At 66.8% G+C, this 56,699-nt stretch carries 49 protein-coding genes and 1 tRNA gene (2 of these 50 running past the window's edge); 22 read left to right on the top strand and 28 right to left on the bottom strand.

The genetic code is table 11. The features are described from left to right. Nucleotides 1-713, top strand: partial view of an IclR family transcriptional regulator domain-containing protein gene (locus ATF69_RS17020; protein WP_146871707.1) — the 3' portion only. It extends 88 nt beyond the left edge of the window; the window shows 713 of its 801 coding nt (coding positions 89-801); its start codon lies off the left edge, out of view; the stop codon is at nt 711-713. A 139-nt stretch (nt 714-852) separates the two neighbouring features. Here ATF69_RS17020 and ATF69_RS17015 read toward each other — a convergent pair whose 3' ends face one another. Continuing rightward, on the bottom strand, nt 853-1,074 hold the full coding sequence (locus tag ATF69_RS17015) for a hypothetical protein (protein ID WP_199170782.1): 222 nt from the start codon (nt 1,072-1,074) through the stop codon (nt 853-855). A gap of 208 nt (nt 1,075-1,282) precedes the next feature. Here ATF69_RS17015 and ATF69_RS17010 point away from each other — a divergent pair, with 208 nt between their 5' ends. Further along, complete coding sequence (locus ATF69_RS17010; protein ID WP_010459392.1) at nt 1,283-1,717, top strand: DUF1841 family protein; 435 nt, start codon at nt 1,283-1,285, stop codon at nt 1,715-1,717. Nucleotides 1,718-1,928: 211 nt separating this feature from the next. Continuing rightward, nucleotides 1,929-2,240, top strand: a complete 312-nt coding sequence (locus ATF69_RS17005) for a hypothetical protein (RefSeq protein ID WP_158641492.1) — start codon at nt 1,929-1,931, stop codon at nt 2,238-2,240. A gap of 151 nt (nt 2,241-2,391) precedes the next feature. On the opposite strand, the gene ATF69_RS17000 is transcribed toward ATF69_RS17005, so the two are convergent. Continuing rightward, nucleotides 2,392-3,654 (bottom strand): putative Na+/H+ antiporter, encoded by a 1,263-nt coding sequence (locus ATF69_RS17000; protein ID WP_167514366.1) that lies wholly within the window; start codon nt 3,652-3,654, stop codon nt 2,392-2,394. Between the two features lie 221 nt (nt 3,655-3,875). Here ATF69_RS17000 and ATF69_RS16995 point away from each other — a divergent pair, with 221 nt between their 5' ends. Then, nucleotides 3,876-4,364 carry a DUF3429 domain-containing protein gene (locus ATF69_RS16995; RefSeq protein ID WP_208758742.1) on the top strand — a complete coding sequence of 163 codons (489 nt, stop codon included), beginning with the start codon at nt 3,876-3,878 and terminating at the stop codon, nt 4,362-4,364. A gap of 65 nt (nt 4,365-4,429) precedes the next feature. On the opposite strand, the gene ATF69_RS16990 is transcribed toward ATF69_RS16995, so the two are convergent. Continuing rightward, entirely contained in the window at nt 4,430-5,092 is a 663-nt protein-coding gene (locus ATF69_RS16990) for a c-type cytochrome (RefSeq protein WP_056746840.1), read from the bottom strand. A 106-nt stretch (nt 5,093-5,198) separates the two neighbouring features. On the opposite strand from ATF69_RS16990, the gene ATF69_RS16985 reads away from it, so the two are divergent. The 7 genes from ATF69_RS16985 to ATF69_RS16955 all read left to right on the top strand — a co-directional run bounded on the left by ATF69_RS16985 (nt 5,199) and on the right by ATF69_RS16955 (nt 14,740). After that, nucleotides 5,199-6,053: an AAA family ATPase gene (locus tag ATF69_RS16985; RefSeq protein WP_055401588.1), complete on the top strand. Its 855-nt coding sequence runs from the start codon at nt 5,199-5,201 to the stop codon at nt 6,051-6,053. Then, nucleotides 6,054-6,305 carry a hypothetical protein gene (locus tag ATF69_RS16980; protein WP_060985012.1) on the top strand — a complete coding sequence of 84 codons (252 nt, stop codon included), beginning with the start codon at nt 6,054-6,056 and terminating at the stop codon, nt 6,303-6,305. A 20-nt stretch (nt 6,306-6,325) separates the two neighbouring features. Then, complete coding sequence (locus ATF69_RS16975) at nt 6,326-6,922, top strand: GNAT family N-acetyltransferase (protein ID WP_056066118.1); 597 nt, start codon at nt 6,326-6,328, stop codon at nt 6,920-6,922. A gap of 24 nt (nt 6,923-6,946) precedes the next feature. Then, nucleotides 6,947-8,134 carry a vWA domain-containing protein gene (locus ATF69_RS16970; protein WP_146871704.1) on the top strand — a complete coding sequence of 396 codons (1,188 nt, stop codon included), beginning with the start codon at nt 6,947-6,949 and terminating at the stop codon, nt 8,132-8,134. A gap of 144 nt (nt 8,135-8,278) precedes the next feature. After that, on the top strand, nt 8,279-10,216 hold the full coding sequence (locus tag ATF69_RS16965) for an autotransporter assembly complex protein TamA (protein WP_244303755.1): 1,938 nt from the start codon (nt 8,279-8,281) through the stop codon (nt 10,214-10,216). Next, entirely contained in the window at nt 10,216-14,610 is a 4,395-nt protein-coding gene (locus tag ATF69_RS16960) for a translocation/assembly module TamB domain-containing protein (protein WP_425291788.1), read from the top strand. The genes ATF69_RS16965 and ATF69_RS16960 overlap by 1 nt, the downstream gene beginning before the upstream one ends. A 55-nt stretch (nt 14,611-14,665) precedes the next feature. After that, nucleotides 14,666-14,740 (top strand) — tRNA-Arg (locus ATF69_RS16955). A 120-nt stretch (nt 14,741-14,860) separates the two neighbouring features. Here ATF69_RS16955 and ATF69_RS16950 read toward each other — a convergent pair. Continuing rightward, entirely contained in the window at nt 14,861-15,256 is a 396-nt protein-coding gene (locus tag ATF69_RS16950) for a hypothetical protein (protein WP_146871703.1), read from the bottom strand. Nucleotides 15,257-15,707: 451 nt separating this feature from the next. Between ATF69_RS16950 and ATF69_RS16945 the strand changes: the two genes are divergently transcribed. Next, entirely contained in the window at nt 15,708-16,262 is a 555-nt protein-coding gene (locus ATF69_RS16945; RefSeq protein WP_244303754.1) for a hypothetical protein, read from the top strand. A 24-nt stretch (nt 16,263-16,286) separates the two neighbouring features. On the opposite strand, the gene ATF69_RS16940 is transcribed toward ATF69_RS16945, so the two are convergent. Beyond that, nucleotides 16,287-17,189 carry an EamA family transporter gene (locus ATF69_RS16940; RefSeq protein WP_146871701.1) on the bottom strand — a complete coding sequence of 301 codons (903 nt, stop codon included), beginning with the start codon at nt 17,187-17,189 and terminating at the stop codon, nt 16,287-16,289. Nucleotides 17,190-17,289: 100 nt separating this feature from the next. On the opposite strand from ATF69_RS16940, the gene ATF69_RS16935 reads away from it, so the two are divergent. Then, a complete protein-coding gene (locus tag ATF69_RS16935; RefSeq protein ID WP_056066136.1) occupies nt 17,290-17,781 on the top strand; it encodes an Lrp/AsnC family transcriptional regulator in 492 nt (163 codons plus the stop codon). Between the two features lie 40 nt (nt 17,782-17,821). Here the strand turns inward: ATF69_RS16935 and ATF69_RS16930 are convergent, their stop codons facing one another. The 3 genes from ATF69_RS16930 to ATF69_RS16920 form a co-directional block, all read right to left on the bottom strand. Next, nucleotides 17,822-18,814 (bottom strand): 2-dehydropantoate 2-reductase, encoded by a 993-nt coding sequence (locus ATF69_RS16930; protein ID WP_146871700.1) that lies wholly within the window; start codon nt 18,812-18,814, stop codon nt 17,822-17,824. 228 nt (nt 18,815-19,042) lie between these two features. After that, complete coding sequence (locus ATF69_RS16925) at nt 19,043-20,407, bottom strand: ATP-binding protein (RefSeq protein ID WP_146871699.1); 1,365 nt, start codon at nt 20,405-20,407, stop codon at nt 19,043-19,045. A gap of 124 nt (nt 20,408-20,531) precedes the next feature. Beyond that, the gene (locus ATF69_RS16920) at nt 20,532-21,191 is read right to left on the bottom strand and encodes a response regulator (RefSeq protein ID WP_056066148.1); all 660 of its coding nucleotides are present in this window, start codon (nt 21,189-21,191) and stop codon (nt 20,532-20,534) included. 215 nt (nt 21,192-21,406) lie between these two features. Between ATF69_RS16920 and ATF69_RS16915 the strand changes: the two genes are divergently transcribed. After that, a complete protein-coding gene (locus ATF69_RS16915) occupies nt 21,407-22,438 on the top strand; it encodes an ABC transporter substrate-binding protein (protein WP_167514365.1) in 1,032 nt (343 codons plus the stop codon). Between the two features lie 50 nt (nt 22,439-22,488). On the opposite strand, the gene ATF69_RS16910 is transcribed toward ATF69_RS16915, so the two are convergent. From ATF69_RS16910 to ATF69_RS16865, 10 genes are all read right to left on the bottom strand, one after another. Continuing rightward, the gene (locus ATF69_RS16910) at nt 22,489-24,012 is read right to left on the bottom strand and encodes a DegQ family serine endoprotease (protein ID WP_146871698.1); all 1,524 of its coding nucleotides are present in this window, start codon (nt 24,010-24,012) and stop codon (nt 22,489-22,491) included. A gap of 265 nt (nt 24,013-24,277) precedes the next feature. Beyond that, nucleotides 24,278-25,267 (bottom strand): catalase family protein, encoded by a 990-nt coding sequence (locus tag ATF69_RS16905; protein ID WP_146871697.1) that lies wholly within the window; start codon nt 25,265-25,267, stop codon nt 24,278-24,280. Nucleotides 25,268-25,337: 70 nt separating this feature from the next. Next, nucleotides 25,338-26,450, bottom strand: coding sequence for an aldose epimerase family protein (locus ATF69_RS16900; protein ID WP_146871696.1), 1,113 nt, complete (start codon nt 26,448-26,450; stop codon nt 25,338-25,340). Nucleotides 26,451-26,459: 9 nt separating this feature from the next. Beyond that, nucleotides 26,460-27,389, bottom strand: coding sequence for a DMT family transporter (locus ATF69_RS16895; protein ID WP_146871695.1), 930 nt, complete (start codon nt 27,387-27,389; stop codon nt 26,460-26,462). An 83-nt stretch (nt 27,390-27,472) separates the two neighbouring features. Next, nucleotides 27,473-29,047 carry a galactarate dehydratase gene (gene garD, locus ATF69_RS16890; RefSeq protein WP_244303753.1) on the bottom strand — a complete coding sequence of 525 codons (1,575 nt, stop codon included), beginning with the start codon at nt 29,045-29,047 and terminating at the stop codon, nt 27,473-27,475. Between the two features lie 69 nt (nt 29,048-29,116). Continuing rightward, entirely contained in the window at nt 29,117-30,409 is a 1,293-nt protein-coding gene (locus ATF69_RS16885) for a TRAP transporter large permease (protein ID WP_056066169.1), read from the bottom strand. A 52-nt stretch (nt 30,410-30,461) separates the two neighbouring features. Continuing rightward, nucleotides 30,462-30,950 carry a TRAP transporter small permease gene (locus ATF69_RS16880; protein ID WP_099729349.1) on the bottom strand — a complete coding sequence of 163 codons (489 nt, stop codon included), beginning with the start codon at nt 30,948-30,950 and terminating at the stop codon, nt 30,462-30,464. A gap of 89 nt (nt 30,951-31,039) precedes the next feature. Further along, nucleotides 31,040-32,017 (bottom strand): TRAP transporter substrate-binding protein, encoded by a 978-nt coding sequence (locus ATF69_RS16875; protein WP_056066174.1) that lies wholly within the window; start codon nt 32,015-32,017, stop codon nt 31,040-31,042. 41 nt (nt 32,018-32,058) lie between these two features. Beyond that, the gene (locus tag ATF69_RS16870; RefSeq protein ID WP_146871693.1) at nt 32,059-32,940 is read right to left on the bottom strand and encodes an SMP-30/gluconolactonase/LRE family protein; all 882 of its coding nucleotides are present in this window, start codon (nt 32,938-32,940) and stop codon (nt 32,059-32,061) included. An 8-nt stretch (nt 32,941-32,948) separates the two neighbouring features. Next, nucleotides 32,949-33,767, bottom strand: a complete 819-nt coding sequence (locus ATF69_RS16865) for an NAD-dependent epimerase/dehydratase family protein (RefSeq protein ID WP_146871692.1) — start codon at nt 33,765-33,767, stop codon at nt 32,949-32,951. 122 nt (nt 33,768-33,889) lie between these two features. Between ATF69_RS16865 and ATF69_RS16860 the strand changes: the two genes are divergently transcribed. The 6 genes from ATF69_RS16860 (at nt 33,890) to ATF69_RS16835 (ending at nt 42,736) form a co-directional block, all read left to right on the top strand. After that, nucleotides 33,890-34,618 (top strand): FadR/GntR family transcriptional regulator, encoded by a 729-nt coding sequence (locus tag ATF69_RS16860; RefSeq protein WP_056746871.1) that lies wholly within the window; start codon nt 33,890-33,892, stop codon nt 34,616-34,618. Between the two features lie 303 nt (nt 34,619-34,921). Continuing rightward, nucleotides 34,922-36,361: an aldehyde dehydrogenase family protein gene (locus tag ATF69_RS16855; RefSeq protein WP_146871691.1), complete on the top strand. Its 1,440-nt coding sequence runs from the start codon at nt 34,922-34,924 to the stop codon at nt 36,359-36,361. A 243-nt stretch (nt 36,362-36,604) separates the two neighbouring features. Continuing rightward, nucleotides 36,605-36,961 carry a DUF2946 family protein gene (locus tag ATF69_RS16850; protein WP_146871690.1) on the top strand — a complete coding sequence of 119 codons (357 nt, stop codon included), beginning with the start codon at nt 36,605-36,607 and terminating at the stop codon, nt 36,959-36,961. A gap of 135 nt (nt 36,962-37,096) precedes the next feature. Next, nucleotides 37,097-39,310, top strand: coding sequence for a TonB-dependent receptor (locus tag ATF69_RS16845; protein WP_167514364.1), 2,214 nt, complete (start codon nt 37,097-37,099; stop codon nt 39,308-39,310). 19 nt (nt 39,311-39,329) lie between these two features. Further along, complete coding sequence (locus ATF69_RS16840; RefSeq protein WP_146871689.1) at nt 39,330-40,886, top strand: PepSY-associated TM helix domain-containing protein; 1,557 nt, start codon at nt 39,330-39,332, stop codon at nt 40,884-40,886. Between the two features lie 59 nt (nt 40,887-40,945). Then, nucleotides 40,946-42,736: a sensor histidine kinase gene (locus ATF69_RS16835; RefSeq protein ID WP_244303752.1), complete on the top strand. Its 1,791-nt coding sequence runs from the start codon at nt 40,946-40,948 to the stop codon at nt 42,734-42,736. A gap of 37 nt (nt 42,737-42,773) precedes the next feature. Here the strand turns inward: ATF69_RS16835 and ATF69_RS16830 are convergent, their stop codons facing one another. Further along, entirely contained in the window at nt 42,774-44,411 is a 1,638-nt protein-coding gene (locus ATF69_RS16830; RefSeq protein ID WP_146871796.1) for an ABC transporter permease, read from the bottom strand. Nucleotides 44,412-44,532: 121 nt separating this feature from the next. Between ATF69_RS16830 and ATF69_RS16825 the strand changes: the two genes are divergently transcribed. Beyond that, nucleotides 44,533-45,597 (top strand): ABC transporter ATP-binding protein, encoded by a 1,065-nt coding sequence (locus ATF69_RS16825; protein WP_108497565.1) that lies wholly within the window; start codon nt 44,533-44,535, stop codon nt 45,595-45,597. An 84-nt stretch (nt 45,598-45,681) separates the two neighbouring features. On the opposite strand, the gene ATF69_RS16820 is transcribed toward ATF69_RS16825, so the two are convergent. From ATF69_RS16820 to ATF69_RS16790, 7 genes are all read right to left on the bottom strand, one after another. Continuing rightward, the gene (locus tag ATF69_RS16820) at nt 45,682-46,914 is read right to left on the bottom strand and encodes a Yip1 family protein (protein WP_146871688.1); all 1,233 of its coding nucleotides are present in this window, start codon (nt 46,912-46,914) and stop codon (nt 45,682-45,684) included. Between the two features lie 191 nt (nt 46,915-47,105). Then, nucleotides 47,106-47,843, bottom strand: a complete 738-nt coding sequence (locus ATF69_RS16815; protein WP_146871687.1) for a lysophospholipid acyltransferase family protein — start codon at nt 47,841-47,843, stop codon at nt 47,106-47,108. A gap of 33 nt (nt 47,844-47,876) precedes the next feature. Then, the gene (locus tag ATF69_RS16810; RefSeq protein ID WP_146871686.1) at nt 47,877-49,172 is read right to left on the bottom strand and encodes a dihydroorotase; all 1,296 of its coding nucleotides are present in this window, start codon (nt 49,170-49,172) and stop codon (nt 47,877-47,879) included. 79 nt (nt 49,173-49,251) lie between these two features. Further along, the gene (locus tag ATF69_RS16805) at nt 49,252-50,214 is read right to left on the bottom strand and encodes an aspartate carbamoyltransferase catalytic subunit (RefSeq protein WP_056066217.1); all 963 of its coding nucleotides are present in this window, start codon (nt 50,212-50,214) and stop codon (nt 49,252-49,254) included. Nucleotides 50,215-50,226: 12 nt separating this feature from the next. Then, nucleotides 50,227-50,751 (bottom strand): bifunctional pyr operon transcriptional regulator/uracil phosphoribosyltransferase PyrR, encoded by a 525-nt coding sequence (gene pyrR / locus ATF69_RS16800; protein WP_060987636.1) that lies wholly within the window; start codon nt 50,749-50,751, stop codon nt 50,227-50,229. Next, nucleotides 50,748-51,179, bottom strand: coding sequence for a Holliday junction resolvase RuvX (gene ruvX, locus ATF69_RS16795; RefSeq protein ID WP_015015582.1), 432 nt, complete (start codon nt 51,177-51,179; stop codon nt 50,748-50,750). The genes pyrR and ruvX overlap by 4 nt, the downstream gene beginning before the upstream one ends. Beyond that, nucleotides 51,176-51,775: a YqgE/AlgH family protein gene (locus tag ATF69_RS16790; protein ID WP_015015583.1), complete on the bottom strand. Its 600-nt coding sequence runs from the start codon at nt 51,773-51,775 to the stop codon at nt 51,176-51,178. Before ATF69_RS16790 ends, ruvX begins: the two co-directional genes overlap by 4 nt. Nucleotides 51,776-51,796: 21 nt before the next feature. On the opposite strand from ATF69_RS16790, the gene ATF69_RS16785 reads away from it, so the two are divergent. After that, a complete protein-coding gene (locus ATF69_RS16785) occupies nt 51,797-53,281 on the top strand; it encodes a cryptochrome/photolyase family protein (RefSeq protein WP_167514370.1) in 1,485 nt (494 codons plus the stop codon). 39 nt (nt 53,282-53,320) lie between these two features. Here the strand turns inward: ATF69_RS16785 and ATF69_RS16780 are convergent, their stop codons facing one another. Then, complete coding sequence (locus ATF69_RS16780; protein ID WP_146871684.1) at nt 53,321-54,493, bottom strand: PilT/PilU family type 4a pilus ATPase; 1,173 nt, start codon at nt 54,491-54,493, stop codon at nt 53,321-53,323. Between the two features lie 111 nt (nt 54,494-54,604). Then, on the bottom strand, nt 54,605-56,699 hold the final stretch of the coding sequence (locus ATF69_RS16775) for an Hpt domain-containing protein (RefSeq protein ID WP_146871683.1). The gene runs 4,142 nt beyond the window's last position; only the last 2,095 of its 6,237 coding nucleotides appear in the window; its start codon lies off the right edge, out of view; it ends in the stop codon at nt 54,605-54,607.

Raw genomic sequence — 56,699 nt, 5'->3', positions numbered from 1 at the left:
CGTTCAGCGCGGCCACGCCGCAGCAAACCCTGAGTGAAGTCGCCGCGCAGACAGGTCTCACGCGCGCCGGTGCGCGCCGCATCCTGCTCACGCTGCAGACGCTGGGTTATGTGGAGACGGACGGCAAGCTGTTTCGCCTGAGCCCGCGCATCCTGGATTTGGGGTTTGCGTACCTGTCCTCGCTGCCCATCTGGAACCTGGCCGAGCCGGTGATGGAGGACCTGGTGGAAGAGGTGCGCGAGTCGTCATCGGCCGCCGTGCTCGACGGCCTGGACATCGTCTATGTGCTGCGCGTGCCCACCCACAAGATCATGCGCACCACGCTGGGCGTGGGCTCGCGCCTGCCCGCGTGCTGGACGTCCATGGGCCGCATGCTGCTGGCCGGGTTGCCGGACGATGAACTGCAGGCCCGGCTGCAAGGCCACCCCATGCAGCGTTTTACCGAACACACCACCACCGATGTGGATGCACTGCTGGCCCACATCCGCCAAGCGCGGCAGCAGGGCTGGTGCCTGGTGAACCAGGAACTGGAAGAGGGATTGATATCGATTGCTGCGCCGCTGACCAACCGCACGGGGCAGACGGTGGCGGCGCTCAACATCAGCGGTCAGGCCAATCGCACGAGTGCGGCGGTGATGCAGGAGAGCCTGCTGCCCGCACTGCTGAGCGCGGCCCGGACCATCTCGCGCATGATGGGGGCGCCGAGGGGGTGATAGATAACGGCTGTCGGCAACCGGCACCAGAGATCACCCACCGCAACGAGCGGCCGGTGCTAAAGCTCCGATTACCGTCTTACGTGGATAGGGCGAGAACCGGAGCCGCAACACCCGTCACTCGCCACGGTGGATGAAATCAGTTCTTGCGAAAGCCGAGCACCAGCACCACGCCGCCGAGAACCATCGCGCCCAGGCTCAGCCATTGGGGGATATTCACGGATTCCTTTTCTTTCACGGTCAACTCCAGCGGACCGATCTTCGCCTGGGTGGTGTCCTTGGTAAAGCTGAACCCTCCGGTCAGAAACCCGGCAAGGCCCACCACCAACAACAGCACACCAACGATTCGCATTGCATTCATGACACTTCTCCCGATGCCGGGTTTGGAGGACTGCAGCAAAGTGGACCCGGCTCCCGACCCTTGCGCCAGCCCAATGTAGGTGCGCCGGCGCACAGCCCGCGTAGGACGCCGCCCCGGCGCAATGTAGCGGCCGGGCGCAATCCGCGTCACCCTCCCCCGCCTCCCCTCTGACGCCAGGCCCTTGCCCTGCGTGCTACCCTCACGCCCCATGTTCAGCCCCTCCCAAGCCGATGTGCGCCGCTTTCTGTGTGGTGTGCACGCCAAGACCCAGAGCGGCGCCCCCATGGAAGCCATCGAGACGCTGGCCAGCCTGTGGATCGCCGAGCACCCCGAGTACCACGCCGACCTGTCCGACGCCGATGCTGCCGTGGCACGCAACTACGACGAAACACCGGGCCAGACCAATCCGTTTCTGCACCTGTCGATGCACCTGTCGATCAGCGAGCAATGCAGCATCGACCAGCCCCGTGGCATCCGCCAGGCGGTAGAGCTGCTGACGGCGCGGCTCGACTCGCTGCACGACGCCCACCACGCCGCCATGGACTGCCTGGGCGAGATGCTGTGGGAAAGCCAGCGCGCAGGCCGCCCGCCCGATGGCGATGCCTACATCGCCTGCGTGCAGCGGCGCGCGACGCGGGACTGAACTGCCGCAGTCCAAGCGCTAGAGGCAACCGACGCTCACGGGTCGCACCGACCGACTGTCCATGCTCCACTACCTGCTCCATGCATCCGCGGTCCCATGGCAAGACCAATTGCTGTACGCAGGCCTCATCCTTCTGGCCATCGCCTTGGTTTTTGCGGGCTTTTGGTGGCGCAGACGCGCGGCACGGCCCCGGCAAGGCGACTTTGCTGCCTTGGTGGCACAGCACAACATCGCGCAAGCGCTGGCCGCTCAGGCCGAGAGCCCACTCAAAGATGCCGCAGACGCCTGGCAGCACACCCAACACACCATGGAGCAGGTAACGTCTGGCGTGGAACGCGCCCTTGCTTTGATCTTGGCGCTGCTTTCCGGACTTATGTGCGCGATCAGCGTGTCTGCGGTGATCAGCGATGTCTGGAACTTCCCAGCGGTGGATTGGAGCCTGTTTGCCTTCTACGCTGGGCTCGGTGGGTTGTGCGCGTGGTTCACCCGCGTGCAATGGCGGATTTTTCGCGGGCGGAGATAGATAGAAACACACCTGGGGCATCTGGCCATGCATTCCCGCCAGGAAGCGATGAACCCTGGAAACCCTGGCGCTGTCGGCAGCACGGCTGGATTCATTGCTCCACGCACTCCCTGCAGCACTGAGCCGCCCCGCACGGCGTTGTTCCTGCCGCCTACAGCACCTGGAATGCGATCACCGCCACCAGCGTGGGCGGCAAGGCCCCCAGCAGCAGGCCCAGTGGGTTGATGACACCGTCCGAGAACTTCTCCTTCAGGATGGACGCCCCGGCCGGGTTGGGCGCATTGGCAATCACCGTCAGGCCGCCCCCCGTGACGGCGCCCGCCACCAGGGCCACCTTGAACTCGTCACTCAGGCCTTCGACCAGCGATCCCAGGTAGGTCAGCGCAGCGTTGTCGGTGAACGCGGTGAGCGCAGCGGCGCCAAAAAACACAGCGTTGGCATCCATCTTCATGAGCACGGGCTGCAGCCACCATTGCTGCAAGCCGCCCAGCACCACCAGCCCAGCCAGGAAGAACGCCACCAGCAGCGCCTCGCGCAGGATCAGCGGACTTTGGTAGCGCTGGTACGCCGTGGTGAACCCCATGAAGAACAGGAACAGGCCCATGAACACAGCGGGATGGTGGGCAAACACTACCACCAGCACCAGGAAGGCAAGGTGCATGCCCGTCACGGTCCACGGCATGGGGGACTCGGAGGCGGGCATCTTACGGCCCATGTGGCCCAACTGGTTGCGGAAGATCAGCATCGCGATGGCCGCATTGACGAGCACGGCCACCGCCGCCTTCCAGCCGAAGTTGGATAGCATGAACCAGATGTCCCAGTTCCACTTGGCAGCCACCATCAGCACGGGCGGCGCCGCAAAGGAAGTGAGCGTTCCACCAATCGAGATGTTCACGAACAGCACACCGATGGTCGAATACTTGAGTCGGCTGGAGATGGGGTGGGAGAACAGCGTGTCCCGCAGCATCAACGCGGCCAGCGTCATCGCCGCAGGTTCGGTGATGAACGACCCGAGCAGCGGCACGAACGCCAGCACCACAAAATACATGGCCATGCCGCGCTGTACCGGCAACAAAGCGGCAAGCGCCCGGACAAGAGCCCCAGACAGCTCCAGGATAGGCCGCGTGGCGGCGATCACCATGATCGCGAACACGAACAGTGGCTCGGTGAAATTGCGCGAATCCAAGTAGGCGGTGGCCTCCTGCTTGCCGCTGATGGAGAACATGAACAGCATGAGCACCATCGCCCAGAAGCCGAACACGACCTCTACCTCGCCCAGCAGATGCCAGATGCCCGCGTGCCGTGGCTGCGTGTGCGCAAGGTGCTCGAAATACTTGGTGGAGAAGGTGTGAAGAATGGCCAGGCCGAACAGGACGGCACCAACCACCTGGATCAGGGTGGGGGAGGAGTTCATGGGTCGCAGAAAAGCCGCGCGGCGGCCCGACCAGCGCATGAACCTGCCGAGCCACCATGGCGCCGACACCCAAACAACATTTTAACTGGCGATACCGGAGAGCTCTGTAGGCGCAGGGCTTGAGGCACTCGCGAAAGGACGGTTGGCTGGCACACACAACCATGCATGGCACTCGGGAGTCTCACTTTCCAGACAATGCGGACACCGATCTGGAGGCTTTCATGTCGATGCACATCCATACGCCCACACAACCTTTGCCTCCGCCCTCCTCTGCCCCCATCCCGCCGGCAGTGGCCTGGCTGGGATACGGCGGCCTGCTGCCGTTCCTGGCGCTGGCAGCCGTGGGCCTGTGGGCGCCCAGTACACCGTGGTGGAGCGAGGCGCTGCTGGCCTACGGCGCAGTGATTCTGAGTTTTGTGGGTGCGCTGCACTGGGGCTTTGCCATGGCACAAAGCGGGCTGAGCGCCCCAGAGCGCACGCGCTGCTTTGTATGGAGCGTGGTGCCATCGTTGATGGCCTGGCCTGCCACGCTATTGCCTGCCGCCGCGGGGGCCGTGCTGCTGGTCGCGGGCTTTGCAGCCCACCTGGTGCAAGACCACCGGCTGGCTGCGCGCACCTTGCTTCCCACGTGGTACTTGCCGCTGCGATGGCGCCTGACGGTCACGGCTTGTACATGTCTGGCGTTGGGGGCATGGGCCGCCAGCCGTTGACGATTCAACCAGCCAACAAAAAGCCCGCCGAAGCGGGCTTTTTTTGTAGTCAGCCAGACTGCTGATCAACGGAAGCGCGACTGGGGCACCGTGTGCAGGTCGCCGTCCAGGCCGCTCACGTAATTGGCCAAGGCCTTCAGTTCAGCGTTGGTGAACTGCTTGGCCACACCGCCCATGATGGCGTTGCCACGACCCACGTTGGCGTTCTTCTCAACCTTGTAGGCCTTGAGCGCCACAAACAGGTAGTCGGCATGCTGGCCGGCGATCTTGGGGTAAGAGGGGTCGATGGGCTTGGCGAAGTTGTCGCCGTGGCAGGAAACGCAAGCGCCCTTCTTCAGCAGCTCGGCCACTTGCACGCTGGGTTCACGCGAGGGCTTGGCGGGCAGTTCGGCACCGGTCTTGCCGTGTTGTTCGTAGTAGGCCGACACGTCAGCGATGTCCTTCTCGGACAACGACTCGGCGATGCCGCGCATGGTGGGGTGCTTGCGCTCGCCCTTTTGGTAGGCGACCAGCGCTGCCGCAATGTACTTGGCACTCTGGCCCGAGATCATGGGCACCTTGTGGATCTCAGGAAAGCTGGCCTGGTAGCCAACGATGCCGTGGCAACCAATGCACATGGCGATCTTTTGCTTGCCGGCTTCCACGTCGCCCTTGGCTTCCTGGGCGTGGGACAAGGCGGTCACGGAAGCGACAGCCAGGGCAAATAGCGTGGTCAACGTTTTGTTCATTTTGCGCGCACAATCTCGTGGAAGTTCAGCTCTGGGCTCTGATCAGCCGTCGATTATAGCCAGCGCCCTGTCAAGCCCATTCATCAACGATCCGGTGTTTTCCCCCATGAAATTCCAAGGCTCCCAGAACTACGTCGCCACCCAAGACCTGATGCTCGCCGTCAATGCCGCCATCACGCTGCAACGGCCGCTGCTGATCAAGGGCGAGCCCGGCACGGGCAAGACGATGCTGGCCGAGGAAGTGGCGCAGGCGCTGGACATGCCCCTGCTGCAATGGCACATCAAGTCCACCACCAAGGCCCAGCAGGGCCTGTATGAATATGACGCGGTGAGTCGCTTGCGCGACAGCCAGCTCAACGACGGCGACAGCGCCGAGCGCGTGAAGAACATCCGCAACTACATCATCCAGGGCGTGCTGTGGCAGGCCTTCACGGCCGACCGCCCCGTGGCGCTGCTGATCGACGAGATCGACAAGGCCGACATCGAATTCCCGAACGACCTGCTGCGCGAAATCGACCGCATGGAGTTCTACTGCTACGAAACGCGCGAACTCATCAAGGCCAAGCACCGCCCGCTGGTGTTCATCACGTCGAACAACGAAAAGGAGCTGCCCGATGCGTTCCTGCGCCGCTGCTTCTTCCACTTCATCAAGTTCCCCGAGGCCGACACGATGCGGCAGATCATCAACGTGCACTTCCCCACGCTCAAGAGCGAACTGCTCAGCGTGGCGATGAAGACGTTTTATGACGTGCGCAACCTGCCGGGCCTGAAAAAGAAGCCCTCGACCAGCGAACTGATCGACTGGCTCAAGCTGCTGGTGGCCGAAGACATTCCACTCACCGCCCTGCAAAGCGCCGACAACAAGGTGGCCGTGCCCCCGCTGGTGGGGGCGCTGCTCAAGAACGAACAGGACGTGAGCCTGTTTGAAAAGCTGGTGTTCATGAACCAGAGGAACCGCTGAGTGAGCAACGGCAACAGCAACGACGACACCCGCCAGCTGCTGGCACACGGCGTCGCCGATGCCGTGGGCTTTGTGGGGGGCGCCCTGCTGGGCTTCTGGCTGGGCCAGCTGTTGGGGCTCGATATCTTCGCGCCCGGCTACGGCACCGGCAGCCTGGTGGGCATCGCCCTGGTGGGCATCGGTGGCGGCCTGGGCCTGCATGCGGCGCGGCGCTGGCAGAACAGCCGCCGCAGCCAACCGTCCAAGGATTGATGATTAGGGGATAGAGACCCATGGCTTTTGTAGAACCTGTCACGCTGCGCGATCGCGGAGTCCGCCTGGAGCCGCTGGCGCTGGCCCATGAAGAAGGCCTGCGGGCCGCAGCCGCCGATGGCGAGCTGTGGAAGCTGCGCATCACCTCGGTACCCGAGCCGCAGGACACCCGCGCGTACATCGAAGCCGCGCTCAAGATGCGCGAGGACGGCAACCGCTTTGCCTTTGCCGTGGTGGAAGACGCCACCGGCAAAGTGCTGGGCTCCACCAGCTACCACGACATCGTGCCGGCTGTGAAACGCGTGGAAATTGGCTACACCTGGTACTGCCAAAGCGTGCAGCGCACCCACGTCAACACCACCGCCAAGCTGCTGATGATGGGCCACGCCTTCGACACGCTGGGCTGCCATGTGGTGGGCTGGCGCACCGACAACTACAACTTTGCGTCACAACGCGCCATCGAGCGCCTGGGCGCCAAGAAAGACGGCGTGCTGCGCGGCCACGCGCTGCGCCGCGACGGCACCATCCGCGACACGGTGATGTACAGCATGCGTGCCGGCGAATGGCCTGAGGCCAAGGCACAGCTGCTATATCTTTTAGAGCGCCATGCGCAATAAACACTAGCGCTAGAGGCCCAAATCATGCTCATCGACTTCTTCTACACCCTGCGCTCGGCCAAGTTGCCCGTGTCGGTCAAGGAATACCTCACCCTGCTCGAAGCGCTGCAGGCCGGTGTGGTGGGCCCCAAGTCGGATGACGCGTGGAGCCTGGACGATTTCTACAACCTCTCGCGCCTCACGCTGGTCAAGGACGAGAAGCACTACGACAAGTTCGACCGGGCCTTCGGCGCCTACTTCAAGGGCGTGGAGATGGTGGCCGACTTCACCAAGCAGATCCCGGCCGACTGGCTGCGCAAGATCCTGGAGAACGAACTCACGCCCGAGCAGAAGGCCGCCATCGAGAAGATGGGCTGGGACGAGCTGATGGAGACGCTGAAGAAGCGCCTCGAAGAGCAGAAGGAACGCCACGAAGGCGGCAGCAAGTGGATCGGCACCGGCGGCACCAGCCCGTTTGGCCACGGCGGCTACAACCCCCAGGGCGTGCGCATTGGCGGCGCGGGCAAGAACAAGAGCGCGGTGAAGGTGTGGGAGCAGCGCGCCTACAAGGACTACGACGACCAGCAGGAGCTGGGCACACGCAACATCAAGGTGGCATTGCGCCGCCTGCGCAAGTTTGCGCGCGAAGGGCATGAGCTGGAGCTGGACCTGCCCGACACCATCCGCAGCACGGCGGCCAACGCGGGCTACCTGGACATCAAGATGGTGCCCGAGCGGCACAACAACGTGAAGGTGCTGCTGCTGATGGACGTGGGTGGCACGATGGACGAGCACATCCAGCGTGTGGAAGAGCTGTTCAGTGCGGTCAAGAGCGAGTTCAAGCACCTGGAGTTCTACTACTTCCACAACTGCGTGTACGACTTCATGTGGAAGAACAACCGCCGCCGCTTTGCCGAGAAGTTCCCCACCTGGGACATCATCCGCAAGTACAACAAGGACTACAAGCTGATCTTTGTGGGCGACGCGACGATGAGCCCGTACGAGATCCTGCAGCCCGGCGGCAGTGTGGAATACAACAACGAGGAGCCGGGTGCCGAGTGGATCCAGCGCCTCACCCACGCCTTCCCCAAGTTTGCGTGGATCAACCCCGAGCCCCAGGGCGTGTGGCAGTACCGCCAGAGCATCAGCATCATCCAGCAGCTGGTGAGCAACCGCATGTACCCGCTGTCGCTCAAGGGGCTGGAAGAAACCATGCGGCTGCTGTCCAAATAGGCGCGGTACCGGAGTCAGATGCCTTGTGAGCATCTGTCCGACAGGGAGCGCTTCCGTTTCAGGGCATAGTCGGGGATGAATGGGACAGGCTGGCAGGCTTGTCCGCCCCCCCCATACGACCTCCCTGACATATCCTTCCGCGCCGTGCCTCTCCGCGTTTTGCGCTCCGCCACCGCTACCACCCCAACGCCGGCCCTGTGGTCGGCGTTGCTGCTTTCCGGCGCACTGTGCCTGAGCGGCTGCAGCCTGCTGCCACGGGCCGACGAGCCCACGACCGGTGACTCGCGCAGCGACATGGCCAGCACCGCCGCCAGCGATGGCACGGCGTCGTTTGACGTGGTGGTGCGCGCCCCCGACACGGTGCGCGAGACGCTGGAGCGCCACCTGGAGCTGCAGCGCTTTCGCCAGCTGCCCGACCTGCAGGCCAACGAGCTGCAGCGCCTGCTGGGCGCCACTGATGCCAATGCGCGGGAACTGCTGGGCACCCTGGGCTACTTCGCGCCCACCATCACCGTGGAGCTGACGGAGGCGCAGGAAACCGCCGGTACCCGCAAGGGCGCGCCCCGCACCGTCACCATCACCGTGGAGCCCGGCCCCCAAACCCGCATTGCCCGCGCCGACATCACCGTGGCGGGCACCGACGATGCCGACAAAGACAACCTGGCGCGGCGGCAGCAGCGCCTGCAGCGCAACTGGTCCCTCGCCCCCGGGCAGCCCTTCACCCAATCGGCCTGGGACAACGCCAAGGCCGACGGGCTGCGCCAGCTGCAGGCCCGGCGCTACCCCACGGCCCACATCGCCAACAGCCGGGCAGAGATCGATGCCGACCGGCACGAAGCCCAGCTGGGAGTGAGCTACGACCCCGGCCCCGCCTACCGCTTCGGCCCCTTGCGCGTGCAGGGCAGCCAGCGCTACGACAGCGACGGTGCGCGGCGCCTGGCGCGCCTGCCCACCGGTGCGGTGTATGACGAAGCCGACATGCTGGACGCCCAGCTGCGCCTGGCCAGCAGCGGCTACTACGATACCGTGTTCCTCACGCTCGATACCGAAGGCACCGACCCGCAGGCCGCCCCCGTGGTGGCCCAGGTGCGCGAGGCCCCGATGCAAAAGCTGGTGTTCGGCCCCGGCTTCTCGACCGACAGCGGCGCACGCCTGTCACTGGAGCACATCCACAACCAGATGCCTGTGCTGGGCTGGCGCGCGGTGACCAAACTCGCACTCGACCGCGAAACCAAGCTCGCCAACACCGAATGGACGGACCTGCCCAACGACAACGGCTGGCGCTGGTTTGCAGGCGGCCAGGTGCTGCGCGAGGCCACGGGCGACTACGACGTCAACAGCGGCCGTCTGCGCGCAGGCCGCAGCAAAAGCACCAAATCCATCGACCGCAATTATTTTTTGCAGTACGACTACGCCAACAGCCAGGGCCTGACCGACAACACGCGGTCGCCCTCCGACACCAGCACCGCCCTGAGCATCAACTACGGGTGGACGGGCCGCTACTTCAACAGCCTCACCGCCCCCACCCGGGGCCATGGCCTGGCGGTGGAGCTGGGCCTGGGCACCACCCTGCGGCCAGAGCGCGACCCGTTTGTGCGCACCCTGGTGCGGTGGCAGTCCTTCCTCCCCGCAGGCCGCGTGCAGGACGATGCAGGCATCGGCCGCAATGCCCGCGTAGCACTGCGGGCCGAGGCAGGCGCCGTGTTGGCGCGCGAGGGGGCGCAGATCCCCGTCACGCAGCTGTTTGTGACGGGCGGCGACACCACCGTGCGCGGCTATGGCTACCGCAGCATCGGCGCGCGCACCGACAACGGGCAACTCTATGGGGGCCGCTACCTGGCCGTGGGCAGCGTGGAGTGGCAGCGCCCCATCGTCTACCAGGGTGCCATGACCGACTGGGAAAGCACGCTGTTTGTGGATGCAGGCGCCGTGGCCGACAAGGTGGGTGACCTGAGCCCGCGAGTAGGCGTAGGTGCCGGTGTGCGCTGGCGCAGCCCCGTGGGCCCGCTGCAGGCCGACCTGGCCTACGGCGTCAAGACCAAGGAAGTGCGGCTGCACTTGCGCCTGGGGTTCAGCTTCTGATGGCGATGAACGCCCCGCACCTTCCCACACCCCGCGCCCGCGCGTCGGACTTCAGCGCCGGGTCCTCGTCGGCCCCACGCCCTCCCCGGCCCCGCGCGCCGCGCGTGCTGCGGGCTCTGGGCTGGCTGCTGGTCGCCCTGGTGGCCCTGCTGCTGGCGGCCAGCGCGCTGCTGTGGTGGTGGGCGGGCAGCGGTACGTCGCTGGCCACCACGCTGGCCCGCGCAGCGCAATACCTGCCCGCCAACCAACAACTGGAAAGCCGCGAAGTCAGTGGCTCGCTGCGCAGCGGCGGGCGCATTGGCTGGCTGCGCTGGAGCAGCCCCACCCTGGTGGTGGAAGTGACTGACATCCGCCTGGGCTGGCAGCTGGCCCCCTTGCTGCAGCGCCGCCTGGAGCTGGGCGAGGTGCATGCCACCCGCGTGTTGATCACGCCCCAGCCCCGCCCCGCCGACACGCCCGAGCCACCGCCCACGCCCCTCACCGACCTGGTGCTGCCACTGCAGCTGGGCGCGCCGTTCCGGGTAGACCAGCTGCTGTGGGCCGGCCCCCCCGCCGTGGAGGCCCAGGGCCTGGTGGGGGACTACCGGTTTGACGGCCACCAGCACCGCCTGAACATCGGCGCGGTAGAACTGGCCCAGGGCCTGTACAGCGCACGCGCCACGCTGGACGCACAAGCCCCCATGGCGCTGGATGCCACGGTGGACGGCACCGTGCAAACCGCCGTGCCCGGGGGCGGTGCCGCGCTGCAGGTGGGCGCCCACGCCACGCTACAGGGCACGCTGGCCACCGCCGCCGCCCAGTTGCAACTGCAGGCACGCCTGAAGCCCGCACCGACCAGCGAAGCCTCCACCCCGCCCATGGCCGCGCCTGCCAGCAAACCGGGCGCATCGAAATCCCTGCCCCCACGCGCGCCCCCTGCGCTTGCGGCCGACCCCATGCAGGCCGACCTGACCGCCACACTGGCACCGTGGGCACAGCAGCCCCTGCAGTCTGCCAACGCCACGCTGCGTGCCGTCAATTTGGCAGCCCTGTGGCCGCAGGCACCGCTCACGCAACTGCACGGCACGCTGCAAGCCGGGCCGACATCCGGTGGCACAGGCACGGCAGGCTGGAGTCTGCAAGCCGCGCTGCGCAACGACCTGCCGGGCCCCTGGGACACCACCCGCCTGCCACTGACCGCGCTGGACGCCAGCGCAAGTTACGACGGCACCCGCTGGACCGTGCCCAGTGCCACCCTGCAGGCGGGTGCAGGCAGCATCACCGCACAGGGCCACTACACCCCCGCCACCCATGCCCTGGAGGGCCAGGCCACCCTGCGCGCGCTGCGCCCCGACGCCCTGCACACGCTGCTGGCCGCCGCCCCGCTCTCCGGCCGCGTCACCGCACAAACCCAGGGCGACGCCGTGCGCTTCAGTGCCGACGTGCGGGCAGACACCGGCACGGCGGCGCGCGCAGCAACCGTAAAGACGCCGGGTGCAGCGGGCGCACCGCTGCGCATCAACACCTTCAGCACACAAGGCACCTGGCAGGCCGCCGACGGCGGCACGGTGCGGCTGGACCGCTTGTTGCTGGACGCATTGCAGGCCCGCGTGGATGCCACCGGGCTGCAGGTCGCACTGGGCACCCAATCTGCGCAAGGCAAGGTCACCCTGGCAGTGCCCGGCGCCACCGCACAGGCACAAGGCACACTGGCCCCGCGCAGCGGCGCTGGCGACCTGCAGCTGCAGTGGTCCGATGCAGCACTCACGCAGCGTTGGCTGGCTGGCCTGCCCGTGGTGGGCACCTCCGTACAGCGCACTCTGCAAGGGGCCAGCGCCCAGGGCGCCGCACAGATCACCGCGCGCTGGAAGGGTGGATGGCAGACGTTGACTGAGCAACTTCAGACTGCCACTGCCAACAGCGCACCCGCCCGCAACCCCGACCGCTTTGATCTGCAGGCCACGCTGAACACCCCCCAGCTGGACCTGACGCTCCCGGCCACCACCAACGCCAGCGGCGGCACATCCGCCGGGCAAGCCCTGCAACTGCGCGCCTTCAAAGCCGAACTGGGGGGCAACCTGGCGCAGGCCTCCCTGGCGTTAGCCGGCGAGGTCCGCACGCCAGCGCCCCAGGCCCTGCAGACCACGGTGCAGACACGCCTTGCCAGCACCCTGGTGGGTGCCGGGCAATGGCAGTTGCAGGTGAGCGAGCTGCGCCTGCAGGCCCAGGTCGCCCAGCGCTCCGGGCCATGGACGCTGCAACTGGCTGAGCCCCTGGGCGTGACCTTGCGCACCGGCGCTCCCACCCCTGGAGCCCCCAGGTCACCGGCCAGCGGGCGTGCGGCATCATCTCCCACCACCAACGCCCTCAGCCTGCAGGCATCGGCCGGTCAGGCCCGGGTCACAGGCCCCTTGCCGGGCACCGTGGCGCTGCGCTGGTCGCCGGTGCAATGGTCTGCCGCCACGGCATCCAACACCCCCCTGCGGTTGCAAACGCAGGGCACGCTGCAGGGCCTGCCCATGGCCTGGGTGGATGCGCTGGGCCTGGGCGAGACGCCCGCCGCCGCAGGCCGGACCGCGCAGCCGCTGCTTGCGCGCATGGGCCTGGCCAGCAGCATCGTGCTCGACGGGCAATGGAACGTGGACACCACGGGCGACGCCCTGCGCGCCAGCGTCAGCCTGCGCCGCGCCAGTGGCGACCTGCGCATCCTCGCGGGCGATGCCACGGCCGTCACAGCGGTGCAAAGCAGCGGCCAGGGCACCGGCGCCGGAGCCACCACCGTGCTGGCGACTGCGGCCACGCCGCCTGCAAGTGCATCCAGCGCATCGAGCGCCCCAGGCACTCCCGCGGGTGTGCGCCAGGCAGAAATCACGGTCACCGCCGAAGGCGACACGCTGCGCGCGCGCCTGCTCTGGGCCAGCGACCGCGCGGGCGAGATCGACGCCACCGCCAGCACGCGCCTCGCCGCCGCCAACGCCGATGTCCCCTTCACCTGGCCTGCCGACGCGCCACTGGCCGGCACCTTGCGCGCCCGCCTGCCCGACGTGGGCGTGTGGTCTGCGCTGGCGCCACCCGGCTGGCGTGTGCGCGGCACGCTGGACGCCAGTGCGACCTTGTCGGGCACGCGCGATGCGCCGCGCTGGGCGGGCACCCTGGGCGCCGATGACATGGCAGTGAGATCGGTAGTGGACGGCGTGGACCTGCAAGGCGGCCGACTTCGCGCCACGCTGCAGGGAAACCAGCTCCACATCACCGAGTTCCGCCTGCAAGGCGGGCGGGGCAGCAGCGCGCGCATCGCAGGCTTCAGCGGCAACCGCACAGCCGCCGCGCAAGACGGCGGCACGCTGACCGCCACCGGCCGCGTGGCCTGGGGCGACAGCGCCACTGCAGGCACGGGCATGTCAGGCATCACCATGTCTCTGCAGGCCGAGGCCAAGGCCCTGCAGGTGCTGGTGCGTGCCGACCGGCAGGTCAGCGTTTCGGGCCAGTTGCAGGCCCAGTTGCAGCAGGGCCAGATCAGCCTGCGCGGCAAGCTCACCACCGACCGCGCCACCATCATCCTGCCGGACGAATCCGCACCGCGCCTGGGCTCGGACGTGGTCGTGCGCTCCGCCGCCAAGGACCGCGAAGACCAGGCCAAGGCCCAGGCCGCCGCCAAGGCCAACCAGGTGGCCGCGCAGGCAGAAACCGCCAAGCCGCCCGACATCGCCATCACCCTCAACCTGGGGCGCGACTTTGCGCTGCAAGGCCAGGGCATCACTACCCGGCTGACCGGCGAGGTGGACATCCGCAGCAGCGCCGTACCCGGCGCCCCGCCGCGTGTGACCGGCGAGGTGCGCACCGACCAGGGCCGCTACCGCGCCTGGGGCCAGATGCTGGACGTGGAGACGGGCCTCATCCGCTTCAACGGCCCGTACAACAACCCCTCGCTCGACATCCTGGCGCTGCGCCCCAACATCAGCGTGCGCGCGGGCGTGCAGGTCACCGGCAGCGCGCAGGCGCCACGCGTCACGCTGTATTCCGACCCTGAACTGCCCGATGCCGAAAAGCTGTCCTGGGTGGTGCTGGGCCGCAATGCCTCGGCCGGAGGCGCCGAAGCGGCCGTGCTGCAACAGGCCGCCTTGGCGCTGCTGGGCCGCAACGGCGGCCAAAGCCCCACGGCCAACGCCGCCAGCCGCCTGGGCCTGGACGAAATCGGCTTTCGCGGCGCCACCACGGGTGAGGACGCCAGCGCCGCTGCCCTCACCTTCGGCAAGCGCCTGTCCAAAGACCTGTACGTGACGTATGAGCGCAGCCTGTCGGGCACGCTGGGCACGCTGTACATCTTTTACGACCTGTCCCGCCGCCTCACCCTGCGCGGGCAAACCGGCGAGAAAAGTGCGGTGGACATCATCTACACCGTGAAATACGACTGAGGTCCAGACGGCCAGAGAGGCAGCCGCGCGCCACTACAATGCGCGGCTGCCTTGCCTCCTCGTAGTTCAATGGATAGAACGAGTGCCTCCTAAGCGCTAGATACAGGTTCGATTCCTGTCGAGGGGACCAAATTCACAGCCAAAATGGCGGCAAGCGCTAGTGCAATATGTGCTGATAGCTATCAAATTTGGAGCAATCTCACACAGTACGTACGCTGCACCAGCCAGCCTGTAGTGAGCCCCGCACACCCTACTTCGGGTCTGTCTTGCCTTCCGGCCCTCCCAGGGGCGGCGCAAGGTGTTCTGCGGCCACAGCATCGGCCGAAAGATCATCCGGGCTGACCAGGGTGCCCGCTGCGGCACCACCCAGCGCACCGGCGATGCCGCCCAAAGTGCCCCCAACCACCACCCCCACCGGGCCCGCGACGGCCACGCCCACGGCGGCGCCGGCTGCGGCGCCAGCCATCATGCCGCCGCCCATCAAGGCGGAGTGGGCTTCGCGCTCTGCGTCTTCAGGCTCCAACGCGGTCTGTGCGCCGGTCCGGGGGTCTTGCGATGGGATGCCGTAGCCGGGGCGTGCTTGCTCGGCCAGGTCTTCGTCCACCGGTGTGGCGGTCGCAGCGGAATGGATGGTGGATGGAATCATGATCGGCTCCTTGGACATTGAGTGATGAAACACGAGCGGTCTCATCACTGTCTTTTGTATTCGCCGCTACCCGCCATCGACGCCATCTTGTGGACCGTGAGACTGTCGGACAATGCCCAGTGCCCTGGAAGAGATGCAGATGTTCCAATGAACGCGGCGCTCCCCGCCTAAGATCGAGCCCATGTCGGCATCACTGAATCCCTCGTCCCTACCCTTTTCCCCCCAGCCATCCGCCACCGCACTGGCACAGGCGCTGGGGGTTCCTGTCTTTGCGCCCCAATGGCACATGCCACAGTACCCCGACGGTGCCGTGGGACCGTGGCAGATGAAGCGCATGGGGGTGGGGATGGACCGTGGTTATTACAGCGGCCCATGTGTCACATCCGGCTCGACGCTGCTCCTGCGCCAGGGCTCCGAGGGCAGATGGGAAACCTGGATGTCACTGTCACCAATGGAAGTTGAAAGCCAGGAGCTGGCCTGTCACCATGCGCGAGGCCACACGGTAGTAATGGGCCTGGGCATGGGCTGGGTCGCTGCCAACATGGCGCTGCAACCCTCGGTGAACCGAGTGACCGTGGTGGAGCGGGATGGCGACGTGCTGGAGCTGTTTCGCCGCTGCCGGGTGCTGGAGGGACTGCCACAGTCCGCTGCAGCCAAGGTGGAGCTGGTGCAGGCCGATGCGCTGCAGTGGCAGCCCCCGGGCGCGCCCGTGGATTTTCTGTATGCCGACATCTGGCTGCACCTGGCCGAGCCGCAAGCGCTGGCCGAGGTGCAGCGCATGCAGGCCAATGTGCGCGCCGCGCAGGTCTACTTCTGGGGACAAGAACTGGTGCTGGGTGCCATGGCCCGCGTGCAGGCGGAGCCCGGTACGCCCCCCTGGCCCGACGCAGTGGACCGTGCCGTGCACGACACAGGCCTGCCGTTGCTGGCGCAGACCGAGGCGGGATATCCCCACCTCATCACACGCGTATTGGAATCGTGCAGCGCAAGGGCCGCCGTGCGGTAAGACCTACCCCGCCAGAGCCGCCGGTCAGGCCGCCTGCGGTGCCGCGCGGTCTACAGCAGCGGGCCGCGCGGCGGTCATTGCACTGCCCATCGACGCGGCCATGATGCAGCCAATGGCCAGCCACTGCACCACGCTCAGGTGCTCGCCCAGCAGCGCCATGGCCACCAGTGCAGCCACCGCAGGCTCCATGCTGATCATGATGCCGAAGGCCTCCTTGGGCAGGCGCTTCAGGGCCATCATCTCCAGCGAGATCGGGATGGCGCTGGACACCGCAGCCACCGCCACGCCAATGAGCAGCACGGCGGGCGACAAGAGCGCCGCGCCCGCATGCACCACGCCCACCGGCACCACCACCAGCGCGGCCACCAGCAGGCCCAGCGATACGGAATGCCCCGCGTGCAGATGTCCGGCGCGCTTGCCGAACACGATGTACAGCCCCCAGAACACGGCCGCGCCCAGGGCGTAGAAGACGCCCACCGGGTCCAGCGTGCTGCCGTTAAGCCCCAGCGGCAGCAGCATGCCCAGGCCCGCGATGGCCAGCGCCACCCACACAAAATCCACCGCGCGGCGCGATGACCAGATCGCCACGGCCAGCGGCCCCGCGAACTCGATGGCCACCGCCAGGCCAAACGGCAGGGTGCGCAGCGACATGTAGAACATGAGGTTCATGCCCCCCAGCGCCGCGCCGTACAGCATGACGGCCCGCGCGTCGGCGCGCGACAGGTGCCAGCGCCAGGGCCGCCACAGCAGCAGCACCAGCAGCGCCGAAAAACCCACGCGCACGGCGGTGGTGCCCTGCGCCCCGACCACCGGAAACAGCCAGTGCTTGGCCCACGAGGTGCCAATGCCCAATGCGGTGACGGAACCCAGCACGGCCAGGAAGGGGAAGAACCGGTGCAGAAGAGAACGGAGAGGGGAAGCGCTCATGGGCTGAAAATATAGTGCGACCCCAGCGTGCTTTTGGCTCGAATTTCGGGGCTTGCACGCAACTTTCGCTCACCCTGAGACCCCGTTCCAAGGAACCCCCATGTCCACCCCGGCAGCACTTGACCGCTTCGACCTCGCGATCCTCGACATCCTGCAGGCCGACAACACCACGCCCCAGCGCGCGATTGCGCAGGCGGTGAACCTGTCGGCGCCTGCGGTACAGCGGCGCATTCAGCGGCTCAAGGACAGCGGCGTGATCCGCGCCAACGTGGCCGTGCTGGACCCGGTGAAGGTGGGCAAGCCGCTGACCATCGTGCTGGAGGTGCACCTGGATAACGAGCGCCCCGACCGCACCGCCCCGCTGCGCGCGCGTATTGCGGCGGAAGACGCGGTGCAGCAGTGCTACAGCGTGACGGGCGAGGCGGACTACCTGCTGGTGGTGAACGTGGCGTCGATGGCGGACTACGAGGCGCTGACGCGGCGGCTGTTTGAGGGGGACGACAACATCAAGCGGTTTCGGACCTCGGTGGCGCTGGCCAGCCTCAAGACCGGGCTGCGCGTGCCGCTGGACAGCGCAGCACCCGCTGCCTGATCACCGGTCACAACCCCAGTCCCGAATCCCAAATCCCAACTCACAGACCCAGCATCTGGCGCATCTGCCTGCCCGTGAGGCGCTGGCGCAGGCCACCCAGCAGCTCGCACATGCGCGCATTGAGCGGTGCCGCCATGCCCTGTTGCACCGCCAGCCGCACCACGGCGCCGCACAGCGCGTCGATCTCCGTCACGCGCCCGGCCTCCAGGTCGTCCCACATCGACGAGCGCGCCGTGGCGTCGATCTGCAGCATGCGCTTTGCCAGTCGTGTGAACAGCCAGTTGGGCAGGCGCAGCACATGGGGCAGCAGCGTGGGCGACACGGCAGTGACCTGGGCGGGCGTGATGCCCGCGCGCGCCATCACGCGCAGCGCCTCGGTCTGCAGCGCAGCAAAAACACGGCGGCAATCGCGGTCCAGCAGCTCTTGCCGCAGGGGCAGGTTGGACAGCGCATTGACCGGATTGTTGAGGTTGAGCAGCAGCTTGCCCCACTGCACCGCACGGATGTCGGCAGGCAACACGGTGGCAAGGCCAGCGACGTTGAACAAGGGCGCAATGCGCTCGGTGATCGCGTCGCGCTGCAGCTGCAGATGGCCTGCGGTGGCGCGGTGCACCTGCGCGCCGCGCAGCACCACGTTGTAGGGCACCATGCCCGCCAGCACGTTCAGGCCGGGCGCCAAGGCGGCGATGCGGGCCACGTTGTCCACGCCGTTTTGCAGCGAGATCACCGGGGTGCCGGGCGCACAGGCCGCCGCCAGCTCGCGCGCGGCAGACTCGGTGGCGCCGCTTTTGACGCACAGCAGGATGATGCTGTCGACCCCGGGCGCGGCGTCGGCCAGCGTGGCAGCCAGTTGCAGTGTGGACGTGGGCACGGTGCGGTCAAAGCCGTCCAGGTCAGTGACCTGAAGACCGCGGAGCGCGATGGGCTCCAGCGCATGCGGCCGCCCCACCAGGCACACCGGCTGGCCGTGCGCGGCCAGGCGCCCACCCACATAACAACCAATGGCGCCTGCGCCCAAAACGATGAAGTTCATGCCGATGCGTGTGTACGGTGGTGGAAGTGGACGCAGGCGGACTAGGAACCGGCACAGCCTGCGCGCTACCCCCGCATTGTGCGGGGCAGGCCCCTGGCGGCGTGGCGCGCACGTGACGAGACGCTTTGAAGCACTCTGCGGGTGCTTTTGAGGGATTTTGAGCCGATAGCGCCAGTGCAATATGCCTGCACAGCTATGCAATTAATAGCAAACAGGGCATCACACAGCTCAGGGCTTGGCAGCCGCAAACCGCACGGTCACCCGCAGGCCGCCCAGGCGCGCCGAGCTGTCCAGCGCCACGGTGGCGCCATGGCCTTGGGCGATGGCCTGCACAATGGCCAGACCCAGACCGCTGCCGGGCGCACCGTCGGCGGTGACGCGCACAAACCGCTGCATGGCCCGCTCGCGGTGCTCGGGGGCGATGCCGGGGCCGCTGTCTTCCACGGTGAGCACGGCGTGGTCGCCGTCGCGGCGCACCTGCAGGTCCACCTGGCCGCCGGGCGGGCTGTATTTGATGGCGTTGTCCAGCAGATTGCGGGCCAGCATGCGCAGGGCCTCGGCATTGCCGGTGACGGTGGCGGCGTCCGATTCAAGCTGGCCCACATCCATGCCGCGCGCCTGGGCAGCGGGGGCCACGTCGGCCAGTGCCAGTTGCGCCGTGGCGCGCAGGTCCACCGGATCGTTGACGGCCGTGCTGGCCTCCTGCCGGGCCAGGGTCAGCAGCTGCTCGACCAGCCGCGTGGCGCGCTCGATGCCTGCCGACAGGCGTTCGATGGCGGCCGCCCGCGCAGCGTCGTCGCCCGCCCGTTGCAGGCCCTGCAGTTGCAGGCGCAGTGCGGCCAGGGGGGAGCGCAGCTCGTGCGCGGCGTCGGCCACAAAGTGCTGCTGGGCCTCGAACGCGTGCTGCACGCGCTCGAACAGCAGGTTGAGTTCGCTCACCAGCGGCTGCACCTCATCGGGCAGTTGTGCATCGCTCACGGGCGACAGGTCGTCGGCCTGGCGCTTTGCCAGCTGGCGGCGCACGCGTTCCACCGGGGCCAGCGACCGGCTCACGCCCCACCACACGGCCAGCACCAAGAGCGGCGCCATGATGGCCAGCGGCGCCAGCGTGCGCAGCGCCAGGCTGCGGGCCATGTCGCGCCGCGCAGCCATGTTCTGCGCCACCTGGATCACCTGCGAGCGCGTCTGCATCGAGAACACCCGGTAGGTGCCGCCGCGCGCCTGCACGTTGGTGAAGCCCAGCACGGCAATCTGCGGCAAGGCGGCGCCCACGGCGGATTCAAAAATGCGCAGGCCCTCGTTGGTCCACACCTGCACGATGAACTCGTGGTTCTCGTCCTCCGGGTCCAGGCCCGGGCCCAGGCCTTGGGCATCCACCGGCAGACCCGAGCGCAAAGCCAGCGCCGTCTGCTGCATGTGGTAGTCGAACAGCGCATCGGCCTCGTCCAGCGCGCCCCGGTAGGCCAGTGCGCCCTGCACTGCGCCTGCCAGCACGATGGCAGCCAGCAAAAACATCAGCAGACGCATGCGCAGCGAGCGCGGGAGCATGGACTGCAGCGCGCTGCGCCAGGAGGTGGTTGGCACGTTCTTCATCTCTATCCATCCATCCCCGCCGCATGCTCAGGGCGGGAGATTGCGCGGGGGCAGCCAGCAAGGGCCGCCCCGCAGCAAAGGCTGTCGTCCCCTTGGGGGGAAGCGGCGAAGCCGCTCAGGGGGGTCATGCCTTCGGCACGAGGTAGCCCACCCCGCGCACGTTCAGCACCAGCTCGGGCCCCAGCTTCTTGCGCAGGCCGTGGATGTAGACCTCCACCGCGTTGCTGCTCACCTCGTCGCCCCAGCCGTAGAGTTTGTCCTCCAGCTGCTGGCGCGACAGCACCATGCCGGGGCGGGCAATGAGCGGCTCCAGCACCGCCCATTCGCGCCCCGACAGCACCACGGGCGTGCCGCGCACGGTGACCTCGCGCGTGGCGGGGTTGATGCTGACGCCCTGGTGTTCATACACCGGCTCGGCACGGCCCGCTGCGCGGCGCAGCAGGGCACGGATGCGGGCCAGCAGCTCGTCCAGGTCATAGGGCTTGAGCACGTAGTCGTCGGCCCCGGCATCCAGCCCCTCGATGCGCTGCGCCACGGCATCGCGCGCGGTGGCCACCAGCACGGGGGTGCGGTTCTTGCGGGCGCGCAGGTCGCGCAGCACGGTCAGACCATCGCGTTGGGGCAGGCCCAGGTCCAGCAGCACCAGGTCATACGCCTGGGTGCGCAGGGCCGTGTCGGCCGCGTCGCCATCGCGCGCCCAGTCCACCGCGTACTGCTCGGCGCGCAGCAGGTCCAGCACGGCTTCACCGATCATGGAATCGTCTTCAACAAGCAGCAGGCGCATGGCAAGGGGGCAGAAAGGTCGGTCGGTCAGAAGTGCAGGAAATGGGCTGGCTGCCAAGGATAGCGGCGGCATGGGCGCTGGCGCAGCACCGGGCTGCCAGAACGACTTGAATTTGACACATCACTGTCACAATGAAAGCGCCACGCGCACACCGTCCGCCCCAGGGGCCGGGCCACCACCACAAAACACAAGGAGCAAGACCGATGGCGATTCCGATGGCATTCCCCCCTCTCCACCACGTTGCTGCGGCCGTTGCGCTGGCCGCACTGGCTTCCACTAGCGCCCAGGCCCAGGGCGTGGTCAACGCGCTGTGCAGCACCGACGCGCCCTGGTGCGAAGCGGCCGCCAAGGAGTTCACCCGCAAGACGGGTATCAAGGTGAACCAGGCCCACAAGGGCACGGGCGAGATTGCCGCGCAGCTGCGCGCCGAGGCCAACAATCCCAAGACCGACATCTGGTGGGGCGGCACGGGTGACCCCTTCTTGCAGGCGGCGGAGCAGGGCCTGCTGGCCGAATACCGCCCCGCCTATCTGCATGACCTGCATGGCTGGAGCGTGCGCCAGTACGCCATGTCGGGCCACCAGGTGGGGGGCTTTTACAGCTCGGCCATCGGCTTTGGCTACAACACCGAAACGCTCAAGAAGAAAAAGCTGCCGGAGCCGCAGTGCTGGTCCGACGTGATCAAGCCTGCGTACAAGGGCGAGGTGGAAATCTCGCACCCCGCCTCCAGCGGCACGGCCTACACCGTGATCGCGGGGCTGGTGCAGCTGATGGGCGAAGACAAGGCGTTCGACTACCTCAAGGCCTTGCACAAGAACACCACCACCTACACCCGCAGCGGCCAGGCGCAGGCGCCCAACGTGGCCAAGGGCGAGGTGGGTGTGGGCATCACCTTCATGTTCAACTTTGAGAAGTGGAAGGCGGACAAGTACCCGGTGAAAACCCAGGCGCCTTGTGAAGGCACCAGCTACGAGGTGGGCGGCATTGCGCTGGTCAAGGGCGCGCGCAACATGGACAACGCCAAAAAATACTACGATTGGCTGATGAGCCCCGAAGGCCAGGCTGTGGGCGCCCAGGTGGGCAGCTACCAGGTGCCCGCCAACAAGACCTTCAAGATGGACCCGCGCATCCCGACGCTGGACAACGTGAAGCTCATCAAATACGACTTCGAGAAATACGGCAAGGCCGCAGAGCGCAGGCGCCTGATCGACCGCTGGACCAAGGAAGTGGAGGCGCTGCCGCGCTGATGCACAGCGCCTGCCGCAGGGCCAGAGCCGACGGCAGGCGCAGGCCATGATCAGCCCAGGCGCACGGGCACAAAGATCTTGTCGCCGTCGCGTTCAATCAGCAGCGCCACCGACTTGCCCGCCTTGGCCATGGCGGCACGCACCTGCGTGATGTCCTTGATGGGCGCGCCGTTGATGGCCAGCAGCACGTCGCCCGGCTGCACACCGGCCGCAGCGGCGGGGCCGCGTGCCTGCTCGATGACCAGGCCCTCATTGAGGCCTGCCGCGCGCCGCTCCTGCGGGTCCAGCGGACGCAATGACAGGCCCAGTTGGCCCTTGCCCACGGCATCGTCGTTGCGCGCCTGCTTGATCGCCTTGTCGCTGGCGTCGCCCAGGGTGGCGGTCAGCTCCAGCGGCTTGCCCTGGCGCCACACCGACAGCTTGGCCTGTTGGCCCGGCTGCGCCTGGCCCACCCAGGCGGGCAGGTCGCCCGAGGCGACGATGGGCTGGCCGTCCACCTGGCGGATCACGTCGCCCGCCTGCAGGCCGGCCTTCTCTGCGGGGCTGCCCTTGCTGACGCTGGCCACCAGCGCGCCTTCGGGCTTGTCGAGGTTGAACGACTCGGCAAACGCCTGGTTCACCTCTTGCACGGCCACGCCCAGCTGTGCGTGGCGCACCTTGCCGGTGGCAACAATCTGGTCTTTGATCTTGGCCGCCAGCTCGATCGGGATGGAGAACGACACCCCTTGGTAGCCACCCGAGCGGCTGTAGATCTGCGAGTTGATGCCGACCACTTCACCGCGCGCATTGAACAAAGGCCCGCCCGAATTGCCAGGGTTCACCGCCACATCGGTCTGGATGAAGGGCACCAGGCTGTCGTCGGGCAGCGAGCGGCCCTTGGCGCTGACCACACCCGCCGTCACGCTGTTTTCAAAGCCGAAGGGCGAGCCGATGGCCAACACCCATTCACCCACCTGCAGGTCGCGTGTGCTGCCCAGGCGCACGGTGGGCAGGTTCTTGGCGTCGATCTTGAGCACGGCCACGTCGGTCTTGGGGTCGGAGCCCAGCACCTTGGCGCGGAACTCGCGGCGGTCGGTCAGCTTGACGATGACTTCGCTGGCACCCTTGACCACATGGGCGTTGGTCAGCACCAAGCCATCGGGGCTGACGATGAAGCCCGAGCCCTGGCCGTGCGTGGGTACGTTGGGCTGGGCCTGCGGGCCCATGCCGCCCGGAAAACCGAACTGGCGGAAGAACTGGTAGAACGGATCGTTCGGGTCCATCTGCGGCGCCCGGCCCTGGCGCGCGGCGGGCTGGCCTTCGTCTTCGCCGTCGTCATCGGTCATGGCGGCCTTGGTGCTGCCCGTCACGCTGATGTTGACCACTGCAGGGCCGTTTTGCGCGGTGATCTGCGCGAAGCTGGGCAAGGCCCCGCCGGGGGCCGCAGGCGTCTGGGCCACGATGGCGGGGGGCGGGGTCAGCGCGCGGGCCTGGTGCCCGGTGATGAGGCCTGCGCCCGTGGCACCCACCGCACCGGCGGCCACCAGGGCCAGGATGAGGCGGCGGGGGGTGGAGGTCAGCGTTGTCGTGTTCATGGTGTGTGCCTTTCCAATCGGAGTTGCGATGGAGGGCAGTGTGGGCACCAACACTTAGACGAAACTTAGAGCGGCTAACAAAACTCCCCTGGCGTCGTTGTCTCGCCTTGTCGTACTGCTTGTACTGCCTGCGGCGAAACGCCTAGCCAGGGCCGCTTCGCTGAGTTTTGTGAGCCGCTCTCAGACCGGGATTCAACACCCTCACTGTTTTTCTGAGTACCGTGGGGGCTTCCTCACGAAGCGCCCGGTCGCCGCACCCCGCAGGTCACACAGCGCCACGGCCTTTCTGGCTTTCGAAATACACCACCTTGCGGGCCCGCATCACGTCGCCCAGGGGCCGGTGCGCAGCCAGCGCCTGCCAGGGGTCGAACACGGCGGCCTCCACCTCGGCGGCCAGGGCTGCGTCAGCAGCCGGGTCCTGCCGTGGCAGGGTGAGCCGGGCCACGGTGGTGTAGGGCGTGGGCCAGTCCACGCTGGCGTCTTCAATGGGGGTGGTGGCCTCGTCCACAAAAGGCTGCAGCTGCAGGTCCCACTGCAGGTCCTGCTGGCGCAGGCGGCTGGAGAATTCGGCATCCCAGTCGTGCTGTACCTGCCTGACGGGCGCGCCGTTGGATGCATGGGGCACGAGGCGCACACGCACGGCATAGGGCCCGCAGGCAATGGGCGCAGCGCTGAACATGGCATGCGATGCAAAGCCCCCAAAGGGCCGCCCAAAGGTCTTGACCGTCTTCGCGATCTGTCGGGCCGCACCCAGCAAGCCATGGCGCTGCACCAGGAACTTGATCAGCGCGCCGCCGCCGTGCGACGCAGCGACCACAAAATCCACAAACTCTGCGCTCTGGGGGAAGGCGAACTTTTCCTGGTTGATGAGCAGGAAGTCCTGGCTTTTTGCGGGCCCGTTGCCCAAGGCAGAGTCGCCCTGCACTCCCCGCACACTGATCGCAAAGCCCCGGATGTCGGGCTTGTGGTCCGCCGCCTTGTCCATGCCGCCGTTGCTCAGCCGCACCCGCACGTCGTACTGCGCCGGCTGCGCGAACAAGCCCTGGGCCGCAAACGCGGGCAGATCGCCCAGCACCTCCAGGCGGCCATACGCGGCGGTCAGCTGCTTGCGGTGCAGCCCCCGCCCGGCGCCATATTTTTGCGACTTGCGCGCCTGCAGCTCGGCAAACTGGCGCGCATAGCCCGCAAAGCGCTGCGCTTCATCGGGTGCCACCACTTCTTTCCACTGGGTGCTGGGGGCGTTGGACATGTGCATGAGCCACCTCGGTTAAGAGCCAGGCGGCATGGTAGCGCGGCACGGGCTTGCCAGGCCAGCCCATCGGCCGTCAGCCCCCGATGAAGCGGTACACGATGGCGCCCCGCACCACTTCGCCCGGCAGCCACCAGCGCACCGGAAAGCCCGCGTGGTTGGGCGCATCCGGGTACTCCATGGGCTCCAGGCAGATACCGTCGCCCGGCTGCCACAGCCAGCCGCCCTGCCCCACTCCACGCCCCCGGTCCCGCGCGGGGTCGGCCTTGAGGCCGTGGCCTGCATACACCTGCACGCCGGGGGCGGTGCTCCACACCTCCATCGCACGGCCGCTCACGGGTTCGCCCAGCAGCGCGGCCAGTCGCAGGCCCGGTGGCGTGATGGATGACGACGGAGGGGCAAGGGGTGCCGCCTGTTCGTCCAGCACCAGGTAGTGGTCCAGCCCGCCCGCCACGGCCAGCTGCTCATGGGGTGTTGCGATGGCGTCCGCCACAGCGCGGGCTTGGCGGAAGTCGAACGGCGTGCCCTGTACGGCCGCCAGCGCGCCCGTGGGACACACATCGGCCGCCAGGGGCGCATAGCGGCTGGCGGGCACCTGCAGGGTGTGGCCGTGGGTGCTGCCCTGGCCTGCCAGGTTGAAGAACGCATGCCCGGTGAGGTTGAGCACCGTGGGGGCATGGAGCACCTCGGCCGTCCAGGCCATGTGCAGCGCGTTGTCGGTCGTGACCTGCAGGTGGAGCTGCACGCACACCGTGCCGGGCACCCCGTCGTCCTCCGTGCGGAAGGTGTGGCTGAGGGAGAGGGCATCGGCCTGCGCATGCTCCACCGCAAACACCTGGAAGCGGCTCCCGCGCGGGCCGCCGTGGTGATGGTGTGGCCCGCTGTTGGTGGGCAGTTGCCGGCGCGATCCATCCGGCAGGGTCAGCGTGCCCGCACGCAGACGCCCTGCCCAGCGGCCGATGAGCGCGCCCATGGAAAGCTGGCCGTCCAGGTAGCCCTGCAGGCTGTCGTAGCCCAGCGCCACATCGGCCAGACCGCCCTGCCAGTCGGGGACCGCCACCTGCACCAGGCGGGCGCCATAGTTGCTCACGGCCACCTGCAGACCGCCGGGGCTGCGCAGGGTGAACAGATCGGTGCGCTGGCCGTGCAGGTCGCGCTGGAATGCGTCGCGGGAGAGTGTGTAAGCCATGGGCCGAGTCTATTTGGTGGCGCTGGCCGTATCGCGCGTGACCAGCCAGATGCCCACACACACCAGCACCAGGGCCAGCAGGTTTTTCCACTCCCACAGCGCCTCGCCCAAAAACAGTGCCGACAGCGCCGCGCCAAAGATCGGCACGGTGAAGTTGAACACCGTGATCTGGCTCACCCGGTTGTGCTTGAGCAGGATGCTCCACAGCGAAAACGCGGCCGACGACAGCAGCGCCAGGTACACCAGCAGCACCGTAGAGCCCCAGGTGAAGCCCGTGAGCGAACCACCCAGCGACCAGCCAATGGCCAACAACGCCACGCCGCCCAGGCCCAGCTGCCAGCCCGTCATCACGACGGAGTCCATGCGCTGCGACACCTGCTTGCCGTAAATGCTGGCCGCGGCCAGCACGAGGGCGGCGATCACCACAAAGCCTTCGCCCAGCAGCGTGAAGTCCAGGTCCAGCGTGCCGCGCCCCAGGTTCACGACCATCACGCCCGCAAAGCCCACCAGGCAGCCCCACAGCTTGGCGTGGCTGAGGCGGTCGTTGTGATAGACCCAGTGCGCCAGCAGCACGCTGAAAAACGTGCCGGTGGCGTTCATGATGGAGCCCTTGACGCCCGTGGTGTGTGCCAGGCCTACGTAGAAGAACACGTACTGCAGCGTGGTCTGCGCTAAGCCCAGCACCACCAACTGGCGCCCGGCCCCGGGCCCCAGGCCCCAGATGACCTTGCGCGTTGCTACAGCCCAGGCCAGCAGGATCAACCCGGCGCCCAGAAACCGCCAGCCTGCGAACACGAGCTGTGTGGGGATGTCATTGCGTGAGATGCCGAACCAGGTGTACCCGGTCTTGATGGCGGGGTACGAGCTGCCCCAGAGCAGGCAACACAGCAGCGCCAGCGCCACCACGACCTTGCGGTCAGAAAATCGGGAATGCCCCATGAGATGCGGTCTTTCAAGGACAACAGCCCTTGCAGGCAAGGGCTGTTGAAGGGGGAACACGAGGGGCCGTGGCCCCGCAAATTTCAGGTCACCGGTGCGGGGTTGAATAACACCAGCGCGTTGTGCAGTTGCCACTGTTCCGCCCAGGTCTTCTTGCGACCGCTGGCCACGTCGAGCAGCAGGTGGAACATCTCCCATCCCAGCTGTTCGATAGTGGCCTCGCCATCGGCGATCTTGCCGGCGTTGATGTCCATCAGGTCGTGCCAGCGGCGGGCCAGATCAGTGCGCGTCGCGACCTTGACCACAGGGCACTCGGCCAGACCGTAGGGTGTGCCCCGGCCGGTGGTGAACACGTGCAGGTTCATGCCGGCAGCCAGTTGCAGCGTGCCGCAGATGAAGTCGCTGGCGGGCGTGGCGGCATACACCAGGCCGCGCTGGTCGCGGCGCAGCTTCTCGCCCGGGGCCAGCACATGCGCAATGGGCGCGGTGCCGCTCTTGATGATGGAGCCCATGGCCTTCTCGGCGATGTTCGATAAGCCGCCCGCCTTGTTGCCCGGCGTGGTGTTGGCCGCGCGGTCCACACAGCCCCGGTCCAGATAGCGGTCGTACCAGCCCAGCTCCCGCACGATAGCGTCAGCCACTTCGGGCGTGGCTGCGCGGCTGGTGAGCTGCTCAACGGCGTCGCGCACTTCTGTGTTCTCGCTGAACATCACCGTGGCGCCCGCGCGCACCAGCAGGTCGGCGCAGAAGCCCACGGCCGGGTTGGCGGTGACGCCCGAGAACGCATCGCTGCCACCGCACTGCACACCCAGCACCAGCTCGCTGGCGGGGATGGTCTCGCGGCGGCGGGCGTTCAGGCGGTCCAGGTGCGGGCGCGCGCTTTGCACGATGTGGTCGAGCATGGACATGAAGCCCACATGCTCGTCGGCCTGCAGGCACACCGTCTCGGGGCCCAGCGCCGCGTCGCGCTCGTCGGTGATGGGGAAGCTGCCCGGGGGCAGCAGCCGGTCGGGCTGCAGCTTTTCGCAGCCCAGACTGACCACCATGACCTCGCCCCCAAAGTTGGGGTTGAGGCTGATGTTGCGCAGCGTGCGGATGGGGATGATGGCGTCGGGCGCGTCAATCGCCACGCCGCAGCCGTAGGTGTGCTCCAGGCCGATCACATCGTCCACATGGGGAAACAAAGGCAGCAGCTCGGCCTTGATGCGGCGCACGGCCTGCGCCACCACACCGGCCACACACTGCACGGTGGTGGTGATGGCCAGGATGTTGCGCGTGCCCACTGAGCCATCGGCGTTGCGGTAGCCCTCGAAGGTGTAGCCCGTCAGGGGTTCAAGCACCGGGGGCTTCACGGTGGCCATGGGCAAGCCCTCCAGAGCACGGGCCGAGGGCATCTGCAGCAGGCGCTCATGCACCCAGCTGCCTGCGGGGATGTCTTTCAGCGCATAGCCGATGGGCACGTTGTAGCGGCGCACCACGCCGCCTTCGGGGATGTCCGCCAGCGCCACCTTGTGGCCCTGCGGCACCTTGTCGCGCAGCGTGATGCCCGCGCCCGGCACACCGTCTGGCAACAGGGTGCCCGCAGGCAGGCCACCGTCGTTGGCGACGATGGCGACGTTGTCCTGGGCATGCATGCGGATGGTGAGAGCTTGTCGCATAGGTCCGTTCAATTCACAAGGTACGCGGGTTTCAATCCGCCCGGTGGCCGAGCCATCACTCCTGCCGGGTCAGCCGCCGCCCTTGAGCACCAGGTCTGGCAGCCACATCGAGAACTGGGGCACATAGGTCACCAGCATCAGCGCCACGATGAGCGCACTGTAGAACGGCCAGATGGTCTTCATCACCTCGCCCACCGACACGCCCCCGATGGTGCAGCCGATGAACTGCGTGGTGCCCACGGGAGGGGTGTTCAGGCCCAGCGCGCAGTTGATCAGCATGACGATGCCGAACTGCTCCGTGCTCATGCCGAACTGCTGGCAGATCGGCAAAAAGATGGGCGTGCAGATGAGGATGGTGGCCGCCATGTCGAGAAAGGTGCCCAGCACGAACAGGATGATGTTCACCGACAGGAAGATCACCCAGGGCGAGGTGCTCATGGACTTGAGCGCATCACCCGTGAGCTCGGCCACACCGTAGAGGCCGATGAGGTAGCCGAACATCGACGAGATGCCGATGAGCAGCAGCACTGTGCCCGTGGTCTTGACGGCCTTGGACGCGGCCTTGAGGAACTGCTCGCGCGTGAGCTTCTTGTAGACGAAGACCGACAGAATCAGAGCCCACAGCACTGCGACCGACGCCGACTCCGTAGCGGTGAACGCCCCCGACAAAATGCCCGCGATGATGATGACCACCACGGCGAGGCCTGGTACCGAGGCGCGGAACGAGATCCACACAATCTCCCAGCCCGGGAAGGTGCCTGCGGGGTAGCCGCGCTTCACAGCCACGAAGTAGGCGGCAGCCAGGTTGCAGATGGTCAGCAACAGGGCCGGCACGATGCCTGCAAGGATCAGCGCCGCAATGCTTACCTTGCCCCCAGCCGCCAGCGTGAAGATGATGAGGTTGTGCGAGGTGGGCATGAGCGCGCCCACCAGCGAGGCGTGGGTGGTCACGTTCACCGCGTAGTCGGCGTGGTAGCCCTCCTTCTTCATCTGCGGGATGAGCACGGCGCCCATGGCCGACACGTCGGCCACCGGCGAGCCCGAGACACCGCCAAACAGCGTGCAGGCCAGCACATTGCTCATGCCCAGGCCGCCACGCACATGGCCCGCCACGCTCTTGGCAAAGTTGACGATGCGGTCGGCGATGCCGCCGTACATCATGATCTCGCCGGCAAAGATGAAGAACGGGATGGCCAGGAACGAGAACGGGTTCATGCCCGAAATCATTTGCTGGAAACCCACGGCCAGGGGCAGGCCTTCGTACAGGATGGTGGCCAGCGAGGACAGGCCGATCGAGAAGGCCACGGGCACGCCCAGCAGCAGCAGCAGCGTGAAGCTCACGCACAGGATGGTCAACGCCATGATGGTGGAATCTTTGTAGGGACGTTAGGGGGCGGAGGGACAGTGAGGCCGCTCAATGCCAGGCGGGCTCTACTTCCGTGCCACGCAGGATGGCGATGATGTGTTCCAGCGAGAACATGGCCACCAGCACGCCAGCCATGGCGGGCGGCACGTACTTGAAGGCTTCGGAGATGCCCAGCGTGGGGATCTTGTACGGTGCCACCGATTCGGCCAGCACGCCGCAGTTCCAGGCCATGACGATGCCGAACAGCAGCACCAGCGCGTGGATCAGCAGCTCGAGCTTGGTGCGCAGCCAATCGGGCGCCAGCACCAGGAACGATTCAAGACCGATGTGGCCCGCATCACGCACGCCCACAGCCATGCCCAGCATGGTCACGTAAAGCACCAGCAGCACGGCGCCGCTCTCGGCCCAGGTGGGGGTGTCGTTGAAGATATAGCGGCCGATGACCTGGTAGAGCACGGCACAGACCAGCAGGACCAGCCCTCCCACCCCGAGCTTCAGGCAGGCGCGCGCAATGAAAGCGCAGAGTCGCGTGTACATAGTGGACATTCAAAAACAACAACAACTGGAAACGGGCAGGCGGCGGGCTCTTCCCGGTCCCGCCTGCCCTGGAGACTCTGGCTTCTGGCTTATTGCACCGCGTCGATGCGCTTGACCATGTCCTGCAGCTTGGGGTCCTTGAGGAACTTGTCGTACACCGGCTTCATGGCAGCCTTGAAGGCCACCTTGTCGATATCCACCACCTGCGCGCCGCCAGCCTTCACCGTGGCCAGGGATTTCTCTTCGCGCTCGTCCCAGATCTTGCGCATGTAGCCCACCGACTCCTTGGCGGCGGCGCGGATGGCCTTCTGGTCGTCAGCGCTCAAGGTGTCCCACACCCGCTTGCTGAACAAGAGGATCTCAGGCGCCATGGAATGCTCGGTCTTGTTGAAGTATTTGGCGACTTCGAAGTGGCGCGAGCTTTCGTAGCTGGGGTAGTTGTTTTCTGCGGCGTCCACCAAGCCGGTCTTGAGCGCGGTGTAGACCTCGCCGAACGGCATGGGGGTGGCGTTGGCGCCCATGGCTTCGAGCAGGGACACCCACAGGTCGCTCTGCTGCACGCGCACCTTCAGGCCCTTGACGTCGGCCAGGGTCTTGATGGGCTTCTTGACGGTGTAGATCGAGCGTGCGCCGCTGTCATAGAACGCCAGGCCCACGAAGCCCTGCGATTCGCAGTCCTTCAGGATCTCGTCGCCAATGGCGCCATCCAGCACCTTGCGCATGTGCTCCTTGTCGCGGAACAGGAAGGGCATGGTGGGCACCATGGTGGCGGGGCAGATGTTGTTCATGGGCGCGACGTTCACGCGCGTCATGGCAATCGCCCCCAGCTTGGTCTGCTCGATGGTGTCCTTCTCGATGCCAAGCGACCCCTTGGCGTAGACCTTGATGCTGTGCTTGCCACCGGTGGCCTTGGACAGCGTCTCGCCCATGTGGCGCACGGCCAGCACGGTGGGATAGTCCTCGGGGTGGATGTCCGACGAGCGGAACTCGGTGGCCTGCGCGGCCAGGCTGCCGAGCAAGATGCCAGCGGCAATGGCCACGCGGCCAAAGAGGTGTGGAACGTTCATGGTGCTTTGTCTCCGGGGTTGAATCGGTTGGGGTGCCGCGCTCACGCGGGCGGGTATGGGGCCTCTGCGAGCCCTCGGGTGCCCGGGCGGGTCACGAAGACCGCGCCGCCATGGGCTACATCGTTGCCCTGCGGCTGGCCGGGGCGGATGGAGGTGATGAAAAGCAGGTCCATGTCGGGCCCGCCAAAACTGCACATCGAGGGCTTGCTGACTGGCACGGCCAGCGAGCGGTCCAGCACGCCCGATGGGGTGAAGCGATGCACCATGCCAGCGTCGTTGGCGCAGGTCCAGTAGCAGCCATCGGTGTCGATGGCCGCACCGTCCGGCCGGCCGGGCAGCGCGCGCATATCCACCAACAGACGGCGCGGCCCCAGGCTACCGTCTTCGTGCAGGTCCAGCGACCAGATCTTTTGCACGCTGGGGTGGCTGTCGCTGAGGTACATGGTGGCGCCATCGGGGCTGAACGCAAGGCCGTTCTGGGTGACCAGGCCTTCGATCAGCGGCGCCGAGAGGCCGCGCGCGTCCTGCCGGTACAGGCCGCCAGCGGGTTGCGCCAGAGACATGTCGCGCACCATGGTGCCGGCCCAGAAGCGCCCCTGGCGGTCACAGCGCCCGTCGTTGAAGCGCATGCCAGCTTGCGGGTGCTGCACGGCAGAGATGAGGGGGCAGGCCAGGGTGCCGTCATCGGCAGGCTGCAGGTGAAAGATGCCCGTGTCCATGCCAGCGATGAGCCCGCCGCTGGCATGCAGCGCAATGCAGGCCAGCCGCTCCGGCGTCGTCCAGCTCATCAGTTGCCGGTCGGCCCAGCGCAGGCGGCGCAGCGCGTGGCCTTCGATGTCCACCCAGTACAGCGCCTGCTCGGCAGTGCTCCACAGGGGGCTTTCGCCCACCTGGTCCTGGTGGTGAGGCAACAGGAGTTCCATGGACCCACTCACTCGAACGGACCGGTGCGCACAAACGGCCCGCCCTGGTAGATCACGGCCGGGTCCGTCAGGTCGGGCTGCGGGTCAGCTGCCTCCACCTTGGCGCGGAAGGGCTCAGAGCTGTCCTGCGGGCGGTAGCCGATGTGGCGGGCGAGTGTGTTGTCCCACCAGGTGGTGGTGTTGTCGCCCATGCCATAGATGATGCTGTGGCCCACCACCGGCGCGGTGAGGCTGGCCATGACCAGGCGCTCCAGGTCGTCGTAGCTCATCCAGGTGGCCAGCATGCGGCGGTTGCGCGGCTCGGGGAAGGAGGAGCCGATGCGCAGGCACACGGTTTCGATGCCGTAGCGGTCAAAGTAGAAGCGCGAAAGGTCCTCGCCAAACGCCTTGGACAGGCCATACAGGCCATCGGGCCGCGCTGGGTCGCGCAGCCCCAACACTTCGTCCTGGCGGTAAAAGCCGGTCACGTGGTTGGAGCTGGCAAACACCACGCGCTTGACGCCTTGCTTGCGAACGGCCTCATAGAGGTTGTATGCCCCCACGATGTTGGCCTGCAAGATGGGGTCCCAGGGCTGCTCGGTGGACACGCCGCCCAGGTGCACCACAGCGTCCACCCCCTCTAGCAGCGGCAGCATGGCACTGGCGTCTTCAAGCCGCGCGGGGCGCAGTTCTTCGCCGGGAGCCTCGCTGCCCAGGTCAGCGATGTCGGACAGCCGCAAGGTGGTGCAGTACGCCTTCAGGCGCGTGCGCAGCTCACGCCCCAGTCCGCCAGCGGCCCCGGTCAATAACAAACGTTGAAAACGGATCGGTGTCGGGTGACAGGGCATGGCTTTTGCGGAGGTTCTTGGTACAGTGGCGTTACAAGCGGTTGAACGTCATCAGTTGTCATACAACGAGGAGGCAATGTACTCCTTTCAACCCGTCCAACACATAGGGATAACACCGAGACATGAGCACCGACATCGCCCCACGCCGCAAGCCCCGCACCCTGGCCCTGGAGCTGGTGGACTCCCTGGGTGACCGCATCCGCGACGGGCGCCTGGCACTGGGCGACAAGCTGCCCACCGAGGCTGCGATCATGGCCGAGTTCAACGTCAGCCGCACAGTGGTGCGCGAGGCCATTTCCAAGCTGCAGGCGTCGGGCCTGGTGGAGACACGGCATGGCATCGGCACGTTTGTGCTGGGCCTTGGGCAGGCCCCGGGCTTCAAGATCACGCCCGACCAGTTCAGCACCCTGCGTGACGTGATTGCGGTGCTGGAACTGCGCATCGGCGTAGAAACCGAGGCCGCCGCGCTGGCCGCGCAGCGCCGCACGCCCGCCAACCTCAAGACCATGCGCGAGGCGCTGGACACCGTGGCGGCGGCCGTGGACGCCGGGCGCGACGCGGTGGCGGCGGACTTTCAGTTCCACCTGGAGATCGCGCGCGCCACGCAGAACAGCCACTTTGCCGAGCTGATGGGCACGCTGGGCAGCATGATCATTCCGCGCGCCCGGCTGGATTCGGTGGAGGCCCCCAATGACGAGCGCAGGCAGTACCTGCGCCGCGTGAATGGCGAGCACGAAAGCATCTACGACGCCATCGTCGGCCAGGACCCCGACGCCGCCCGCGCGGCCATGCGCACCCACCTGGCCAACAGCCGTGAACGCCGGCGGCGTGCACAGGCCGAGGCTGGCTGAAGGCGAGGGGTGGTGGCGATGCGCCCCACCCCATGCGCCGACCTGTCGCCCTGCGGGTCCGAGGCACCCGGCGGGCCCAGGCGGCAGGAAGTGATCCCATGAGTAGTTACCCGGGGTGCCCAAAAATGCACTTATGTTGTACGATGACATACAACAATAAATCCGCAGCGGCCATGCCATGGCGTACGGCCTTGCCTGAATGGGCAGCCCCTGTGGCGGCCAGCGCTCCTGGCCACGCGATCACGGCACCGGGGCTGTGATTCGAATTTTTTCAACCACCCACCCTTTCACACCACCACCGCCATGCACGCAAACCTGATCGCCGGCAACTGGACCGAAGGCGTCCGCACGTACCAGAACACCAACCCCTCCGACACGCGCGACGTGATCGGCGACTACGCCGTGGCCAGCCGCGAGCAGGCGCTGGAGGCTGTGGCCGCAGCGCACGCGGCCTTTCCGGCATGGAGCCTGTCCACGCCCCAGCAGCGCTTTGACATCCTGGACGCGGTGGGCAACGAGATCATCGCCCGCAAGGCCGAGCTGGGCGACCTGCTGGCCCGCGAAGAAGGTAAGACCCTGCCCGAAGCGATTGGCGAAGTGGGCCGCGCCGCCGCCATCTTCAAGTTCTTTGCCGGCGAGGCGCTGCGCCCCGGTGGCGAGATGATCCCGTCCGTGCGCCCTGGCGTGGGCATTGAGATCACACGCGAGCCGCTGGGCACCATCGGCATCATCACGCCGTGGAACTTCCCCATCGCCATCCCGGCCTGGAAGATCGCGCCCGCATTGGCCTACGGCAACACGGTGGTGTTCAAGCCCGCCGAGGTGGTGCCCGGCTCCGCCTGGGCGCTGGCAGACATCCTGCACCGCGCAGGGCTGCCTGCCGGTGTGTTCAACCTGGTCATGGGCCGGGGCTCGGATGTGGGCGCCGTGCTGCTGGAAGACGAGCGCATTGCGGGCGTGAGCTTTACCGGCTCCGTCGGCACGGGCCAGCGCGTGGCAGCGGCCTGCGTGCCACGTGGCGCCAAGGTGCAGCTGGAGATGGGCGGCAAGAACCCGTTTGTGGTGCTGGACGACGCCGACCTGAACGTTGCTGTGGGCGCCGCCATCAACAGCGGGTTCTTCTCCACCGGCCAGCGCTGCACCGCCAGCAGTCGCTTGATCGTGACCGAAGGCATCCACGACCGCTTCGTGGCCGCCATGGTCGAGAAAATGAAGACCCTGAAGGTGGATGACGCGCGCAAGGCCGGCACCGACATCGGCCCCGTGGTGGACGACCGCCAACTCGCACAAGACCTGGAATACATCGGCATCGGCCAGCAAGAGGGCGCCAAGCTCGCCTACGGGGGCGAAGCGCTGGAGAAGAACGCCGACGGTGCGCCCGGCTTCTACCTGCGACCCGCACTGTTCACCGAGACCACACCCGGCATGCGCATCAACCGCGAAGAGATCTTTGGCCCCGTGGTAAGCGTATTGCGCGCCAAGAACTACGAAGAGGCCCTGGCCCTGGCCAACGACACGCCCTTCGGCCTGGCCAGCGGCATCGCCACCACCAGCCTCAAGCACGCCACGCACTTCAAGCGCCACGCGCAAGCCGGCATGGTGATGGTGAACCTGCCCACGGCGGGCGTGGACTACCACGTGCCGTTCGGCGGCCGCAAGGGCAGCAGCTACGGCCCGCGCGAGCAGGGGCGCTACGCGGCCGAGTTCTACACCACGGTGAAGACCGCGTACACGCAGGCCTGAGGCGGGCGCGACACAAGCCAGCGCCCGCGACGCCACTCCAGCCCCGGAGTGGCGGGGCCAGGCGCCTGCACCGCTCTGCGCGCACGAGCACCGCACAGGTCATTCGCCAACGGTTTTTCAGCCGAATCGGCCGCAAGCGCTAGTGAACCATTTGCCGATAGCTATCATTTGTATAGCAACAACAATTTGGCTGCTCTGCGCCGCTGATTCCGGCCACGACGGCAGCCGCTATCATCGCGCCCCATGACCGCCCTCCGAACCTTCTCTGCGCTGCGCCTGTGGGTGCTCGCATGGTTCGTGGCGTCGATGGGGGTGGCCATTGCCTCGCCGCTGGTGCACCCCCAGGCCTTTGAGGTGATCTGCTCGGGCGCGGGCACCATCAAGCTGCTGGTGCAGACCGACGATGGCACCGTTGAAATGGGCGCAATGGGCATGGACTGCCCGCTGTGCTTCACCCCCAGCGCCCCGCCCCCCACACCGGTCGCCGCCGTGCTGCCGCCCCACCCCCTGGCCCATGCGCTGCAGCCCGTCGAGGCGGCCCGCATTGCGGCTGCCACTGCAGCCCCCCTGCCCGCACGCGGGCCCCCATCGCGCTCTTGATCTGAAGCTTGTTGGCAGCGCCCGGTACCTGGTGGTCGGGTGCTGACTTGTTCCCGCTGGTTTCCAGATGGCGCAGCCCTGCGTGCACCCCACGCGGGCGTGGCTGCGCTGTCGCTTCAAGACAAGAGCGTTTTCATGTCCCGTATTTCCTTTGCTTCGCGCAGCGCTGCGGCCTCGCCGCGCCTGCCCCTTTCCCCTCTGTGCCTGGGCGTACTTGCCACCTGCGCACTGTCGTCTGTCGCAGCCCATGCACAGACCAACACCCCACCCACAATGCAGGCCGTGGATGTGGTCGATGCCGCCGCATCCCCGAATGGCAAGCTCGGTCTCGACACGCCCGTGGACACCGGCAGCCGCCTGGGCCTGACAGCGCGCGAGAACCCGGCCTCCGTCACTGTGGTGGACCGCGCCACCATCGACGCACGCGGCGCGCAGGACACGCAGGAGATCCTGCGCGCCGTGCCGGGCGTGGTGGCACACAACGCACCTGGTTCGATGTCTGCGCACTACCGGGGCTTCACCAGCAACTCCGTGGCACAGCTCTACAACGGCATCAATCCGCAATATGGCAGCGCAACGCGCGCGGTCGATGCCTGGATCTACGACCGCGTGGAGGCCATCGGCGGCGCGTCGAGTTTTCTGTACGGCTCGGGCGGCTTGGGTGGCTCCATCAACTACATCACCAAGACCGCTGAACGCAGCGACTTCGCCGAGGGTCAGCTGCGCCTGGGCTCCTACGACATGAAGGAAGTGTCGGTGGGCCTGAACCGCCGCATCGCGGGCGGAGATGGCAGCGCAGGCCCCGCGCACTACGCGCGCATCGACCTCAATCACCGCGACGCGGGCAGCTGGACCGAGGGCACCAAAACCCAGTCCACCCAGCTCGCGACCTCGCTGCTGTCGGACCTGGGCGGCGGCTTCAGCCACACGCTGGCCTACGAATACCAGAAGGACCATGTGGACCGCCCCTACTGGGGCACGCCGGTGCTGAACCCCGCCGTGGGCGCGCTGCATATCGACCCCGCCACGCGCTTCAAGAACTACAACAGCGCCGACGGCATGTACGAACACCGCGTGCAGTGGCTGCGCTCGGTGGCGCAGTGGCGCGCGTCGGATGCATTGCAGCTCAAGAATACGTTCTATGTTTACGACGCCCTGCGCGACTACCGCAACGTGGAGATCTACACCTTCAACGCTGCCAATACGACGGTCACGCGCACATCCCCGCTGTTGCAACGCCACGATCAACAGCTGGTGGGCGACCGGCTGGAGGGCACCTACCAGGGCCAGCTCGCAGGCCGAAAGAGCGACTGGGCCTTTGGCCTCGATGTCAGCGTAAACAAGCAGACGCGCTTCCCCTTCGGCCCCTCGGTCACCGTGAGCACGGTCAACCCCTACCACTTCTCCACCGAGAACTTCTTCGACATTCCCGGCATGTCACCCGTCCTGAACCCTGACAAGGACAACAAGATCGCCAACACGGCGTTGTACCTGGAAAACCGCACGGCCGTGGTGCCTGGCTTGAATCTGATCACCGCACTGCGGCACGAGCGCATCGATCTCGACCTGGTGAACCGCCGCGCCGTCACAGCCACCGCGCCCGCCACTTTCAGCCGCAGCTACAGCCCCACCACCGGCCGCCTGGGCGTGGTGTGGGACATTGCGCCCGGCGCCAACCTGTATGCACAGGCCTCCAACGCGGCCGACCCACCATCGGGCTCGCTGGCCTCGGCCTCGTTTTCCGATGTGCGCAACAACAGCGAACTGACCACGGGCCGCCAAATCGAGGTGGGCAGCAAGTTCGACTTCTGGGACGGCAAGGGCAGCGCCACGGTGGCGGCGTTTGACATCCGCCGCAAGAACATCGCCTCGCAAGACCCGTCCAACCCCAACCTCACGGTGCTGGTGGGCGAGCAGTCGTCCAAGGGCATCGAGCTGTCGGCTGGCATTCGGCCCACGCCGCAATGGCAGTTGCAGGGCAACCTGGCGCTGACCCGCGCGCGGTACGAGAACTTTGTGCAGGGCGGTGTCTCGCGCGCCGGCAATGTGCCCCAACTGGTTCCGCAGCAGGTGGCCAACCTGTGGGCCTCGTACGCGATCACGCCCACCGTCACGGCCAGCGTGGGCGTGCGCCATGTGGGCAAGGTGTACGGCAACGCCGCCAACACCAAGTTCTGGCCGTCATACACGCTTCTCGACCTGGGCCTGGCCTGGAAGGTCAACAAGACCACCACGCTCACCACCCGCGTGCGCAACGCCACCGACCGCATCTACGCGGCCGAGACGCGCGACCAGGTCTACCTGGGCGCACCGCGCACGCTGGACGTGACGCTGCACACCGCGTTCTGACGCAGGCGGAGCACCGGACATGCCACACGCCAAACGCTGGCTGTACCTCGTCCACCGCTGGCTGGGCGTGTTGCTATGCGCCTTCTTCGCCATGTGGTTCGTCTCGGGCGTGGTGATGATGTACGTGGGCTACCCCAAGCTCACGCAGGCCGAGCGCCTTGCCCATCTGCCGCCCCTGCGCAGCACCATGCTGGGCCCCGAGCGCCTGCTGGAACCCGCCGATGCCCTGCAGCGCGCGGGCCTGGTAGGCCCGCTGCAGGACCTGCGGCTGGCAGTGGCCACCGGCGGACGCGCCGTGTACCTCGTGGTGCCCGCAGTACCCACCGGCGACGCCGCGCCACGCCCGCGCAGGGCACCTGCGCCTGCGGTCATCGACGCCATCACCGGCGAGCGGTTGCAGCGTGTGGACGCCACGCACGCCATCGCCTCGGCCCGCGCCTTTGCACAGGAAGCTAACCCGTCCATCGACTACGAGGGCACCATCGACGAAGACGCCTTCACCCACTCGCGCGCGCTCGACGTGCACCGCCCCCTGCACCGCCTGCACCTGGGCGACAGCGCGGGCACCGTGGTCTATGTGTCGGGCAGCACGGGCGAGGTGGTGCGCGATGCGCCGCTGCAGGAGCGCGCCTGGAACTACGCAGGCGCCTGGATCCACTGGCTCTACCCCTTCCGGGGCAATGTCTTCAACGGCTACTGGACGGACATCGTCAACTGGCTGTCCATTGCGGGCATCGTGCTCACGCTGACGGGCACCGTGGTGGGTGTGCTGCGCTGGCGCTTCCAGGGCCGGTACAAGACCGGTTCGCGCACGCCCTACCGGGGTTTCATGATGCGCTGGCACCATGTGTTCGGGCTGGTGTTTGCGCTGATCACATTCACCTGGATCTTCAGCGGCCTCATGTCCATGAACCCATGGAAGATTTTTGACAGCGGCGCCGCGCCACTGCGCCAGCAGGCCATGAATGGCGGGCCCCTGCAAGTGCCCGCGCTGGCAGCAGCGGTGCAAGCCTTGCTCTCTGCGGCGTCGCCCAACACCCGTGAACTGCGGTGGGTGCGCCATGCCGGCCACACGCTGGTGCTGGCCCACAGCCCCACAGGCGCCCCGACGGTGCTGGACGCCATCACCGCCGCCGCGCACGTGTGGGCCCCGGGTGCTGTGGCCGAAGCCGCCGCGCGCCTGTTGCCCCACGCGGTGGTGCGCACCGACACCCTGACCGCCTACGATCTGCACTACTACGACCGCGCTGCCCACACCATGACTGGCGGCGCCGAGAAGCCTTTGCCCGCGCTGCGCGTGGTGTTCGACGACCCGCACGCCACCTGGGTGCACATCGACCCGCACACAGGCGCCGTACTGGGCCGCACCGACAGCCACCGCCGCACGAGCCGCTGGCTGTTTGCCATGCTGCACAGCTTGGACTGGCTGCCGCTGCTGGAGCGCAGACCGCTCTGGGATGTGATGCTCATCGCGCTGAGCCTGGGTGGGGCGGTGATGAGCGTGACAGGCGTCATACTGGGGTGGCGCAGGCTGGGTACGAAACTGCAAGGACCGCAGTGGCGCAGCAGCCGCTAGTGACCAGCGCGCAGTGCGCGCCTATGATGGCTATCGTTGCGCTTGGAAAACTTTTGCCCATGACGGCCCCTAAACCGCCCTCCGCCACCGCCCCCGAGCGTTCTGCCACCAGCAGTGCGGCACCGCACCTCAAGCGGCCATCCAACCTGCCTTTGCGTGCCATGGTGACATGGGGTACGGCCTTGGTCTTGATCATGGCCTGGGGTACGGTGGCTCTTCTTATGGATGTGTCACGGCGCGATGCCATGAACGCGCAGGTTCGCCAGAACAGCAATCTCGCGCTGAGCCTGGGCGAACAGACCGTACGGGTGATGGCGGCCGTAGACCAGGCGACCCTTCGCATGCGTGACACTGTGCTGGCCAACGACTTTGAAAAGGCAGACTTCACGCGGTTCGCCAACGAGACCGGGCTTGCCCCCTTGATCCTGACTCAGCTCTCACTGGTCGGCTCCGACGGCCGGTTCGTTGGAAGCAACATCGACCCCACCGGCGAGAAAACGGGTCACGTTGACCTGTCCGAGCGTGAGCATGTGCAAGTGCACATCCATCCCTCCGCGTCGGAGGCGGTCCGTCTGCAGCAGACGCCTAGCGGACTGTTTGTGGGCAAGCCCGTGATTGGGAAGGTGTCCGGCAAGGCCACCATCCAGTTGTCGCGCAAGATTCAGGACGCTGGCGGTGGCGTAGCCGGCGTGATTGTTGCCTCCGTGAACCCCGGTTACTTTGAGGACGTCTATCGCGGAGTTCAATTGGGGCGAACTGGTGTAGTGACACTTATCGGAAACGACCGCACCATCCGTGCAAGAGTGATGGGCGGGCAGAGTGTCGGAATGGGAAGTGTGGTGCCGCGCAGTCCCGACAACAATGCAGAAGAACGCGGCCCCAGCGGCAACTACGTGCGCTCCAGCGGCCTCGACGGTATCGAACGCATCTATGCCTACAGCCGTGTAGGCACCTACCCTCTGATGGTGGTGGTGGCCACAAGCACCGAGGAGGCTTTGCAGGAGTGGCGCGCCAGCCGCAACATCGCACTGTTCACCATGGCCCTGTTCAGCGCTGCACTGGCGGGTGCAGCGCTGATCTTTGTGCGCAGCGTGCGCCAGTTGGAGAGCACCAACACCGCACTGCGCATCAGCGAGGCCGAGGCCCGCTCGGCCAGCCAGGCCAAAAGCGAGTTCCTGGCCGCCGTCTCGCACGAGTTGCGCACGCCCCTCACCAGTATCCGCGGCTTCGCAGAACTGATGGAGCTACGGCTGGAGCAGCCCCGCTTCAAGGAACAGGCCAGCCTGATCCGCAAGGCGGCAGACCACTTGAACGCCCTGCTCACCGAGATCCTGGACCTGGCCAAGGTGGAAGCAGGTGCCATGCCCCACATGCCCACCGAACAGAACGTGACCGAGATTGTTCAGTCCACCGCCGACTTCTTTGCCGTCACGGCCGCCAACAAGAACCTGACGCTCCATGTGCGCATTGCCCCTGACGCCCCCCATACTTTGATGTGCGACGGACTGCGGCTCAAGCAGGTGCTCAACAACCTGCTGTCCAACGCCATGAAATTTACGACCGCAGGCTCGGTCACCATCGAAGTGGACGCCAGCAACGACGCCGTCCGCTTTCATGTGGTGGACACCGGCCCGGGCATTCCGGCGCACCTGCACGAGACGATCTTCGAGAAATTCCGCCAGGGCGACGACCGGGTGAGCTACCAGCACGGTGGCACCGGCCTGGGGCTGGCATTGTCGCGGGCGTTGGCGGTGCTGATGGGGGGCACGCTCACGCTGTCATCCGCAGAAGGCCAAGGCGCGCGCTTTACGCTGACCCTGCCGCGCAACCCGGGCACTGAGCCTCAGTAAGCAGGTTCGTGCTGGTGGGGCCTACGGCGTTGCGGAGTCAGTGCCGGCTGCGCAACGTACGGCTGAGCATAATCACCGGCACCAGCCCGACCGCCACCAGCGCCAGTGATGGCAAAGCCGCTTCGCCCAGGCGCTCGTCGCGGGCCAGCTGGTAGGCCACCACGGCCAGGGTGTCGCTGTTGAAGGGGCGCAGCACCATGGTGGCGGGCAGCTCCTTCATCACATCCACAAACACCAGCAGCGCTGCGGCGGCGGTAGAGCGCTTGAGCAGCGGCCAGTGCACGCGTGCCAGCAGGCCTGCGCTGCCCATGCCCAGCATGCGAGCAGAGTCGTCCAGGCTGGGCGGAATCCGCGCGTAGCCGCTCTGAATGGATTGCAGGGCGACTGCACAAAACCGCACCAAGTAGGCCCACACAATGCCAAAGGCCGTGGCCGTGACCAGCGCGCCCACACCCCACTGCGGCATGGCCGCCTGCAGCCAGCCCACGGGCAACAACAGCCCCACCACGATGACGGCGCCCGGCACGGCATAACCCACGCTGGCCAGCTGCACCACGCCACGCGTGATGGCGTCGGGCTGGCGGCGCACCGCAAAAGCCAGGGTGAGCGCGATGGCGACGGCCAGCGCCGCAGTGATGCATCCTAAGCGCACGCTGTGCCAGGCCCATTCCATGAACCGCTCCCACGGCAGCACCGACCAGTCGGCCGCCAGCGGCCGCAGCATGAAGACCACCGGGGCGACAAAACCCATGACCACCGGCACCGTACAGACCGCCCAGGCGGCCCACCGGCGCGCACCATGCAGCCGCAGCGGCTGCGCCTCGGCCGAGCCTGCGCGCCCGCCGCCGGTGGCAAAACGTATGCGCTTTTGCGCGCGGTGCTCCAGGTGCAGCAGCGCCATCACCACCACCAGCAGCATGGTCGCCAACTGCGCGGCGGCAAGGCGGTTGTCCATGGACAGCCAGGCCTTGTAGATACCCGTGGTGAAGGTCTGGATGCCGAAGTAGCTGGCCACGCCAAAGTCGGCCAGGGTTTCCATCAGCACCAGCGCCACGCCAGCCGCCACGGCCGGGCGTGCCAGCGGCAGGGCCACGGCGCGGATGCGGCGCGGCAGCGGTGCACCCAGCAGGCGTGCGGCCTCCATGAGGTGAGCAGCACGCTCACCCAGCGCCGTACGCGCCAGCAGGTACACGTAGGGGTAGAGCGAGAAGATGAACACCCACACCGCGCCGCCCAGGCTGCGCACCTCGGGCAGCAGGCGGCCTTCCAGGCCGAAGGTGTTGCGCAGGCCCACCTGCAGCGGGCCGCTGAACTGCAGAAAGTCGGTGTAGGCGTAGGCCGTCACGTAGGCGGGCATCGCCAGCGGCAACAGCAGCAGCCATTCAAAGGTGCGGCGGCCCGGAAAGTCGAACAGCGTGACGGCCGCCGCCGCCAGCGTGCCCACCACGGCCGCGCCCAACGCTACCAGCACGCTGAGCCACAGCGTGGTCCACACATAGCCGGGCAGCACCGTGGCCGCCATTTCGCGCAGGATGGCGCCCGTCTGCGCATCGCCCTGCCCGGTGGGCGAGAACGGCAGCCACGACGCCAGCACTGCCAGCACCGGCAAGGCCAGAAAGCCTGCAAACAGGATCAGCGGGATGCTGCGAAAGACAGAAGACGGCGTGCGGCGCAAGGCGATGGGCTCGGCAGAGGAAAGAAAGCGCACACCTGCCGAAAGGCATGGGCACCGCAGCACCCAGGAATGCAAATGCGAATTTTAAGCATTCACTCCACCCCGCCTAAAATGCACAGATATGTTTCTTGAGGTCTCCCAACTCGAAGTGCACTACGCAGGCCGCGCACAGGCCGCCGTGCAAGGCGTCACGCTCAGCCTGAAAGCGGGTGACATCGGCGTGCTGATCGGCCCCTCCGGCTGCGGCAAGACCACCCTGCTGCGCGCCGTGGCCGGGCTGGAGCCCGTGACGGGGGGCGAGATCCGACTCACCAAAAGTGTGGTCAGCAGCGCCCGCCTGAGCGTGCCACCCGAGCTGCGCCGTATCGGCATGGTGTTCCAGGACTACGCGCTGTTCCCGCACCTGTCGGTGGGCCGCAATGTGGCGTTTGGCATCCACCAGTTGCCCAAGGCCGAGCAGGCCGCGCGGGTGGCCGAGGTGCTGCAGCTGGTGGGCCTGACGGGCAGCGAGCACCGCTACCCGCACGAACTCTCTGGCGGCCAGCAGCAGCGTGTGGCGCTGGCGCGTGCGCTGGCGCCGCGTCCCCAGCTCATGCTGCTGGACGAGCCGTTTTCCAACCTCGACGTGGACCTGCGCGAGCGCCTGGCACACGAGGTGCGCGGCATTCTCAAGGCCGCAGGCGCCACGGCGCTGTTTGTGACGCACGACCAGTTCGAGGCGTTTGCCATCGGCGATGTGATCGGCGTGATGAACGAAGGCCACCTGCACCAGTGGGACGATGCCTACACCCTGTACCACCGCCCCGCCACGCGGTTTGTGGCCGACTTCATCGGCCACGGCGTGTTTGCCCCCGCCACGCTGGTGCAGCGCGACAACAACGTGGTGGCCCAAACACCTTTGGGCGACCTGACCGACCTGGATGAGTGCCCCCTGCCCAGCAGCTACCCCGCGGGTGAATGTGATGTGCTGCTGCGCGCCGACGACATCGTGCACGACGACCACGCGCCCGTGCAAGCGCAAATCGTACGCAAGTCGTTCCGGGGGTCGGAGTTTCTGTACACCCTGCGCCTGGCCAGTGGCCACACGGTGCTGGCCCATGTGCCCAGCCACCACGACCACGCGCTGGGCGAGTGGATCGGCATCCGTGCCCAGGTGGACCACGTGGTGACGTTTCCGCGTGGCTGAGGCGGTGTTGGGATCAAAATCGGCCGGATGCGCCAGTCGAATATGCCTGAATAGCTATTGAATCAATAGCAACTACCCTTCCGCTCACGACTTGCCTTTGCGCTGCAGGCCTTCCAGCCCGTTCAGGTCCACCTGCGACATCAGGCCCCGCAGCTCTTTCACGCCGATCTTGTCGCCCTCGATGCTGACCACAAGGCCGTTCTTCAGGATGGTCTTGAACTCTGCGTGGCTGCCATCCTTGTCGTAGCGCTGGTGCAGCGTGCGACCACCTTCCTGCCAGGTCTTTTCGGCGCTGGTCTGGTCTTCTTTCTCGCCCTGCGCCATGCCCATGGCCATCACCGCCATCTGCCCCAGGCCGCCCACGTCCACGATCTCCAGGCGCAGCTGCTTGTCGTCGTTACCGTATTGCGCGCTGGCCTGGCTGGTGGGCAAGCCCAGGGCGGCACCGTCCTGCACATCAAAACCCGTGCGGGGCAGGCCCGCCAGCTTCTCGGGCAGAGCCGCCTTGAGCGACTGGGCCGCAATGGCCTGACCACCACCCAGCACACCCGCAGCGGCCTTGGCGGCATCGCCCGTGGCGGCTGCGATGGCGGCCGGATCCTGGCTCTTCTGGGCCTCTTCCATCTTGCGGGCGGCTTCTTCCATCTTCTTGCCGGCAGCTTCCAGACCGGCGGTGTCGATGGACACCTTGCCACCGGGCGTGTTCATGGTGATGGCAGGGGCTTCGGCACCGCCAAACAGCGCACCGCTGCGCGGCATGAACAGCGCACTGACGGCACCGATGACCACACCCATCACGATGGCCGCAATGATGACCACCACCGTGTAGCCCACCGACTTTTCGGGCGCACTGCGCATGAGCACAGGCAGGCCGGTGTAGAGCAGGTAGATGGAGTACACCGCCGCCAGCAGGCCCAGCATGGCCAGCGATGGCAGCAGGCTGAACACTCCGCCCAGCAGGGCGGCCGTGCTGGCGTACACCGCCACCTTCTGTGCCTGGATGGCGTTCTTTTGCCCGCCGAAGGTGGGCGCCAGCGCATCGATGATGAAACCGAGCACCAGCAAGCCCACCAGGCTCAACCCGTATGACACGACCATGTTCACCAGCCCGGAGACAAAAGGCACGCGGATGGTGACCCCAAAACCGCCAAAGCCGATCAGCGACATGCCGATGAAACCGCAGACCGCCGGAATGGCGGCCAGGATCATGGCGTAGCGGGTGAACAGGGTGGCGGTGTCGGTGGCCTCCGCATCGATGGTGGCCCAGGCCTCTTTGGGTTGCAGAAGAATGCTTTTGGCGCGTTCAATCAGGTTCATGGTGCCCTCCCGGCAGTGTGCAAAGGCCTGCGATGACCCGCAGGCAAATGGAAAGCGCGGACGATACGGGACATTGCGCCGGGCAGACCACCTAGACGGCCACCTGCAGGGCCCAAAGCGTGGAATATGCACGCTTTTGCCGCACAAAGACAGCTCGTTGGGAACCCAGGGCCCGGAACCTGTGTGCGTTCTCAGGCCTTGCGCAGTTGATCGACCGTGTCGTGCAGGTGCTGCGTCCAGGTGCGGCGGTCGCGCTCGCCTGCCAGCTCGGGCGGGCCGTAGTGCACCACGGCCTCGATGGGCGGGGCGCTGAGCGTGCGCCAAATCGAGCCCACCAGGGTTTCGTCGCCGATGTAGCTCGGCGCAAAACTGGTGGCGCCCGTGGCCTTGTCGGCAAAGCGCAGGCCTACGGGCTGCACGGGCGCCTTTGCAGCCACGGCGGCCTGCAGCAGGTTGGCGTGGAAGGGCAGCATCTCGCGCCCGTCGCCCGTGGTGCCTTCGGGGAACACGGCCAGCACCTCGCCGCGCTCCAGCGACTCCTGCATCGAGCGCACCATGCGCAGCGCATCGCGGCGCGAGCTGCGTTCGATGTAGAGCGTGCCCGCCGCCGTGGCCAGGGTGCCGATCAGCGGCCAGGCCTGCACGTCGGACTTGGAGACAAAGCGGCAGTGCCGCGCCGCGTGCATCACCGGGATGTCGAGCCACGAGATGTGGTTGGCCACCAGCATCACCGGGCCAGTCACCGGGGGCTGCCCCAGGATGCGCAGGCTGATGCCCGCATGGGCCAGCAGCTCCAGCGACCACACCTGCACGCGGGCGTGTTGCTGGTCCGGCGACAGCGACGGAAACCGCAGCGCCACAATCCACAGGCCCTTGGCGATGTGACCCAGCAGCCGCAAGAGGCGCCAGCTGGCGCGCAGGAACTTCACGGCCGGGCCTCGCTATCGCAGCGTCGCGCCGTCTCAGCTGCGGTCAAAAGCGACCTGTCCGCCGACCAGGGTCATGCGCACGCGGCCGGGCAGCTCGTAGCCCGAGAACGGCGTGTGTTTGCCTTGGCTGGCGAGCGCGTCGTCCTGCACCGTCCACGCTGACTGCGGGTCGAAGATGCAGAGGTCGCCCACGCCGCCTTCCACGATCTGGCCGACGCTGGCCTGCAAGGTACCCAGCGCGTTGCCCAGCACGCGTGCGGGCTCTGCCGTGACCACTGCCAGCGCGCGCTGTAAAGGCACGCCGCTGTCTTGCGACCATTTAAGCGCCAGCGACAGCAGCAGCTCCAGCCCCGTGGCGCCGGGCTCGGCTTCGGCAAACGGCAGCGTCTTGGCGTCTTCATCCACCGGGGTGTGGTCGGACACCAGCGCATCGATGGTGCCGTCGAGCAGCGCCGCGCTGAGGGCATCGCGGTCGCGCTGCTGGCGCAGCGGCGGCGTCAGGCGCGCGCGGCTGTCAAAGAAGCCGATGTCGTTTTCGGTGAGGTGCAGCGAGTTGATGCTGACATCGGCCGTGACCTTCAGGCCATCGGCCTTGGCGCGGCGTACCAGCTCCACGCCCGCAGCGCTGCTCAGGCGGCACAGGTGCACGCGCGCGCCGGTGGTCTTGAGCAGTTCAAAAATGGTGTGCAGCGCAATGGTCTCTGCCGCCACGGGCACGCCCGACAGGCCCAGGCGCGTGGCCAGCGCACCGCTGGCGGCCACGCCCTTGCCCAGGTGCATCTCTTGGGGGCGCAGCCACACGGTGTAGCCGAAGGTGGCTGCGTACTGCAGCGCGCGCTGCAGCACCTGGGTGCTGGCCAGCGGCACCTCGGCCTGGCCAAAGCCCACGCAGCCGGATTCGGTCAGCTCGGCCATCTCGGTCAGCACCTCGCCAGCGAGGTTGCGCGTGAGCGCGCCCAGCGGGAACAGGCGCGACTGGTGCAGCTTCTCGGCGCGGAACTTGAGCATCTCCACCAGGCCGGGTTCGTCAAGCACCGGGTCGGTATCGGGTGGGCACACCAGGCTGGTGACGCCACCGGCCATGGCCGCAGCCATCTCGGATTCGAGCATGCCTTCGTGCTCGTGGCCGGGCTCGCGCAGGCGCGCGGCCAGGTCCACCAGGCCGGGCAACACGATGCAGCCAGCAGCGTTGATGGTGCGATTGGGCGCAAAGTCAGGAGGCACACGGTTGACCCCCACGATGCGGCCTGCCGCCAGCGCGATGTCGCAGGTCTGGTCAAGGCCCGAGGCGGGGTCGATCACACGGCCGTTCTGGATCAGTATCTTCATGATTTCAAGCCAAATAGGCTGCCAGCGCTTGATTGATAAGCACGAGCAGCTATGAAAACAGGAGTATTCATCCTCAAGGTCACGCCTCGTTCCCAGCGACGATGGACATGACAGCCATGCGTACCGCGATGCCGAAGGTCACCTGCGGCAGGATCACGCTCTGCTTGCCATCGACCACGGCGGAGTCGATCTCCACGCCACGGTTGATGGGGCCGGGGTGCATGACGATGGCGTCGGGCTTGGCCAGTTGCAGCTTTTCCTGCGTGAGGCCGAAGCTCTTGAAATACTCCTGGCTGGACGGCAGCAGCGCACCGCTCATGCGCTCGTTCTGCAGGCGCAGCATGATGACCACGTCGGCATCCTTGATGCCTTCTTCGAGCGTGTGGCACACCCGCACGCCCATTTGCGCCATGTCCGACGGCACCAGGGTGCGCGGACCCACCACACGCACTTCGGCGCAGCCCAAGGTGGTCAGGCCGTGGATGTCCGAGCGCGCCACGCGCGAGTGCAGCACGTCGCCCACGATGGCCACGGTGAGGTTGCTGAAGTCCTTTTTGTAGTGGCGGATGGTGTACATGTCCAGCAGCCCCTGCGTGGGGTGGGCATGCCGTCCGTCGCCGGCGTTGATCACGTGCACATGCGGCGCCACGTGCTGCGCGATGAGGTACGGTGCGCCGGACTCGCTGTGCCGCACCACGAACAGGTCGGCGGCCATCGCGCTCAGGTTGGCGATGGTGTCGAGCAGCGACTCGCCCTTGCTGGCCGAGCTGCGCGCGATGTCCAGGTTGATCACGTCGGCCGACAGGCGCTTGGCCGCGATCTCGAACGTGGTGCGCGTACGCGTGCTGTTCTCGAAGAACAGGTTGAACACGCTCTTGCCGCGCAAGAGGGGCACCTTCTTGACTTCGCGGTCGTTGACGCTGACGAAGTTGGCGGCCGTGTCGAGGATGTGCGTGACGATGTCGCGCGGCAGGCCCTCGATGGACAGCAGGTGGATGAGTTCGCCGTTGCCGTTGAGTTGGGGATTGCGCTTGTGCAGCACGGTCAGGCCTCTTTAGTCTTTGTCTTGGACTTGGAATTGGAAGGTGCCGCTGTCGCCACGCGCCAGGGCCAGCGAATGGGCGACCGGCAGGGCCACCCGGGCAGCAGCAAAGTCGGCCTGCACGGGCAGCTCGCGCCCGCCACGGTCCACCAGCACAGCCAGGCGCACGCTGGCGGGGCGGCCATAGTCGAACAGCTCGTTGAGCACGGCGCGGATGGTGCGGCCGGTGTAGAGCACGTCGTCGAGCACCAACACGTCGGCGCCGTTCACGTCAAACGGCAGCGCGGTCTGCGCACTGGCCGACAAGCCACGCTGGGCGAAGTCGTCACGGTGCATCACCGATGACAACACACCGGCCGGGCCTTCCAGGCCCAGGTCTTTTTGCAGGCGCTCGGCCAGCCAGGCGCCACCGGAGGCGATGCCCGCCAGGCGCGTGGTGGGGGTCAACATGCTGCGCACACCGCGCAGCAGCTCGCGGTACAGCGCCTCGGCATCAAGCACCAGGCTGCCGGACATTCCGGGGGATGGGGTGGTCATGGGAGATTCCTCAAAAACTGTTCCAGGATGATGCAGGCCGAGGCCGCGTCGGCATCCTTGGCACCACCTGCAATGGCTTCGGTGGTGCTGTAGCGCTCGTCCACCTCGAACACCTGCAAGCCAAAGCGCCCGCGCAACTGGCGCCCGAACTTGAGAGCACGCGCGGTGTTTTCGTGGGCCGCGCCGTCGGGGTGGTAGGGCACACCGATCACCAGCGCATCGGGCTGCCATTCCTTGATGCGCTCGGCCACCTGGGCAAAACGGGCGTCGCCCTCGGCCTGGATGGTGCGCTGGGGTGTGGCGCTCTTGAGCATGCGGTTGCCCGAGGCCACGCCCGTGCGCTTGAGCCCAAAGTCAAAAGCAAGAAAGGTCTGGAAATGCGCAGGAACGGCTGGCGGCTGGATGGACTGAGCGGGCGCGCCAGTCATGCGTGCCCCGCCTCGGGCGACAGCATCCAGGCCTGCAGGCCTAGAAGCGACAGGGCCCGGTCGTACCGCTCGGGCACGGGCGTGTCGAAGATCACCGACAGATCGGCGGCCACCGTGAGCCAGGCGTTCTCGGCAAGCTCAGACTCCAACTGCCCCTCGCCCCAGGACGAATACCCCAGCGTGATGAGCACGCGGCGGGGACCTGCGCCAGTGGAAAGGGCTTCGAGCACGTCCTTGGAGGTGGTCATCTCCAGGCCACCGGGGATGGTCATGGTGGAGGCGTAGGCCGACTCGTCGGTTTCCCCCTTGTCCATGAGCATGGGTTCGTGCAGCACAAATCCGCGCTCGGTCTGCACCGGGCCGCCCTGAAAAACGGGCTCTTTGGTGAGGTCCTCGCGGCGCAGCGACAGGTCCACCTTGTCAAACAGGCCCTTGAGGGTGATATCGGTGGGCTTGTTGATGATGAGGCCGAGCGCACCGCGTTCGCTGTGCTCACACAGATAGACGACGCTGCGCGCAAAAGACTCATCTTCCAGGCCGGGCATCGCGATCAGGAAGTGATGCGTCAGGTTGATGGGCGCAGAATCGAAAGACATCCCGCAATTTTAACGGTGAACATGCCCCCCTCCCCCGAGCCCACTTACTCCCGTGGCCTGGTCTGGTTCCGCCGCGATCTGCGTGCCCACGACCAGGCGGCCCTGTACCACGCGCTGACGCGCTGCGAGCAGGTGTTCTGCGCTTTTGTCTTTGACAAGGACATTCTCGATGCCCTGCCCCGCGCCGACCGGCGGGTGGAGTTCATCCGCGAGTCGCTGGTGGAGCTGGACGACAGCTTGCGCGCGCTGTCGCCTCAGGGGCGGGGAGGCCTCATCGTGTGGCACGCGGTGGCCAGCGATGCCATTCCGGCACTGGCCGACGCCCTGGACGTGCAGGCGGTCTTTGCGAACCACGATGACGAACCCCAGGCGCTGGACCGCGACCGCCTGGTGCGCACGCGCCTGGCGGCTGCAGGCAAGGCCTTCCACACGTTCAAGGACCATACCCTGCTCGAGCGCAGCGAAGTGCTGACGCAAACCGGCAACCCGTACAGCGTGTTCACACCGTACAAGAATGCATGGCTCAAGAAGATCGATGTGTTCCAGCTCAAGAGCTATCCGGTGGAGCGCCACGCCCACCATCTGGCCGCACGACCGGAAGCCTATTGCCAGCCGGTGCCCACTTTGCAGGACCTCGGGTTTGAGCCCACAGCGCTGTCCCAGCTGCGCCTGCCCACCGGCGCCCAGGGCGCACAGCAGTTATTCGACGATTTTCTCGGCCGCATCGAGCGGTATGAGGACACGCGCAACTTTCCGGCGGTGAAAGGGCCCAGCTACCTGAGCGTGCACCTGCGTTTTGGCACCATCTCGCCGCGCTTGCTGGCACGCACGGCGCACCGCCTGATGCTGGAGGGCAACCCGGGCGCCACGACCTGGCTCAGCGAACTGATCTGGCGGGACTTCTACTTCCAGATCCTGCACCACCACCCGCATGTGGTGGGCCAGAGCTTCAAACCGGCCTACGATGCCATCGCCTGGGAGACTGGCCCCGGGGCCGACGCCCTGTTTGCCGCCTGGTGCGAGGGCCGCACCGGCTACCCGCTGGTGGATGCCGCCATGGCGCAGATCAACCAGACGGGCTACATGCACAACCGCCTGCGCATGGTGGTGGCAAGCTTTCTGGTGAAAGACCTGGGCATCGACTGGCGCCGCGGCGAGGCCTACTTTGCCACGCACCTCAATGACTTCGACCTGGCCGCCAACAACGGTGGCTGGCAGTGGGCCAGCTCCAGCGGGTGTGATGCCCAGCCCTATTTCCGCATCTTCAACCCGGTCAGCCAGAGCGAGAAGTTCGACCCGGAAGGCAAGTTCATCCGCCGTTACCTACCCCAGCTTGCAGCGCTCCCCACCAAGGCACTCCACGCCCCCTGGCTGGCGCGCCCGCTGGAGTTGCAGGAAGCGGGCGTGCGCCTGGGAGACACCTATCCCTTACCCGTGGTGGAGCACGATGCCGCACGGCAACGCACGTTGGAGCGGTATGCCGTGGTGAAGACGGCTGCAGGGTGACAACACACGGACCCACAGACTCAAGCAGGTCGCCGAGGGCTAGCGATGCGCGGTGGGCGGCGGGTCGTCCGGCGGGGGTTCCTCCGGCGCCATCTGCATGCTCTCACCGCCCAGCGAGGCACCGGCGGCCAGCCGCAGTCGCAAACGCACATCGGTGCGGTTGTCGGCGTTAGCGATGGCTTCTTCGGGCGAAATCGTGCCCGCCTCCACCATGCCCAGCAGTGACTGATCAAAACTCCACATGCCCTGCTCACCACTGCGGGTGATGGCGGTCTTGAGTTCGTCGATCTGCCCCTTCTGGATCAGCTCGGCGACATAGGGCGTGAGCAGCATGATCTCGGTGGCGGGCACCAAGTGGCCCGCAAGGCCCGGCACCAGGCGTTGCGCCACCACCGCCCGCAGGTTGAGGGACAGGTCCATGAGCAGCTGGCGGTGCGCATCCTCGGGGAAAAAATTCACGATGCGCTGCACCGCCTGGTTGGCATTGTTGGCGTGCAGGGTGGACACACACAGATGGCCGGACTCTGCGTAGTGCAGCGCGTGCTGCATGGTGGCCCGGTCGCGGATCTCGCCAATCATGATCACGTTGGGCGCCTCGCGCATGGCACGGCGCAGCGCCTCGTCATACGACAGGGTGTCGAGACCCACCTCGCGCTGCGTCACCAGGGATTTTTTGTGGCTGTGCAGGTATTCGATGGGGTCTTCTACCGTGAGGATGTGCCCGCCAGTGTGCGTGTTGCGATGGTCCAGCAATGCGGCCAGCGTGGTGGTCTTGCCCGAACCTGCGGAGCCCACCGTCAGGACCAACCCCCCTTTGAGAAACGCCAGCCGCTGGAGCACGGGCGGCAACCCCAGTTCTTCCAGCGTCGGGATCCGCGCTATCACATGGCGGATCACCATGCCGACCTGCCCGCGCTGCATGTGCACGTTCACGCGAAAGCGCTCCCCGTCGACGGTCTGCAGCGAGAGGTCGCACTCCATCGTCGTCTCGAACTCCTTGCGCTGGGCCTCGCGCAAGATGGAATAGGCCATCTGCCGCACATCGTCGGCCGCCAGGACTTGCTGTGTGATGGGGACAAAGGCACCCTGCCGCTTGATCGTGGGCGCAGCGCCTGCCAGCAAAAACAGGTCCGAAGCCCGCTCGCGCGCTACCAGGGCCAGGCAGGCCAGCAGCCGGGGATCGGGGGAAGGGGATGGTGCCAGCGGGTCCATCACGGAGACTCGGTCCGCCCTGTCCATGCACAGGACACCACAAGGCAAGGCAACAAGAGAGCACTCCCGACCCAGGCTGACTCGCAGGGTCGGGAGTGGGCCAGCATGATGTCAGGCCTCGGCCGCCGCAGCGATGCGGGCGTAGTGCTGGATCAGGCTCAGCAGCTCTTCGTCCGAATACGGCTTGCCCAGGTAGTGGTTCACCCCCAGCTCCATCGCGTGCTCGCGGTGCTTTTCAGCAATCCGCGAGGTGATCATGATGATGGGCAGATCACGCAAGGCACCGTCTGCACGGATGTTGCGCGCTAGATCGAAGCCGTCCATGCGCGGCATTTCGATGTCGGACAGAACCACCGTCGGGCGTTCTTCCTGCAGACGCTCCAGCGCCTGCAGGCCATCGGCCGCCAGAGCCACACGGTAGCCTTCGCGCTGCAGCAGACGCTGCGTCACGCGGCGCACGGTGATGGAATCGTCCACCACCAGCACCAGCGGCACCTGGCTCGGTCCCGACAACTGCTGAGACACGACGGCCTTACCCGTGCCGCCTGCGGCGGGGGTGTCGGGCGCTGGTGCCATGTCGGCACTGGCCGCACGCACCTGGTCGCCATACACCGTGGCCAAGGCCACCGGGTTATAGATGAGCACCACGGCACCCGATGCCAGCACGGACATGCCCGCCAGACCCGGCAGACGGGACAACTGCGGCCCCAGGTTCTTCACCACCACTTCCTGGTTGCCCAGCACTTCGTCCACGTGCATCGCAACACGCTGGGCAGCGCTTCGGAAGATCACCACCGGGCGGGTCTTGCCCGCCGGCTCGGTGCTGCGGCTGGACGACTGCAGCAGGGCTCCCGACCAGAAGAACGGAATTTTCTCCATGCCGTCGTCAAACACGCCGGTACGGTAAGCCTCTGCCAAGTCAGGGGCCGAGGTGCGGCGGACAATCTCGACCACGTTGGCCGGAACGCCGATCGCCAAATCACCCGAGCGCAGCATCACCACCTGCGTCACTGCGGTGGTCAACGGCAGCACCATGCGGAATGCCGCACCCCTGCCCGCCTCGGTGGAGGTTTCGATGCGGCCGCCCAGCGCATTGATCTCAGCACGCACCACGTCCATGCCGATGCCCCGCCCTGCCAGACCAGTCACTTCGGAGGCCGTCGAGAAGCCTGGCATGAAGATCAGGTTGGCCGCATCCGCATCGCTCAGCTCCACGCCGGGCTCCACGATGCCCTGTGACACGGCCTTTTCGCGAATGCGCGGCAGGTTCAGACCCGCTCCGTCATCGCGGAACTCGACCGATACGTCATTGCCTTCGTGGTGCAGATCCACCGTGATGGTGCCCGACGACGGCTTGCCGGCCGCCGTGCGCACTTCAGGCTCTTCAATGCCGTGGGCCACGCAATTGCGCAACAAATGTTCGAAGGCGGGCGTCATGCGGTCCAGCACGCCACGGTCCATTTCGATGGAGCCGCCGGTGATGTCCAGCTTGATCTGCTTGCCGGTTTCCTTCGAGGCCTGGCGCACCACCGCGTACAAGCGCTCGGCAATCCCCTCGAACTCCACCATACGTGTGCGCAGCAGATCGCGTTGCAGCTCACGCGCCTGGCGACCTTGGGCAATCAAGTCATCTTCAGCGCCTTCCATGGCGCGTTGCAGATTACGCTGCACCGTGGCCACGTCGTTGACCGACTCGGCCATCATGCGGGTCAACTCCTGCACCCGTGTGAAGCGGTCGAACTCCAGCGGATCGAAGCCCGCAGCAGAGTCCTTGGACAGCGCCAGGCGCGACTGCATCTGGGATTCGGCCTGCACCTCGATGTCGCGCAACTGCTGGCGCAAGCGGTCCAGATTGCCCGACAGATCGGTGAGTGAGCTGCGGAACTGGCCCAGGCGCGCGTCCAGACGCGAACGGCTGATCATCACCTCGCCCGCCTGGTTAACCAGGCGGTCCAGCAGCTGTGCACGCACGCGCACCGACTGGTTGGCTGCCACCCGCAGGGGCGCCAGCTGGGACGGTCCGGGCAGGCGTACGGCCGGAGCCGTTATCGCCAGAGGCTTGGCAGAAGATGCTGCCGCCGAGGGGACGGAGGCTTCGGCCCCATCCGCCACATTGGCACGCAAGGCCGGTGTGGCTTCGACCGGCAGAGTAACCACTGTGTCGGAAGGCCCCTGACCAATGGCACGCAGGGCCTCGAAGTTGGCT

The sequence above is a fragment of the Acidovorax delafieldii genome (assembly GCF_007993815.1).
Lineage (GTDB): Bacteria > Pseudomonadota > Gammaproteobacteria > Burkholderiales > Burkholderiaceae_C > Acidovorax > Acidovorax delafieldii.
This window is presented reverse-complemented; position numbering and strand designations above follow the sequence as displayed.

What these genes read in the sequence shown, in the direction of transcription:
- ATF69_RS17015 (WP_199170782.1), bottom strand. Translation starts at nt 1,074, where the DNA reads ATGAATGCAATGCGAATCGTTGGTGTGCTGTTGTTGGTGGTGGGCCTT.
- ATF69_RS17010 (WP_010459392.1), top strand. Translation starts at nt 1,283, where the DNA reads ATGTTCAGCCCCTCCCAAGCCGATGTGCGCCGCTTTCTGTGTGGTGTG.
- ATF69_RS17000 (WP_167514366.1), bottom strand. Translation starts at nt 3,654, where the DNA reads ATGAACTCCTCCCCCACCCTGATCCAGGTGGTTGGTGCCGTCCTGTTC.
- ATF69_RS16995 (WP_208758742.1), top strand. Translation starts at nt 3,876, where the DNA reads ATGTCGATGCACATCCATACGCCCACACAACCTTTGCCTCCGCCCTCC.
- ATF69_RS16990 (WP_056746840.1), bottom strand. Translation starts at nt 5,092, where the DNA reads ATGAACAAAACGTTGACCACGCTATTTGCCCTGGCTGTCGCTTCCGTG.
- ATF69_RS16985 (WP_055401588.1), top strand. Translation starts at nt 5,199, where the DNA reads ATGAAATTCCAAGGCTCCCAGAACTACGTCGCCACCCAAGACCTGATG.
- ATF69_RS16975 (WP_056066118.1), top strand. Translation starts at nt 6,326, where the DNA reads ATGGCTTTTGTAGAACCTGTCACGCTGCGCGATCGCGGAGTCCGCCTG.
- ATF69_RS16970 (WP_146871704.1), top strand. Translation starts at nt 6,947, where the DNA reads ATGCTCATCGACTTCTTCTACACCCTGCGCTCGGCCAAGTTGCCCGTG.
- ATF69_RS16960 (WP_425291788.1), top strand. Translation starts at nt 10,216, where the DNA reads ATGGCGATGAACGCCCCGCACCTTCCCACACCCCGCGCCCGCGCGTCG.
- ATF69_RS16950 (WP_146871703.1), bottom strand. Translation starts at nt 15,256, where the DNA reads ATGATTCCATCCACCATCCATTCCGCTGCGACCGCCACACCGGTGGAC.
- ATF69_RS16945 (WP_244303754.1), top strand. Translation starts at nt 15,708, where the DNA reads ATGGAAGTTGAAAGCCAGGAGCTGGCCTGTCACCATGCGCGAGGCCAC.
- ATF69_RS16940 (WP_146871701.1), bottom strand. Translation starts at nt 17,189, where the DNA reads ATGAGCGCTTCCCCTCTCCGTTCTCTTCTGCACCGGTTCTTCCCCTTC.
- ATF69_RS16935 (WP_056066136.1), top strand. Translation starts at nt 17,290, where the DNA reads ATGTCCACCCCGGCAGCACTTGACCGCTTCGACCTCGCGATCCTCGAC.
- ATF69_RS16930 (WP_146871700.1), bottom strand. Translation starts at nt 18,814, where the DNA reads ATGAACTTCATCGTTTTGGGCGCAGGCGCCATTGGTTGTTATGTGGGT.
- ATF69_RS16925 (WP_146871699.1), bottom strand. Translation starts at nt 20,407, where the DNA reads ATGAAGAACGTGCCAACCACCTCCTGGCGCAGCGCGCTGCAGTCCATG.
- ATF69_RS16920 (WP_056066148.1), bottom strand. Translation starts at nt 21,191, where the DNA reads ATGCGCCTGCTGCTTGTTGAAGACGATTCCATGATCGGTGAAGCCGTG.
- ATF69_RS16915 (WP_167514365.1), top strand. Translation starts at nt 21,407, where the DNA reads ATGGCATTCCCCCCTCTCCACCACGTTGCTGCGGCCGTTGCGCTGGCC.
- ATF69_RS16910 (WP_146871698.1), bottom strand. Translation starts at nt 24,012, where the DNA reads ATGAACACGACAACGCTGACCTCCACCCCCCGCCGCCTCATCCTGGCC.
- ATF69_RS16905 (WP_146871697.1), bottom strand. Translation starts at nt 25,267, where the DNA reads ATGCACATGTCCAACGCCCCCAGCACCCAGTGGAAAGAAGTGGTGGCA.
- ATF69_RS16900 (WP_146871696.1), bottom strand. Translation starts at nt 26,450, where the DNA reads ATGGCTTACACACTCTCCCGCGACGCATTCCAGCGCGACCTGCACGGC.
- ATF69_RS16895 (WP_146871695.1), bottom strand. Translation starts at nt 27,389, where the DNA reads ATGGGGCATTCCCGATTTTCTGACCGCAAGGTCGTGGTGGCGCTGGCG.
- garD (WP_244303753.1), bottom strand. Translation starts at nt 29,047, where the DNA reads ATGCGACAAGCTCTCACCATCCGCATGCATGCCCAGGACAACGTCGCC.
- ATF69_RS16885 (WP_056066169.1), bottom strand. Translation starts at nt 30,409, where the DNA reads ATGGCGTTGACCATCCTGTGCGTGAGCTTCACGCTGCTGCTGCTGCTG.
- ATF69_RS16880 (WP_099729349.1), bottom strand. Translation starts at nt 30,950, where the DNA reads ATGTACACGCGACTCTGCGCTTTCATTGCGCGCGCCTGCCTGAAGCTC.
- ATF69_RS16875 (WP_056066174.1), bottom strand. Translation starts at nt 32,017, where the DNA reads ATGAACGTTCCACACCTCTTTGGCCGCGTGGCCATTGCCGCTGGCATC.
- ATF69_RS16870 (WP_146871693.1), bottom strand. Translation starts at nt 32,940, where the DNA reads ATGGAACTCCTGTTGCCTCACCACCAGGACCAGGTGGGCGAAAGCCCC.
- ATF69_RS16865 (WP_146871692.1), bottom strand. Translation starts at nt 33,767, where the DNA reads ATGCCCTGTCACCCGACACCGATCCGTTTTCAACGTTTGTTATTGACC.
- ATF69_RS16860 (WP_056746871.1), top strand. Translation starts at nt 33,890, where the DNA reads ATGAGCACCGACATCGCCCCACGCCGCAAGCCCCGCACCCTGGCCCTG.
- ATF69_RS16855 (WP_146871691.1), top strand. Translation starts at nt 34,922, where the DNA reads ATGCACGCAAACCTGATCGCCGGCAACTGGACCGAAGGCGTCCGCACG.
- ATF69_RS16850 (WP_146871690.1), top strand. Translation starts at nt 36,605, where the DNA reads ATGACCGCCCTCCGAACCTTCTCTGCGCTGCGCCTGTGGGTGCTCGCA.
- ATF69_RS16845 (WP_167514364.1), top strand. Translation starts at nt 37,097, where the DNA reads ATGTCCCGTATTTCCTTTGCTTCGCGCAGCGCTGCGGCCTCGCCGCGC.
- ATF69_RS16840 (WP_146871689.1), top strand. Translation starts at nt 39,330, where the DNA reads ATGCCACACGCCAAACGCTGGCTGTACCTCGTCCACCGCTGGCTGGGC.
- ATF69_RS16835 (WP_244303752.1), top strand. Translation starts at nt 40,946, where the DNA reads ATGACGGCCCCTAAACCGCCCTCCGCCACCGCCCCCGAGCGTTCTGCC.
- ATF69_RS16825 (WP_108497565.1), top strand. Translation starts at nt 44,533, where the DNA reads ATGTTTCTTGAGGTCTCCCAACTCGAAGTGCACTACGCAGGCCGCGCA.
- ATF69_RS16820 (WP_146871688.1), bottom strand. Translation starts at nt 46,914, where the DNA reads ATGAACCTGATTGAACGCGCCAAAAGCATTCTTCTGCAACCCAAAGAG.
- ATF69_RS16810 (WP_146871686.1), bottom strand. Translation starts at nt 49,172, where the DNA reads ATGAAGATACTGATCCAGAACGGCCGTGTGATCGACCCCGCCTCGGGC.
- pyrR (WP_060987636.1), bottom strand. Translation starts at nt 50,751, where the DNA reads ATGACCACCCCATCCCCCGGAATGTCCGGCAGCCTGGTGCTTGATGCC.
- ruvX (WP_015015582.1), bottom strand. Translation starts at nt 51,179, where the DNA reads ATGACTGGCGCGCCCGCTCAGTCCATCCAGCCGCCAGCCGTTCCTGCG.
- ATF69_RS16790 (WP_015015583.1), bottom strand. Translation starts at nt 51,775, where the DNA reads ATGTCTTTCGATTCTGCGCCCATCAACCTGACGCATCACTTCCTGATC.
- ATF69_RS16785 (WP_167514370.1), top strand. Translation starts at nt 51,797, where the DNA reads ATGCCCCCCTCCCCCGAGCCCACTTACTCCCGTGGCCTGGTCTGGTTC.
- ATF69_RS16780 (WP_146871684.1), bottom strand. Translation starts at nt 54,493, where the DNA reads ATGGACCCGCTGGCACCATCCCCTTCCCCCGATCCCCGGCTGCTGGCC.